Here is a 57,500-nt window from a genome sequence, read left to right on the forward strand (position 1 = left end):
AATCTTTTGAAATAGCAAGGTTACCAGAAACATGAATGTCTCTGATTTTTCGATGTGATTCATGTAGCTCAAGTCGCTGAGCATAATCAATTGCTTGGGGGAATGTTTGTATGGTAGGTTTTTTTGATTGGGGATTTTTTTTGTTTGATGCTAACGTTACTTTTTTTTCTACTTTTTGTTTATCTATGTCATTATTGGTTCGAATTTGGTCTAAATCTGTATCTGCTCGAACTGTTTCTGATAAAAAATGAAAGCCAAGGGTTACTAGAAACAATTTTGCTACCATTTTTTTATTCTCAAGTGCCATCCAATTTTCTCCTGAATTGAAATCTAAGTTTGGGTTGCTGCAACCCAGCTTGAAAGTTAATGCTTTTAGATTGTTCCATGATACTATTTTTTTTAAAAATTGGGTACATTTTTTCAAATGATATTTAATTTTATAAAAGAAGTTTTTTGTGTTACTTTTTAACAATACGTTAAGTCAAATTTAAGAAAAGATGTTACCTATGTTAGTTTTTACCAATACATTAAGTCAAAAAAAAGAAGCTTTTTCTCCCACTCATCCAAAAAAAGTTGCGATGTATGTTTGCGGAATTACTCCATATGATTATCCACATATCGGCCATGGGCGGTGTTATGTCACATTTGACTTAGTATATCGTTTGCTAACTTTTCTCGGTTATGACGTTACGTACGTTCGTAATTTTACCGACATTGACGATAAAATTTTAAAACGTGCACAGCAAGAATTTGGTGACATCTCTCGCTTTCACGAAATCACAAATCGCTACATTCAAGCGTTTGGTAGCGACATGAAACAGTTGAATTGTGTGGCTCCAAAACATGAGCCGCGCGTTACGCAAATGATCCCGCAAATTATTGCTTTTACGCAGGGCTTAATTGCAAAAGGTGCTGCGTATGAAAAGGACGGAAGCGTTTATTTTAGAGTGCATACATTTGCTGATTATGGAAAACTTTCAAAACAAAAAATTGAAGATCTGCAATCGGGTGCACGAGTTGAAGTTGATGAATGCAAAGAAAATCCATTAGATTTTGCATTGTGGAAAAAAGATGATCAAGTTGGTTACGACAGCCCATGGGGCCAAGGAAGACCAGGTTGGCATATCGAATGTTCAGCAATGGCACACGATCTGTTTAAAGGTGCTGTTGATATTCATGGTGGCGGCATGGATTTGATGTTCCCGCATCATGAAAATGAAATTGCTCAATCTGAAAGTTTGTATCCTGCACCGTTTGTGAAATACTGGCTGCATAATGCATTCGTTCGAATCAACAAAGAAAAAATGTCGAAATCGCTCAATAATTTTTTCACACTGCATGAAGTTTTCGAGCAGTTTGATCCTATGGTTATTCGCTTTTACTTTTTAAAACATCATTATCGCAATCCATTAGATTTTGCTTTTGAAGATTTAACTGCAACAGAAAAAGCATACAAACGATTAGTTACATTCTTTTTGGATTCCTTACCCGTCGTGCCCGGCGTAGTAAGCGAATGCAATGAAACACGACTGTGTCCGGCGAAGCTGAAAGCGAAGCCTGGAAGCCTGGGGGGATCCATCAATTCCAACCCCGTCATTCAAGAAATGATACAATGCCTAGAGGACGATTTAAACACGTCAGGAGCATTCGGAATTCTTTTTGAGCAGTTACAAGCCCTTGCCCAAGATCAACAAAGTAAGGCGCAAGTTAAGCAATTCTTGGTCGAAGTTATGGGGTTGACTCTGCAAGCCATCCCTGAAAAGCAAGTTGCCTTAACTCCTGAAATTCAATCGCTTTTGCAACAACGTGATCAAGCTCGTGTTGATAAAAATTGGAAACTGTCTGATGAGCTGCGCGATAAACTTACGGCATTGGGCGTTGATGTGCATGATAAAAAATTGAAATAATTTGATCTGAATTAATTTGTTAAATAAACCTGCGACTTAAAAACCGCAGGTTTATTTTTTTAAGATGATTAAGTTTTTGTGAGCAAAATCAATAATGCTTCTTTTATAAATTGATGTGATTGATATAATAAACATTATTAGAATACGTTTTTTAGGATCTGTTTAAGAGTAAAAATATGAAAAGTTTTCACAGTATTGTTTTAGTCCATTCATTTTTGGTGTTGTATGGATTTGGATGCTTACAATCATCACCATTTGAAACATCTGAAAAAGATAAAGCATACGAAAAGAACCGTGTTGAACAGGCAAGAATTAATCAAGAAAATACCGATTCTTTAACAAGGTTTCTTGCTCAGCAGACAGAAGGATTTACTTATAAAGAGTTACGAGATGTAGTTGATCGAGGAGTTGCGCTAGCACGATCAAGCAGAGGTGACAAAGTTGTCGAACTCCATCATTTTACTACTGTAATTGAACAGATCAAAAAAGATCCCAAACGAAAATTAGAAAGAGAAAAGGGAACGTGGAAGCATGTCTTTAAAATGTATTTTCGTAATCCTGGAAACGTTGTCCAAGTTAGTTGGTTTGCGGCCACGATGATTCTTGTATATCAATTACGTTCTGCAGATAAAATGATTGTTGATCTTCAAAAAATGTTAGCGAATCAACCTGGAGATGAGGCATTGTTGGAGTATTCAAACGATGCTGAAAAAATAGATCCTGAATTATATGAAGTTTTTTTGAAAATAAAACAAGATTATGGAATAACAGATAATGTTAGATTTCGCATTCTACCTCCATTTAATGAGTTAACTGAAAGTCAAAAATCTAGACATGCTGGCACTACGTTAATGTATCTACCCATACGTAAGACAGTTTTGATACGCAATGAATATAAGCAGTGGCCTAGAAGTTGTCTAGTTCATGGAATAGCTCATGAATTAGAACATCATCGTCAAAATAAAAGAATGAAGGGAAGTTATTTTGATATAGATCAGGATTACAAGAATAATCCTGGAGCTGCTCAAATCAAAAAGGAAATCGGCGCTGATGCTGCTGCAGCTGATTATGTATATTGCTTTGAATGTTTGAAAGACATTGCTGTCAATAGAGGTTTTGAACATAATCCTCGAGAAACTGATTTTGGTTATATCACATCTCCTGAGGGATATTTTTCTAAAAAAGATTATGAGTTATATATCGATAGAGCGAAAGAAGATTGTGTGCTGTGTCCTGCTCATAAAACTGGAACACATAAAAATCCAAGTACGCCACTCAAAAATTATCTGCCACCGATTATAAAATAAGAATTATTTAATAATTTTTTTTCAAAAATGGATATATAAGAATGCAGATTTTAAATAGAAAAAAAGTTATTGCTTCTGTTATAGAAAGAGACGGTTTATTTCTTTTAGCTCAGCGCGGGAAACAAGATTCTCTTTATGGAAAATGGGAATTTCCTGGGGGGAAATTGGAAGGCTTTGAAACTGATCAGGAGTGTCTTGCGCGAGAACTCAATGAAGAGTTTGGTATAAACGCTACTGTTGGTGAACATTTGTGCGATGTTCCATTTGAGCACAAGGATACACCGTATGTAATGCGGGCGTACCATGCCTTCTTTTGATGGAAAATTGGAACTGCGAGAGCATTTGCAGATTCACTGGGTGTCTCCATGCGATTTAATTTCTTATCCTGTTCCTGAGCCAGATAAACCTATAATTGCTTATCTACAAGATAAATTTCAGCAAAAGTTATAAATCTGAAAAAATATTATTCGCTCTGTCGCTATGGTATAATGAGCCATAGTTCCAGGGCGAGTTTTGTTTCTAGTAATTTTTCATTGCAAGCCATACCTGAAAAGCAAGTTGCCTTAACTCTTGAAATTCAACAACTTTTGCAACAACGTGAGCAAGCTCGTGTTGATAAAAATTGGAAATTGTCTGATGAGCTGCGCGATAAGCTTACGGCTTTGGGCGTTGATGTGCATGATAAAAAATTAAAATAATTTGATCTGAGTCCGCCACAGTGCCCAGCGTAGCCTTACGAAGCTTGTTATGAAATAACGCGAAGTAAGGGTTTATTTTTTAATATTTTTATAACGTACAATACTTGCTCCTAGTGAAGAATTTATTATGTATTTACCTATAAGATAAATACATTTTATTAAATATATCTAAACTTCTTATTGAAGTTTGGTTGTATTATTGTATGATTGATTCAATCAAAGGTGGAGTGTTTTGAAGGGAAACAATAAGCAGTGTCCAATAACCAAAAACCTTTCAAGGAGTCCACTATCATGAAAAAACAAATAATGTTTTTCGGTGATTGTCTAAAGCAACAGATATATAATCTTTTGGCTTATTTTATAGCGTTCGCTGTATCATACAAAATTGCAATATTTTTTGAGTTCAGAAAATCTCATCAATTATCTGTGCAAGATATTGCTATCTTTTCATTTGGTTTTATATTTTTTGGATCTATTTTTAGATTTTTCAGTGAAAAATCATAACAAAAATATATTTAAATTCTCGTAGAATTTATCGATTGTTTATTTCAGCATGGATATTTTTCCACCTTTTATAGGTGGATGATACTTTGTTCGTTTTAATAATTTCTTTGTCTTAATAAATAGAATTTCAATATAAAAATTAACTTGGCGTGTTTGGTATCATACATATGATTTAAATACGTTTTTTAGGGTTTACGTAAGGGTAAAAATATGAAAAATTTTCACAGTATTGTTTTAATCAATTCATTGTTATTGTTGTACGGATTTGGATGCATACAAGCATCAGAAGATCAAAAAGCTGAAACAGCAGAGTGTTTGAAGAAGGCGAAAGCAGAAGTATATAAAAAATACTTTAAAGAGCAGGAAGATCTTTATCAAGATCTCGTAAAAAAAGGTATTCCTGGTGCTCGTCGTTTAAATATAGATCAAGATTTAGCAGAAGCTGTACTTGCAACTTATCCACGGAAGGTAAAGGATGCAATTTTTGATATTAAATTAAATATGTTTTGTGCTGATCAAAAAAATATTATGTTGCGTGGTATGCTTGAAACTGGAAAAACTTCTCTAGCTCAAGCAATTGCAATAAAAAATCAAATTCCATGTTTGTTTTTTAATGCGGGAGATGTTTCAGATGCGGAAAATTTGCGGAAAATATTTGAATTTGCTAGATGCGAACAAGAAAGACTAAGCAAACCATGTGTTATCATATTTGATGGATTAGAGGCGCTGACTAGAAGAGATATTGTCAAAAATGATCATGGAAATAATACTCTTATAGAATTTTGGGAACGATTAAATAATTTTAGAAATAATGGAATGGTTGTTATTGGTACAATCGATGGAACAGAGAATTTGCCTGATCAAATTACCAAAAAAACTTCTATGGTTGAGTTTCCTTTACCAAACCTAGAAGACAGAAAAGCGACTTTATCTTATTATGAAGATAAATACAATCTTAAATATCCACTGGAATCGATTACAGCTTTCAGCATTGCTCAGCAAACAGAAGGTTGTTCTAACAGAGAGCTGAAAAATTTAGTAGAGCGAATAAATAAGTTAGTTAAAAGCGATAAAACTAATGATATTGCTACTGAAATCAATAAGATCAAAAAAAATCCTAAACGAAAATTAGCAAGAGCAATAGGAACGTCGTTGGGCCATGCTTTTAAAAAGTATTGCCTTGATCCTAGGTCTTTGACTGCTGCTGGGTTAGTGTCGACCCTGTATATTGCACATAGATATATGGCTATTCAAGAAAAGGGACAGGCTATTCAAGAAAAGGGACAGGCTATTCAAAAAGAGACAATGGATCAAACTAAAGCAATTGCTGATAGGCTAGCTAGTGGTGACCAGATAGTAAAACAAGCGTTAATTAATATGTCAATTCTAGGAATACCTGTTGGACCAATTGTTGCGGGAGCTGGCTATGGTTCTAAAAATCTTTGTATAGAAGGTTATGAAGGTTGTAAAAAAGGTTATAAATGGATTGGTTCAAAAATTTCCTAAATATATCACACAATTGGAACTTTCTATGTTAAAAACAATAAAAAAAGCATTATTGCTGTCATCATTTGCTTTTTCATCTGTTTTGCCCATGAGGCAAGTTGGTCAAGTTGCGTTGGTAAATGTTTTTCCAAAAAGGCAAGTCGCTCAAATTGCGGTGGCAAGAATGGTGAACCAATCAGCATCTTTTCATAATTCATCGGTTGCAAGATTCCCTTTTATTTTTGGTACTTTGGTCGCAACGATGATGCCTCTCGTGGTTTTCGATGAATCTGTAAATAAATCTCACGATGAATTTATAAATGAATCTCACAATCAATTTGTAAATGAATCTCACGATCAATCTGTACGTGAATTTAACGATCAATTTGTAAATGAATCTCACGATCAATTTGCAAATAATTTTGTCGCAATGGATTGTAAATGTGATAAAAGTGACTGTCGAGTATATCTAGATCCTAAAAATGGTGATGCGTACCTAGCCATTAATGGAGCTGATTTTCCAGACTCATCATCAGTTGGAGCTGTTTGTTCTAATCCATCATCTGGTTCTAATCGATCATCGAGTAATAACAGCCAGCAGGAACAATATTTGTCTGAAAGTTCTCATAATTATAAAGTAAAAGAGATACAGCGAACGTTTTTTGAAAATGTTAAAAAACAAGTGTTTTATTATTATGAAAATTTTTCAACAATCGTTCAAGATAAAATAGCAGAGTTTGTGAAATCTTGTTCTTCATCATCGCGTCAAGAACTATCGGATAAAAAAGCTGATCTTGAGCAGCCCCTTCCCGCATTAAAAACCAAACTTCTGTCTTTAACACAACAAAATTTTAGGATTGATTTATTTATTAATCCAGAAAAATATGGTGAGACTCGTGGATCAGCACTACGTGATGCCCAAAATAGCTGGACCCCTCAAGATTATTATAAAGCAAAAGAGGCGTTAGATTTAAAATTAGAAATAGAATCAAGAGAAGCTGCTATAGAAGAATGTAATTGGAGAATTTCTAGATTTGAGCAAGAAGTGCGTGATTCTATCAGTAGTAAGCTAGAAAATGAATCTATTGATACGATAGAAAAAGAGATAACTGATCTCGCGACAAATAAAGGAAAATTTGACCGTTCTGTTGTTCAAGTGCAAAAGGATCTTAGTAAATTAAAAAGCAGTCTTTACACGGTTGAAAAGCAACTAAGGTATTTTTATGAAGAAAGAACATGGGTTGGTAGATGGTTCAATAAAAGTACCATAAATTCTCTTTGGACTGAGCGAACGGCTTTAAAAGAACAGATAGCACAGAAGACCGAAGATCTTCAAATATTAAAAGATAGTCAAAAAGAATGTGATGTACAGCTTAAACAAGCTCAAAAAATTGCTGGTGAAAAAATAAAAATTGCCTCGCAAGAAGCTCAGGCTCTACAAGACAAGCAGGAGCAAGAGGCTATTGCTTTGCATGATCAGACGGTAAGAGGTCATCAAGATTTAGGTGATTTTTATAGTATAAATGAAGAAGGGCGGAATGATCTTCAGGAAGCGTTAGATGAAACTATTAAGCAAGGTTACATGCCATATGATCAACAGTATAATCTTACTCCGCAAGTAGCAGACATTTTAGCAGCGCATGGTATTGATCCTAAAGATTATCTAGGTGTTCATGGTACAGCTTTACAACAATATTTACACGGTAGGACGTGTGATATTTTGTCACAAGCTGCAACACTGCAAGCGCAATTGCCATATAAAAGTACATTAATTTCAACGGTTGTTTATGCAGCAGATGCTGCTCACGATGCAAATAAAAATAACGAAGTTCTGTTGGCTTCACAGTTGACAGATGTTGCTTATCTGGTGGGCAAATTAGCGCAAGAGATAACTACAGCGGTAATGCCGTATGCACAAGCTGTTGTTTCTGGATTAGTTAAAGGTGTTATTTTAGATAATATTGATATGGTTGTGCACTTTGATGAAACAATTAAGGGACTTGGTAAGGCGCTTTATTATGTTTCAGAAACATTAGTGCTTAATGATCCTGACATGGTTTCGGAGTGCCCAGAAATTTATGAACCTATGCGTGATAAACGAAATGCAAAAGTTGTTGCCGTATTAAAAACGCTTGGTGAAAAAATAGAAAATTCTACTGGACCAGAAAGGCTTGAAGCATTGGTTCGGTTTGGCTCTAATATTAAGTCGGCTGACAAAATTATTCAAGCGGTCGGTGGAGCTTGTGGCATAATTCGATCGCAAGCTAAGGGCATGCGTACGCTAGAGGGTATTGCTAGTCTTGCTGAGGATCAAGGAATAGCGCGTGAAGTTATGCAAGCAGCTGAACAATTGGAACTAGTTGCGCAAGAGAAGGTAGCCAAGAGCCTTGCTGGTGAATTGATGGAAGCTGGGAAAAACGGGGGCAAGGTTGCTTCTGGATCAAAAGGAACGCAACAATCGTCAGTACGGTGCAAAATACTTTCACTTGAGGATGCATTTGATCAGCTTAAAAAGTTTGGCTATAAAATTTCTAAGGAGAAACCTGATCTACTTAATAATATTGACTATTATCTTAAGCAAGCTTGCGCTAAAGTAAATACAAAAATTGAGTCCGCTTTGCTTGAGGAATGTAAAAAAATGCAACAGATTGCAGGTAGCGCAGAAATGTCGGTTTGTATGGATCTTGAGCATATGGTTAATGTTGAATATAAATTAATAAAAGATGGCGAAGGGGCTTTTCATACCGTTAAGCTAACAGGTGGGCATTTGGCTGGAACTATGAGTAAGCTTGAAAAAGAGGGATTAGTTGCAATTGAATCTTTCCTAGAGTTTGGTAATGGGTGTAAAGAATATAAAGTGAAAGACTTATGTACGGGCGGTAAGTTTACACATAGTGAATTTCCACCCCATTGGACTGTTGAAAAAATAGCGCAAGAAACGAAAGCTGCGTGTGAAGAAGCAATGAGAAATGGATTATTGAATCCTGAGGTTGTAAGGCCTTTGAAAGTAATGACTCATGATGGGTTTGAGTTACAAATAATTACTAATCTTGAACCGTTAAATCATACTTGTGCTGCAATTGAAAATACAATAAATAGACATGTTGTTACTGCTTATCCAAATTATACAGGTGTACGATGAGATATGTATTTTATTATTTTCATGATCAATATGGCTATATAGAAAAGGTTTTTACTCGTAATTTGCCATTAGAGGGTTTATTTGAATTTTTAACAGACAATCAAGAGCGTTGGATTAATCTTAAAGAAGACGAAAAAGATCCTCGAAAAGTTATTATTTGGTCGACAATGCATCTAAAAGAATTTATTGTTTCGTCGACACGGTATCCAAAAGAATCATTTGCTTTTGATGAAGAAAAAAGTGAACAATATCATGAATATGGGCGTAAGCGCTTTCCAGAGATGCCAGCAATACGAATATTTCGTGACAATTATGAGTTTTTGGAGCAACAGTGGCAAGGAATTTATAAACGTAAGCCGAACTATGTAATTTTTCGTGAGCATGATAATGGCTTTGTCGATATCCTTGAAAAAGATGAATTATCTGATGAAGATGTCGCGATCATGAATCGTGAACATAAAATTTATTTAAATTATTTTAAGCGGTGGAAAGAGTATGTCAAAGCTCATCCTGAGAAACGTACCAGGGTTTGGCGCTGCCCAGCAGATAATGAATTTGAATCGGATTTTACGTTGTATGATCCTGCTGATGAGCAAGGCGTTGAGTGATGGTAACAGCAAGAGAAAAATGGACACGTTGGGAACCTATTAATGGATTGTCAGGAAAATATTATCTTGATTATTTTGCATGGTCAGAAAAAGGGTTTGTTGTAGAATTAATTAGTGGAAAAAAGGAAAAAAGAATACAGATTCTATTCGATGATTATATCGACTCGTTTCGATATACCAATGAAAGTTTTTGTTTTAAAATATTTGGGGATCTTTCAGATCAATATGGCGATGATTTTTATGGAGATTGGAGTTTTTTTAAGGTAACTAATTCAGAATATTTAAAATGGCTTTCAGATAAATCTCGTACTTGGTCAGATCAAATACAGTTTATACATTTTTGTATTTTGGGAGGCGATGAAGTTATTGATATCGTTACTAATTATGAACCAAAAGTAAGATTTATTGAATATAAGCCAAAAGTAAATAATATAGAATAAATTTTAAATACATACTGTAAAAGTATTACTATTGAAAATACAGTAAGTAGAAATATTGTTAGAAGCAATCCAATTAGTGAGATAAAAAAATAAGATACGAATTTTATTTTTATGATCGATATCTCTATGAGAAAAAATCATATACTAGAAATTCTACCTTATAAGCCTATAAAAATTAGATGTGAAACTTAAAAATATCTTTGGAGGATAAATTATGGAAGAGTGGAAACATTGGCACCCTCTTGAAGAGGTGTCTGGAAAATTTTATGTTGATGGTCTAATGATGTTAGAAGATGGTTTAATTATAAAATTGTCTAAAGGCGAACAAAAAATAGAAATTTTGTTTGATGGATGTATTGACACATATAGATATACGAATGATAGTTTCTCTTTTAAAATTATATCAGATTTGAATAAAAAATATGGTATAGAATTTTATGGAGATTGGAGTTTTTTTAAGGTGAGTAATTCGGAGTATCTTTCATGGTTATCAGAAAAATCTTGTGAGTATTCCAAAGAATTTCCATTTATGCACTTTTGCGTTATTGGATACGATGAAATTATTGATGTCATTGTTCGTTATGAACCAAAAGTAAGATTTATTGAATAAGTCTGATAAAAAATTAAAATCCACTCTACGTGGTGCTTCGTAGCTAACTGCAAAGCAGTGCGTAGCAGTGGCAGAGTAAGGGGTGAATTTTTGTTACACCAATTACTGACCAAAAAATATTTTTATACATTTTAACGAGGAACTGTGTTCATGAACAAAAAAACAATATTTATCTTTGCTTCATTGTTTATATTTTATAAAACAGATTGTTTTTATATGAACGATGAAGAAATTACCTTTAAAACAATATTTACCGGCAGTTGCGCTACTTCAATACAATACAACATATTAAATAACAAAGATGGCAGCATAGGTGGAGATAAGCGTCTATTTGGTATTCATAATATGACCGTTGAAATTCCTGGTTATGAAGTTGTACATCTAATTGAAAATGATATATGTCTGCATCCATCTTTGTTTACGATGGCGAGCATTTTTTTATCAGATGATAATGTGCTTGTGCAAAGATGGGCATGCGTCAAATGGATTTTGCCATTATCATTTGGATTTAAAGTAGAAAATAATTCATTGAACGTATTTTCATCAATATGGAAATATCGTTTCTTAGCGCCGCTTCGTGCGCAAAAGATTATTGAGTTAGTCAAAAAAGAAAATTTTGATGAGGCTCAATCTCTTCAAGGTTTAATGATTAAAGTTACCGTAAATGGTCGATCTGTTGTAGCTTGCCAACATACGGTGGTGCAAATTTACAGCCTGTCCAGCAATTCCCAAAATTAAAATTCATATTAATAATTGGCGAAGCCTTACGAAACTAATTTTGCAGGAATATGTTGTAAGTTCATAGCTTGCTGTTATGCACTGCGTAGTAGGAGAAGTTGGGTGGATTTTTTTATGAGCAAAATCAATAATGCTTCTTTTATAAATCGGTGTGCTTGATATAATAAACATTATTAGAATACGTTTTTTAGGGTCTACTTAAGGGTAAAAAATATGAAACATTTTCACATGCATTTGAAGACATCGAGTAATAAGAAATATGTTTTATAATGAATAGTTTCAAGAGCTATATCTATCTATGGTGCTTGATAGCATTACATCAATCATCGGTTTTTGCGATGAAACCAGCTGTTACTATTCCAACGGTTCCGTCATTCTGGATGGCTCAAGGAAGTACGAATTTTAGTGTTCCATTGCTTGGTCAATATGTTGCAATTCCACAAGCAACAGTAAGCCAAGAGGTGCTGCAAAATGCGCAAGAAGAATTTATGCAAGAGCAGCAAACAGCACAACCAGTATATTTAATGCCAAAGATGAAACCTTCATATGTTTTTGAGAAGCCTAGCTATGATGTTTCACAGGTTTCCCAGATGCAGGAGTCAACTCAAAAAAAAAGATTTTGGGACGGACTACGAGGTGGTTCATCAGGTATGTTTAGGCCAACAATATCTCGGTTAATGTCACGTCAGCAAGCAGCAACTATTTTAGGCGTGTCTAAAAATGCATCACCAGAGGATATAAAAAAGGCTTTTCGTAAAGCTGCTTTAAAGGCCCATCCTGATACTGGTGGTAGTGATAAAGCTATGCAAGAAGTGAATAAAGCAAAAGATATTTTAAGTGAAAATCAGAGCGCGTCAGAAATAAATTCTGATAAATATAAAAAAAGTTACGAAGATCAAGATAAAGATCGAGATATTGACGCTTCTTTATTTAGTGCTATTGATGCTCGTGATCTAGCTAGAGTAAAAAAGCTTGTTAAAGATGGTGCAAATGTGAATGCGCAGTCTAAGCCTGTTGGCGAAACTCCGTTATTTAGGGCTATTTTTAAAGATGCCCAAGATATTGTAAAATTTTTACTCGATAATGGAGTGAGTGTTAATCAAAAATCTAAATATACTAAAAAAACAATCTTACATATGGCTGCGATTTATGATCATGCAGAGATATTAAAACTTCTTCTTGAAAAAGGGGCAGATTTTAATCTAAAAGATGTAGATGGTAAAACACCTGTCGATGTAGCTATAAAAAACAATAGTCTAAGATCGCTTAAAGTTCTTATTGATGCAGGTGCAGGTACGACTGAGCAAAGGTTGCGGTATGGACCGCATGTTGATGAAGATCAAGATATTGATGCTTCTTTATTTAGCGCTATTGATGCTTGTGATCTAGATAAAGTAAAAAAGCTTGTTAAGAATGGTGCAAATGTGAATGCACAGTCTAAAGCTAGGTATGTTGGTGAAACTCCTTTATATAGGGCTGTTTTTAGAAATGCCGAAGATATTGTAAAATTTTTATTCGATAATGGGGTGATTGTTAATAAAAAATGTGAATATAGTAAAAGAACAGCCTTACATATCGCTGCGGTGAATGATCATGCAGATATGCTAAAACTTCTTCTTGAAAAAGGGGCAGATTTTAATGTAAAAGATGTAGATGGTAAAACACCTGTGGATGTAGCTATAGAATACAATAGTCTAAAATCGCTTAAAGTTCTTCTTGATGCAGGTGCGGGTACGACTGCACAAAAGTTGCGGTATGGAGCGATAAAAGGATTGTGGGATCATTCCTTTAAAAAGCATTTTCGTGATCATAGAGTTGCTTTCTCTGTTGCTGGACTAGGGGCATCGCTTTTTATTGCATATAAGAGTCTTTTTAATCATGAAAAGGCAATGGAACAATCGCCAATAATTATTGCTGACAAGCCAACCAGTGAGTCAACCAGTGTTCAAGGGGAGGCGGTTGAATTAAAAAGAATTGCTGACTATAAAATCAGTGATGCCTCAGAAGATCGGCGAGTATTGTTTTCCATTGGTTGCTTTGTGGCTATTGTGAGTTATTTGGTTTACAACTATGGCAAAAGCTTAGAAGATGATGACAACTTAAGCTCATCTGACGTTACAGCATCAAGTAAAAAAGTTAATCACGTGTCTGTGCAAAATGATAACGCAAACATTGATATGCAAGATTCTGATGGGTTCACTGCTTTACATCGAGCTATCTTTGATAGATCTGTTGTTGCAGTAAAAATATTGCTACAAGATGGTGCTAATACAGAAATAGTAAACAATGATGGGTATTATCCATTACATATAGCTGCTTTAAGAGGCGATGTTGAAATTGTAAAATTACTTCTTGGATATGGTGCAAATATCGAAGTAAGAGAGAAAAAAAATCAATCAACAGCATTACATCTTGCCGCAGACTATGGTCAGATTCAGGTCATCCAAACATTGATTTTACATAAAGCAAATATTAATGCATGCAATGTATTTGAGGAGACAGCACTTATGTATGCTGTTGAAAAGGGGTTTGTAGAGATTGTTAAAATGCTTGTGGTGGCTGGAGCTAATGTTAATGCAAAAAGTCTGAATGTCTATTATACACCATTGCAATTAGCATTTTGTTCAAAAAATCCTAAAATCATTAAAACACTGATTTTACATGGCGTAGATGTACACACACCAATGAACAATGGATTTACTAGTTTGCATGCAGCTGTGCAGTTCGGGTTTTTAGAAATTGTACAAATGCTGCTTGCTCATAAAGTTGATGTAAATGTAAAGAAGCAGAGTGATGGTGCGACGCCATTACATTATGCTGCGTATCTAGGTAATGCAGAAATTGTAAAGGAATTGCTGAAATATAACGCTGATGTAAATGCTCTTGATAAAGAAGGCTATACACCATTGCATGTTGCTTTCTTGCCTAAGGCAAGTTTGCAAATTAAAATTGTTCAAGAATTAATTGCAGCAGGAGCAGATGTTAAAGCAATAACCAATGATAATAAAACGGTTCTCGATCTCGCTCTTTGTTGTAATGCAGATAAAGAGATCATTGCTTTACTCAAGAGACATGGGGCAAGATCAAAAACATAAAACAATACGGATTTTAAAAAAAGTTTAAAAATTTTGTATAAATTTATTATTTTAAAAGAGTTTAAAAAAGCTAATTGAGTAAAAAATGTGGCATTAGTAAGCTTATATTGAACTACATAATCATTATTTACAACAACAACTATGAACATTAAAAAAATCTTTCTCATCTTTCTCATAGCTTTACAGGCAGCTAGACCTATAGAATGCGAAACGAATTATAACAGGCAAAAAAACAACGATGACGGATTCATAATGGGATTAGTGGTTGTGGGTAGTGTGATTTATATGTCGCTTATTGTTCGAGCAATATACCAAATATTGCATTATTGGGACTACTGTAAACAAGAACCAAATACGCAAAAATTAGACTTTCTTCTTAAGTCACATAAGCAAGCAGCTCAGATTAAAGATCTTATAGATTATGTACAGGATCCAATTAAGCATGCTAAAAACAAAAAAAATTACTCCAAAGGTGTTTTATTTACGGGAGGTATGGAGTCACTATTTGTTCAAGCGTTAAGCAACGAACTTAATGGTCAATGTTTTCACATCGACGTTTATGATTTTATCGGCCGATATGAAATCGATTCTTTAACCGGCTGGATAAGAAATTTGCATGAAAGTGCTGGAAAGGTAAGCAACTTTTTTAATTACATAAAGCGACAAGGGGTACCTTGTCTGATTATTTTAAAAAATCTTGAAGGTCTTATTCCGCAAAAATTCTCCCGTGAAAATATTCAATTTGAACAATATATTAACGAAGAAATTGAAGCTATAAAAAATCAATTATTAATTGAGACTAAAAAGCTTGCCGATTACAATGATCCTGTTATTTGTAGTGCAATTATTTCAGATACTAAAATATTGCCGATAACGCTTACTCCAGCATTTACGAACGTGCTTGATGATTCGTGTTCATTAACTATTCGCGCAGCAATTATAGAATATTTATTTAAAGCAATTTTAAAACATACTCATATCAGCTCATATGATCTTGCGCTTAGGACTTCAGGCTTTACAGAAAAAAAATTAATATCACTTCGTGAACAAATCATGAATAGCATTGCTGTAAATGTCGATAAAATCAAAATTAAAACAGCAAGTGAAATTATTGATGATGTAATGTATGGCACAGTCAGAAACAACGATGATCCAGAGCTTACTGCATACCATGAGTCTGGACATGCAATAATTATTATGCTTTTCAATACTCAATTTACTTTGGATAAAGTATCAACACTTGCGCGTGATAAGCATCTTGGATTAACACGAACGCTATCACGGTGGCGCAATATGATTTACAATCAAAAAGAAATTTTAAATGAAATTTGTATGTGCTTGGCAGGATATGCAGGAGAAGAACTGTTTTTATCTAAAAACACTATCTGGACAGAATCAACTGATTACAAGGATGCTTATAAACTTGCATGTATCGTGGCCGCTGAAGATAAAAACGCTGATCCTTTAAAAATTATTGAGCAAGAGTATGAGCGTGCTTTAAACCTTTTAAAGCGGCATAGAGTACGGTTTACTGCTCTTGCTCAAGCTTTAGTTGAACATAAAGTTTTAATGGCTGATGAAATTTATGAATTATTAAACAAGGTACAATAAACAAAAATATGAAAAAATTATTATGTATCTTTATGAGTTTTTTTAGTTCCTATCAAGTTTCTTTAGGCTTTGACCGCATAGCTGAATTTATAGAACGAATCCCTAAGGATTCAATGGTAAGTCTACAAAATGATTTGCATGCAACCGTAAAAAAATTAAACGGTAATAAAAAAAATAAAGGTGCTACTCAAAAAGTGTTGATTTCGTTGCATGAATCTCTCACGTATGAAATAAAATACCTGGAATCGCAAATAAAAAATAAATACTCTTTTGATCGAAGAGCTTTAAAAAAAACCTTACCTTCTTTAATGATTGCCGCAGCATGTACATATGGTATGTACTATTTTTATAAAAAGAGTGCACGGGTAGATCGAGCAATTGCTGACATTGAAAATAAATGGATACAAGAAAATATCAAACGGTCAGATTATTGGGATTCATGGAATTCTCTGCATAGGAATAAAATAAAGTGCAAAGATCAAGTCTTATTCGCATCAGGTATCACTTCATGTTCTTATCTTGTGCTTTTGGTATATGCACATAATGCATACACCTTAGATCCTAATAGAAATAATGAACTTGTTTCAAAATATCAACAACTTTTAAAATTGGTAGAATTGATTCAAGAAGTTCAAGCTTAAGGTGTTTGTTCATAGTATTTTCATAACAGATTGTTTTTAAAAGCTCTAAAATAGTCATCATTCACTTTTTTGTCTTGTGAGGATTAGTGTTTGGTCGTAAATTTTTTTCGCGATGTTTGAAAAAAGTGAAGGGCAACCGTGTCTGCCAAAGCTATAGGAGACCAAGGCTTCGTCCGGCAGGCAGGCTGAAAGCCTGGAATTCGAGGACCCAGTTCTGGTGTTATCTTTTTCATGCACAATCATACCTATGATTGAATATTTGTTTTGTTGTGAAATATTTTGTAGAACATCCACAGATGCAATAATTTTAGCGTTAAAGAGGTTCTTATGAATAAAAAAGTTCTATTGTTTTTTACAGTAGCCATTTGTTGTATAAAACTTCAAGCAAGTGAAGTATCTTCTATTGGTGCAGAAGTATCTTCTGTTCGTTCAGTTGAAAATACGATACAACATGGTAGATCAGGATTCTATTATGAGTTAGATGAGCATGCCTCTATAGACGGCGATTATGGGTCAACTTCGTCCAAGGGAGTATCAGCTAGAAGTGATAGCTTAGCAAGCAGTAGTATAGCAAGTGAAAATGTTAACATTATGGGCGACAGCTTTGGGATGTTGATCTTGAAAAAAATACAATGTTGTTTGCCGTGTTGCGTTATTCAAGTACCGTATCCTGAGAATCAGAGCTGTTGTTGCGATAATTTTTGTGGAAAATGCCTTTTTGCTTGTTGTATGAAATAAAAGGCTGGGCTTTCTTCATTTAAATTCATTTTAAACCTGTGACTGGCAATCCATCAATAAAACCTCCTAAACCTTTTAAAGGTACCGTTTTTTTAAAAATCTTGCTGGCGTAAAGCTGGCTTTGCTATGATAATAACCAACAACACCACGTCATTCCGGGCTTGAGCCGGAATCCAGCATTTAAGGGTAGCCTTTTAAAAATTAGGGTCTAAAGGGGGAAATGGATATGAAAAACGTAAAACTTTTATCAAAAAAAATCGCTTTTTTAACGCTTGCGCTGTGTCTACAGGCTGTTTTATTTCAAGCAGTCTGGACCAATGCCGCAGAAATTCACATCACTCGTTAGGCTTTTGATGTCTGTAGATTGTAAAACATGACCAATTGTTGAAGGGTACATGTGATTGATCTGAAATTTTGACATATCATGACAACTGTATCCAGAAAGAGAGCGTAGCGCATCAAAATTATTTTTTAGGTCTGAATTTACTAGATCAAGACCTTCCCAATCGATGGATGCTCCATTGGTAAATTGAGGATGCTGTGCAAAAAAGGCCATGATGGCAAGTTCAATAGATTTAATAGGCTGTTGTTGCGTTGGCTGAGTACAGTTACATGATTTATAAAATTCTTTAGGAAAACCTGATTGAGAATTTAATGCTCCAAAAATATTTTGAAGTTTTTCTAAAGAGCCTGGAAATTGATAAACATCTATGACGGTAATTTCTTGTTGAGTATCTGTTGGTGCAGTAGTTTCTATAAATTCATTATTTTGAATGGCAAAGAATTTATTCTGGATGATTTGAATGCCGCCACAACCACAAAAAATTATATTGTTTGTTATAAAAGGCTGCTGTTTTAGTTTCATTTTTTTGAAAATAGATTGAAATCCAGAAAATAAAGCTGTCATTCGCTGAACGCTTTTTGTTTCAATTTGAAGTAAAGCTTTTTGCTCATTTGTAGATCCATATAGTTCTGCAAGTTTTTTTTCATAATTAATTGATAAATGGCATAACATTGTTTTAGCCGCATTAATTACCGCTTTAAATTTATTAAGGCTCATTTGATGTTCTGTAAAAACAGAAAATTTATTATTTTGGTACGTTGTTAAAAAACATAAACTTAAGAACTTTGTATTATCTAATGGATCATAATCAATATGCTGCATCGCAAGATAATCATTTAAAGATATTTTTTGTAATAAATGTCGGCTAAGATTTTGTGCCTCTATTGAATTAAAATTATTAATTTTTTGTAGTAATTGTTCTAGATGAAAAATAAGAGTACTTATCTTATCTAACTCTTTTGGCAAAGATTGTTCTATAAATGTTGAATCTTGTGCAAGGTCTATAATCATAGAAGTTCTTGTTTGGCATTTCCAATCACCAACAGAACTATCAAAGGCATATAACTTTTTTTCTTGAAAATGTTGAATAGCTAGTTTCATAATTTGGGCTTCAAATAAATGATTGCTTAATTCGCGAAGTAACTCGACGACAGAAAGCTTGTAAAGATCATTTCTCTTTAAAAAATAGCCAACAAATTTTTTATTTTGTACCTGGTCCATAAATCCCCCATATTGGACTATTTGCAGATAAAAATAAGTATAGCAAAAAATAAGTTATAAAAGGAATGTTTTGTCAAAAAAATAGCTTTGATTAGCCATTTTTTTGACAAAAACGAAAGTTTTTTAATTTAAAATTAGCTTAAAGTAGGAAGCAATAAAGGCTTTTTAAGCCTAAAATTCCCTAGAATTTCTTACAATTAGCTTGTTTGACTATATTGCAATAAGACACCAGTTGATAAATAAAGATCTCTAAGGCAATTAAACTCGGAAAAATGAATAGTATAAGAATGAACAGGCTCTTTTATGCCAGTTGAAGATGTATTGTGATTGTTATATTGGCCAGGAATCGTCATTTCTCCTAGATAGGTTTTATCAGATTTATAAAATAAAGCTGTGAAAGCTCCAGGATTGCTGCTACTTAGATTTTTATTATTTTTAACAACGGGAACCATATAAATACCAGATTGCCAATCTTGTCGAGTAAGCCCTGCTAAAGGTTCTGGCAAAATTCCATTTTTAACAATGTAGCATCGAGTATAGGGTTTGACGTTAAAAGTATTAAAAGTATCAACATACAGTTCATTTATAGGGTACTTTGTAAATTGTAAAGGAAGAAACACTGCTTGTTTATCAATAGGTGATGTGGCTTGAGCAAGTAAAATATGTTTACTGTTTGCAGGGCTAAATTCATAGGTTACTTTAAAGTGAGTTGTTGTGCCTGGCGTTAATTGAATCAGTTGCGTTGGAACAGAGGATCCAACCCAATTAGTTGTTTGATTTACAAAGGAGATTTCAACGTTTGAAATTGGAGCATTTAGGTATAGCACTTGAGATGTGATAACTTTATTTTTTTTATTGGTCCAAGTTAATTGATATACACCAGTAGTTATTTCTGTAAGAGCTCCAAATATTCCTTCTTTTATATCAGTTGCAAGAGCATTGACTATAAAAGAATATAGCTGACTTAATGGGTAAGCATAAGCGATGTTAAATCCTTTTTCATTAAAAAATGTTTGAGTTTCGGTTTGAGCAATTTGAGGAGTAAAAATTGCTAAAAAATTTATATAATAAAAATTATGTTGATTAACTACAATATGTCCATAAGCATCTTGACCGGTGTATATTAGTGGGATATCAGAACAATTTGATAAATTTGTTTCATAGATAGCGCTGGCCATTAACCATGGCGCATTATATATGACGTAATCAGGTAAAAAAGTATTAGTAAGGCTGATAAAAAAGGCATAACGATTTTGGTTATCAAAGCAGCTTAGATTTTTAAAGTAAGTAAAAGCATCACCGAAACTATCTTTTCCAAAGAATTTAAAATTAGAATAAAGTGCAAGCTGTGTTGTGCTCATGATCATCCACAGTGTTTGCGCTGTAGGCAGTTTCCATAAAAATTGAGGCAAGATCAGCAGCGGCAGAGTTAATGTTGGCGTCGTTGCATTTTTCATAATTTGGACGTTGGTAATTGATGGTTGGAAAATAGTCTTAGTTGAATCAGTTTCATCGACATTGCTTGATTTGATTTCAATATCTTGCTGATTGATTTGCATGGTGAGCAAGTATGGGCCAGTTAATTTTGAAATATTAATTGCTTGAATGCGTTGATTAGGATCTCGCTCTGCAGCTGTTGCAGGCGTTGGATTTTGAATTAAAACCAAATACCAATCTTTTGGGCTTGCTAAATATTCAGGGCTTGTTGGCAGTCCGTTCATTTCAAACGTGTCTTTTTCTATTGCTTTTTTACCACGAGGTAGAGTTTTTAAAAATGTTAAAAATTCTTGGCCAGACATCATTTTAATCGAAATAGTAATCGGACTTTCTGCTTCAGACTGCGTAATTTCAAATGAAAAGTTTGAAGGTTGTGAAGTAGCGGCTGCTTTTGAGTTTGCAGGTCTTTGAAGTGCTGCAGTGTGCAGATTAACTTCATTGAGTCCATGGTTGAGTTGGCCGATTTGTACCGAGGTCTTTCCATCTAAAGAAGTTTGAGAAATTGAAAATTCAGCATTGGTGTTATTTTGAATATTGACGATGATCCCAAGGTCGCGATTGTCGCCAATAAATTCGATCTGTGGAGCATCTTTAGTTTCAATGATCTTGGATATCGATGCTAAACGGGTTAAGGCTTGGCGCAGGTGCTGCGTTGCGTAATTGGTATGTACGGTGCCTTGAGGATCATTGAGCAGTTTAGGGAAAGTTTTAGGATTTAGGTACGCCAGCATTCGATCAAAAAGTTGCTCTTGAACAATCGCTTTGTAGGCGCTAGCAATCTCTGGACTTGATGCTACAGCTTGAGGTGTGGTAACTGGAGATTTTGATTGAGCCTGGTATGCGCTGTACAGGCTGCACCAGAGGGTTTCGATTTCTTGCTGCTGCTGTTTCGGCAGGGTTGCAACTGCAGCTTTGAGTTGTGCCGCGTAGGGCACAGCAGGGTTGTTCAGGCAGGAAGATGGTTGAACTGTTTTAGTAGGGGTAGCTTTTGGTAGCACTGGTAGCATGAGAGCTGGAGCTGCTGCAAAAAATAAGAGCATGGACAGAAAGTTTGTACGTTTCATAGATAAGCCTTTCATAAAAAACAGTTTGCGTTTCATGATAAAACATACTTTTTGCAGAATTCAATATTTGTGAAAAAGATGTGTAAATATATGGCGATATTTATAATATAAAATTCCACTTTTTAACGCTTGCACTGTGTCTGCAGGCGGTTTTATTTCAAGTGGTCTGGACCAATGCCGCAAAAGTTTACATCACTCGTTAGGCTTTTGACGTCTTGACGTCTGTTGACCTCAAAATTGCGCGCTGTTTGCGAGACTCTTGCACCACCTCTTGTAGCGTTGCTGCATACATGTGGCGAATGCAAAGATGAGACATGTCATGAATGCTAAATCCTGGCAATGTTAATAAATAATCATATTCCCGTTTTAAATCAGAATCCATCAGCCCTAAGCCTTCAAAATCTATAGGTGCACCATTCGTAAATTGTGGATGCTGTGCAAAAAAAGCCATCAAAGCCTCTTTCGTTGATTTGATCGTTGTATGAACTGTTGGTTGCAGGCAAGAACAAACATGCAAATGTTCTGGTGCAAAGCCTATTAACGGATCATGTGGCGATACTTCGCCTAAAATAGTTTGCAATTTTGCTAGCGATCCTAGAAATTGATATGCTTGAATAACCATCACGGCCTGACTTAGTTTATCTGGGATTGGCAAGCCTTTCCAATCATGATCAATAAAGTTGAAATATAACAGTTCTGTTTTTTGAACACCGCCACATTCACAAAAAATGGTAGCATGGATAACAAACGATTGTTGCTGATTTTCCATTTTTTTTAATATTGATCGAAATCCAACAAATAATGCGGTCATCTGTTGAACATGCTGGGATTCAATTTGTTGAATAGCTATTTGATCCTCTTCGGATCCATATATTGTCGCTACTTTTTGTTCATACTCAATTGAAAGCTTACACAGCATTTTTTTTACAGTATTAATCAAAAATTTCATTTTGTTCACGCTTACCTTGTGCAGAGAGAAAACAGGTAAAATTGAATTTTTTGCCGTTATTAAAAAGCATAAACTTAAAAAGCTTAACTCTTTTGATGGCACATAATCAATATGATATGTTTTCATGATATCCGACACATAGCGCCCCTTGAGAACCTGTCTTAATTCTTGGCGCTCTATATGTGAATAATTTTTAATTTCATCTAAGCGTTGTTGCGTTCTATCAAACATTTGATTAATCATTATTAGCTCATCAGACAATATTGAATTTATTGCTTTTTTCTTATCAGCAAGATCAATTATCATCGATGCTCGTGTTTGACATTTCCAATCACCAACCAAAGCATCAAAACTTAATAACTGATCTGCTTGAAATGATTGAATTGTCAATTGCATGATTTTTAGTTCAAAAAGATTATTTTCTAATTCTCTGATAAAATCATCCATCAAAATACTATTGATATTTGCTCGCTGTATAAAATAACCAATAAAATCATGAATTTTTATCTGACCCATAAATCCCCCATTTTGGATTGTTTGTAGATAAAAATAAGTATATCAAATATTTAGCAACAAAAGGAACACTTTTTCATAAAAAATGGCTAACTACAGCCATTTTTCGACCAAGGAGATTGTTTTTTGCTTAAAGTCTTGACCGAAATTGGGGGCAGCATCAAAATTAGCTTGCTTGATTGTATTGTAAAAATATCCCTGTAGATAAATATAGATAAACTTGGCAATTATATTTAGTTAAATGCACATCGTAGATACTTGCTGGATGCGGAATACCCGTATCAGGACCGTTATTGATTAATCCAGGAATGGTCATTTCTCCTAAAAAGGTTTTATTTGCTTTATAAAACAATAATGTTAACGCTCCAGGTTTATCTAATGTCAAATGATCATTGTTTTCAATTCCTGGTACCATGTAAATACCGCTCCTCCAATCTTCTACGCTCAAATTCTCAAGCGGTGTCGGCAAAACTCCGTCTTTAATAATTGAACAGTGGGTGTATGGAACAATATTAAGCTCCCGAAAAACATTAATATAAAGTTCTCGAATCGGAAATTCTGTAAATTGTAATGGCAAAAAGACTTGTTGTTTATCTATTGCTGAGGTTGGTTGAGCAAGTAGAATATGTTTATTGTTGTTAGGGCTAAATTCATACGTCACCTTAAAATGCGTAGTTTTGCCTGGTTGTAGTCGAATTAATTCGGCAGGCACCGAAGATCCGATCCAATTTTCGACTTGGTTGATAAATGAGATCTGTAAATTTGCTAACTGACTATCCAAATATAAATATTGCGAAGACAATATTTTATTGCTTTTATTTCTCCATGTTAATTGATAAGCTCCAGCCCTTGGTTGATGCAAGGTTGCAAAAATTCCTTCTTTAGTATCATCTCTTAAAGCATTGATTACAAAAGAATAAAGCTGATTTAACGGATAGGCATATGTTTGATTAAATCCATTCTTTTCAAAAATATTTTTATTGCCGACTTTATCAATCTTCGGCGTAAAAATAGCTAAAAAATTAATAAAATAAAAGTTATGTTCATTTACAACAAAATGGCCGTAAGAATCTTGAGCTGTATATAATTGTGGAATGTCGGAACAACTTTTTAAGTCTGTTTCATAAATTGCATGTGACATCAACCAAAAAGCATTATACAAAGTATAACCAGGCTCATAACGATTATATAAATCTATAAAAAATGCATATTTATTATTAACACCAAAACAACCTAACTGTTCAAAGTACTCAAAAGTATTTCCTAATTTTGCTTTTTTGAAAAACTCAAATTTAGTGGCAACAGAAAGATAGGAAGTTATCATGAGCATCCAAGATGCCTGCATTTCTGGCAGATTGTATAAAAATTGGGGCAAAATGAGCATAGGAAGTGCGGGCAGGATATTTTTGTCGTTCGTCAATGATTGCATCAAGGTAAATGATGGCTGATATACATTAAGTTGTTGTGGTTGATTAATAGTTTGTTGAGCTTGTTCAAGTAATTTTTTTTGTGTAGCAGCAACTTGCCATTCAAGAAAAGTAGAAGATGGTTGATATACATCTGTTACGGATGGTTTATTTGCATAAGCCGATGTATTTTGAGTAATCATCTCATTATTAATTTGCATGGAGAGCAAGTATGGACCAGTCAATTTTGAAATATTGATTGCTTGAACGCGTTGGTTAGGATCGCGCTCAGCAGCTGTTGCAGGTGTTGGATTTTGAATTAAAACCAAGTACCAATCTTTTGGGCTTGCTAAATACTGCGGGCTTGTTGGCAGTCCGTTCATTTCAAACGTGTCTTTTTCTATTGCTTTTTTATCACGAGGTAGAGTTTTTAAAAATGTTAAAAATTCTACGCCCGACATCATTTTAATGGAAATATTGATCGGATTTTCAGCTCCTGACTCTGTAATTTCAAATGAAAAGTTTGAAGGTTGTGGAGTAGCTTCCTTTTTTGAGCTGACAGGGCTTTGAAGAGCAGCTGTGTGCAGATTAACTTCATTGAGTCCATGATTGAGTTGGCCGATTTGCACAGAGGTTTTGCCATCTAAGGAAGTTTGAGAAATTGAAAATTCAGCATTGGTGTTGTTTTGAATATTGACGATGATCCCAAGGTCGCGATTGTCGCCAGTAAATTCGATCTGTGGAGCATCTTTAGTTTCAACGATCTTGGATATCGATGCTAAACGGGTTAAGGCTTGGCGTAGGTGCTGCGTTGCGTAATTTGTATGTACAGTGCCCTGAGGATCATTAAGCAGTTTTGGAAAAGTTTTAGGGTTTAGGTACGCTAGCATTCGATCAAAAAGTTGCTCTTGAACAATCGCTTTGTAGGCGCTAGCAATCTCTGGACTTGATGCTACAGCTTGAGGTGTGGCTGTTGCTGGAGCTTTTGATTGTGCCAGGTACCCAGCATACAGGCTGCACCATAAGTTTTCGATTTCTTGTTGCTGCTGTTTCGGCAGAGTTGCTACTGCAGCTTTGAGCTGCTCTGCGTAGGGCACAGCAGGGTTGTTCAGGCAGGAAGAGGGTTGAGCTGTTTTAGTAGGGGTAGCTTTTGCTTTAGCCTTTGGTTGTGCTGGCAGCATGAGAGCTGGAGCTGCTGCAAAAAATAACAGCATGGACAGAAAGTTTGTACGTTTCATAGATAAGCCTTTCATAAAACACGAATATCGTCCTCGACTACGATCGGGGATCCAGCATTAACAGTTTCCTTTTGCGTTTCATGATAAAACATATTTTTTGGTAAATTCAACATTTTTGAAAAAGATGCTTTGGTTCTGCGGATTGGCAAACTAATGTTTTTTGGTTATGCAAGACAGAATTAGAAATTATTTAATGGATTGTCCTAGATAGGCATTTAATCTATCTAGGACAATCTAAAACTTAAGCAAGAATAATGTTTTTTATTTTTATTAAAAAACAAAAGAAGATTTATTGCAGAATTATAGTATCTGTTTGTTTATCAAATTCACTGATAGATGGGAACACACCATTCAATAAGTGAAATGTACTTAATTTAAATGACGGTTTGTTTGACGACTCTTTTATATTTTCAAAGCAAAACATTTTAGCATAGGCATTAGGCGTATATTCTTTTTGGTTTAAATGATCAGTCTTACTATCTAACACAATTATTTGGTCAAAGTTATTAGCGGCAGCTCGAGGTGTTTCTGTTATAACTCGACCATCAGCTTTATTTAATAAATAATGCTCTATAAGAGGAATGCTTGGTAAATCTTTTACGCGATCATCATTTGCAGGAGGAGTTTCAATGATTATTGTATCTCCTAGTTGAAAGATAATATCTAATATTTCTTTCCAAGGCTCCATATGATGTACAACATTGAGAGCTAATATAACATCAAAGTGTTCGGCGTTACAAAGATCTTCTAAGTCTTTTAATGAAAGCTCTTTTTTTAAGTAAATAATACTTGAAACTTGATCGTTTAATTCACAAATAGTACGCAATCTATCTGATACATCAGACATAACACATAAAGCATTATAATCATGCGCAATTCTTAAGCTAAAATATCCGTTGCTTGCTCCAATATCCAAAACTTTAATAGGTCTTTGGTATTTATTAATTACTTTGTTAATAGCGTCATAACGAGATTGACAGTCTGGGCCAACTCCTTTGCTAATCATTTCATTGTTTATAATAATATCCTGATAAGGGAAATATCGTTCTTTTGATAATTGAGATAAGATTTCTTCTTTTTGTTTGTTATCAAAATTTGCTTTTAATGGTGGGACAATTAATGTTAAACATATTGAAAATATTATCTTTTTCATGTTAAATGCTTCCGTGTTTGCAGTTTTGGTCAAAATTAAATACTTCATTTACATTTTTTATTACTTTATCAAAATCTTTAACTATATTTCCCATAGGTACTTCTAATGGTAATCCATCTGTTCCTTGTGTTACGATGTGGCTTTTGCCGTCTGGAAACACATGGAAATAGCGACCAAATGATCTTTCGTATGGCTGTGCATCAATAGTAAATAAGGGATTCATTTTTTTTGTTATTTCTATCGTTTCATCAAAATCCTTTCGTGTGATTAATAAGTCACTATTTAAAATATCTTCTTTACGAGGTCCAACTGGGCTCACTTGATATATTTTCCAGCGCAATGTTTTTGGATCTATGCCGGATTCTAACATTGTTTTTCCTATTAGCGGGACAGAATCTAAATTTGGCATTGCGGCAACTGTTCTTACGGTAAGCTTTATATTTGGAAAAACATTTTGTACAAATTTAATTGCAGCTAAGACTTTGGAAAAATGGAGAATCGTGCCTTTTCTCATAGTTGAGTTGACTTTAATTGTATGGCCATCTAATGGTAAACCAAGATCGTTAATATAGGGCAATACCGAAGGACCTCTTTTAACGAGTAACAAACCATTACTTGATAATGTTGTGCGTAATTCCAATTCAGTATTAATATATCGCGCTAATTCAGGCAGTTCTTTTTTGAGTAGCGTTTCCCCGCCTGTAAAAACTATATTCTTAGTGCCTAATTTTTTGAGATTATAGGCTAAATTTTTCCATTCGCTGAGCGTTACATCCTCTTTTGCATCATGTGCTGGTCCCCAGCACCATTTACAATTTAAATTGCAAATACCATTGATATTAAAGTCGACAGTTTCTGGAGATTTACAATTATTTATTGTTGCTTGTGCGCTAAATCTTCTAAGCCCTGTTGTAGCGATCAATGCTTGTGATGTTCGATGTGATATTGGGATGGTGTGCATAGCGTTTATGTCTTGCAATACAGCTACGGATAATAATGCTGTAGTAACAAACGTGTTAACATTGTTCATGTTTTACTCATTTTCAAGATATAACGTATTGTTAAAATAATTTTTAAATATTTTTTTATGGGGCTTAAAAAGATCTTGTGGTAAAGAAGAAAGATCGAAAAATTTCCATTCATAACAAAGATCTGGTTCCATGCATTGTATTTCGCCGAGAAATTTTTGCAGCAGGAATGACATGTGAACGTAATGTCCTCGCTCATCAATGTTATCTACGATAGAAATTAATTTTAAATTTAATCCTTCAATTCCGAGCTCTTCTTTCAATTCTCGTTTTGCGCAATCTAGAATTGATTCACCTACTTCTAGATGACCTCCAGGCAAGCCCCATGTTCCTTCGCCATAACAATTTTTTCTTTTTCCAAGCAAGGCAGCATTGTTTTGTATTAAAAAAATTTCACAGCCAATTTTGATTGTTTTCATTTTTAAATCCTAAACGGTTTTGGGGTTATATATTTATGATATTTGTTTTACATAATAATATAATAAAAGGCTTATTAATAGATGGTTTGTTCTACGTATTGGTAGGAAGAATAGGTTGAAATGAAGAAGGGCGGAATGAATCAAAAATTATTTCACTCATTTTCAAGATATAAAGTATTGTTAAGATAATTTTTAAATTAATTTCATTGTTTTTTGCTAGCCGTGATCAGCCCTTTTTTAAGGCATGTAATTTGCTTTAGCAAAGAGTTTTTTTCGTTTTTTTATTTATAATTTTGCTCAGCAAACCTAACTTGTTGGTTGAAGTTTGATTACGTTGCTGTACTATTAAAAAGACTAAAGACAGAGTGTTTTAAATGAAACAATAAGCAGTAAAAATCTTTCAAGTTTTAGATATTGGAATGAAAAATGATAACAAAAATATATGTAGATTCTTTTAAGATTTATCGACTGTTTATTCCGGCATGGATATTTTTTTTAGCAGTTTTATTTTTTTCGATCTATTTTTATTTACATGCTGTTTTGCATGATTTTTCTTTTTTTAAAGCGGTAGGGGTATCGGTCTACTTTTATGTAATGTTTAAATGGGCTGAGGAATTACTGTTTTTCTTTCAAGTAGCTATGCAAAAAGAGCCAATTATTCAAATACAAGATGATGGTTTGATTTTTAATTATGCTCAGCGGTATACATACATCCCATGGGATCATGTTATTAAAGTTGATTTTAAGCCATCGCTTACAGGCATTATGATGTTTCTTACTGCTGATGCTGAAGTTAAACATCAATCTCCTTTTGCAAAGCTTGGGCCAAATGTCATAGTAATGCTTCGGTATATGAACAAACCTCAAGAAGAGGTGTTTGCTTTATTGATGACGCATGAATATAAGTTTTATCAGGATAATGAGTAAGGGATTTTACATGTGGTATTGGTATGAATTGTACTTTTTAGGGCTGTGTTCAATAGCTCTAATGCATTATATAAAAGTTTATATGTTGGGACAGAAATGTTAAATCAAGAAATGCACACTTGGATTGCAATGGTACTTTCTTTGTTTACGATAAAGGGCATAGAGTATTATCAGAAGTTTCAAAAAAATGAACTTAACTTTCTAGTGTTTGTTGATCTGGCAGCCTTACTTACAGCACTTGCTATCTGGTTTTACTGGATTTATTAATAATTTTAAAAACCAAGATATTTTAACTTACGGGAATCGTTTAAAAATGGTTCCTGTACGTTTATTGTACTATTGAAAACACCTTAAAGTCAGCAGGTTTTTATGAACAAATCAGGAAAGATAATAAAATGAATCCAATCAAATTTATGATTACAGCTAAACAGTATATTCATGTTATCCCGGAAACCATTAAAAAGGGTGATTGTGCAGTGTGTGCTGAGTGTGATGTTGATTATGTTGATGAAGAAAAAGGATTGACTATACGATTCGGATCTACAGAAGCAGAAACATTTAACGGTGTTTTTGGATTTGAAGGATTTGATGATTTATTAAACAATAAGCTATTCTTTGATAATGATAAACGGAGAGATCCGGGATTTGAATACAATCAATACTGCCAAGATGTAATAAAAAATACTGACGTAATAGATAAGTATTTTTTTGAGAGCAACAGTAATAAGGGCAGACAACCCTTTTATACAAGTTGGTTTTATAACGATAAAAGTGGCAATATTATATTTGAAATAAGTCCACTTTATCCATGGTTTAATGTAGATGATGCAGCAAGAAAACCAGGATTTATGACATATGAAGACTTTATGAAAAATTACAAAGTAAGTATTCATAAAGTTATTCCAAAAGAAACGCTTATGCATTGGGACAAACAAGCAAAATCATATGATCATGTATGCGATGATTTCTAAAGAGAATTTTGAAAAGTGAATTGATCAAGCTATTTTAACTTACAGGAATCGTTTAAAAAATGGTTCCTGTTTTTTTGTCAAAAATATAAAAGCGTAAGTTTTGCAAGAGCTTTAATGGTTAAAAAATGGCTCAGGAGTAGCCTTTTTATGATTTTATGATAACCTTTGAGAAGTGTTTTTTTTCTTATTAGGGGTTTTATGAAAAATAAAATAATTAAGTTTTCTTTTGTTCTTTCGATTTTATCGTGTCAGTTCTTGAGCGCTGGCCAGAACGGGCAATCAAGCGGCTCAGCTGAGTTTGATGCGTCACTGGTGACTGTGCATCTCGTTAATCCTTCTTCTTTTAAAAGTCTAACTTTTATTAAAGATGTACGATCAAGATTGCAAGTAGCTGTAGATTCTGGAAATTTAGAGATTGGATCAGGAAGGACTGTTGAATTAATGATTTCTCAGCAAGAAGTTAGTGTGGTTCTTTTAAAGAGTGGAAAACCTGTTTCTTTTATAGACCTAGATCGTTATTTTCCAAAAACAGAAGTAAAGATTGCACCTTCGGCTCTACCTCCATCTAACGGTGACGATAAACGTGACTGCGAAAATGAGTAACCGTTTAGTATACATAGTTTGCCTGTAGCCATTTAGATTAACGGCTATTTATTTAAAGATATTTTTTTATTATGAGGAGTGTTATGAAAAATAAAATAATTTTCATGTCTTTTATTCTTTCAGCTATATTTTGTCAATTTTTGAGCGCATCAGAAATTGGGCAATTGAGCAATGGGCGACATGATGTAGATGTTCCTGTATTTCATGATCAGCTAGCTCCGGAGGGAGGGCAAATTCAGGAAGAACATGTACAAGCAGAAGATAATGATGCTGAAGTTGCTCAATCAGCATTGCAAGAAACTGTACGGCCTGAGAGAGTAGATGTTTTTTCGGCTCCTGTATTTTATTACCGTTCAGTCTTTGAAAATAATTCTGAGGGTAGACCATTGACGCCTGCAGAAGATAATGATGCTGAAGTTGCGCGAGAAGCTTTGATCGAAGCTGTGCAGTCTGGAGGTGTAAAAATTAATCCTGGCGACAGCGTAAGCTTAACGTTTGATAGACAAGATGGTGAGGTTTTTGTGACTGTTTCAAGTTATGATATAAATGGTGCTTTTGTCGAGACTGTGTGTGATAGAATTTCTGACGGTAGAAATTAATTAAAATAAATTACTTAAAAAATAAAAGGGACAGCTTTAAAACTGTCCCCTTTTCTTTTTTTGCTTTACACAGAAGCAATAAATTCTTCAACCCGAGATTTTAGAGCTTCTTTGCTCATGTAACCGGTTTCTTTAGAATGTATTTCACCATTGTTATAAAAAACAAATGTTGGAACTGAGGTTACACCAAACATAATTGACAAGTCTCTGACTTCATCAACGTTGAGTGCTGCAAATTTGCAACGTCCTGCAAATTCACCTGCAAGCTCTGTAAAAATAGGTTTCATTTGTTGGCATGGACCACACCAAGTAGCATACACATCGATGACTACTGGTTTATCGTATTGTTTTATTTCTTTTTCGAAATTATCTTTTGTAATTGTAACGGGCATGTGAGCGCTCCTTTTGGATTATTTTGCTTTAGTTTTTTAACATATTGAGCATTGTTTGTAGCTGTTGGCGCAATGATTTCAGTAACGAAAGCATAGAGCTTTTAAACATTTCATAGCTGGAAGGATCTTCCTGCTTTAAATTTTTTACTTTTTCTTCCATTTGGTCAAGCGTTTTTTCTGTAGCGCTTGCAACGTCGGCTTTTTTTATATCTTGTGAGTCATCTTCGCCACGTCTTATATGCTTTGCATCTTTTGCTGATTTGTAGCCTTTGATGGTAAGATTTCTGACGTGAATTATATTGAGTTTACGCTCTTCAAGTATTTGATTTTGATCTTTACTGAGACCCTTGTCGATTTTCAAGCATGAAATTTCTCGTGAGGTTTCAACTAAATAATTTTGTTTATTGCCGTTGATAGATGTTACGATAATTTCAATATATTTTCTGTTGTTGATTTCTATTTCTGATGATGTTGGATGCTCAGGGTCAAGCAGTTCTATTGATGTAATTTCATGCAAATCTAAAAACGTTTTGTTTTGTTTTGGATCGATTTCTGATTTACTGCCAGCATCCTTCTCCGTTGGCTTTTTATAATCTTTAATGGTTTGGTATACGGGAATTTGTTCGTATTTTCCACCGATTAAAATATCTTCTGCATCAAATTTTGCGCTATGATCTTCAATGGTTCCGTAAAAGTTTGTGTCTGGGCGTTTGTCTTTGCCATTGGAGTCCATCGTAGACCCGTTCCAGCATAAAAACGTGGTAAAAGCTGCTAGGAGCAGCAAGGGTTTTTGTGATTGCAGGTGTTTCATTTTTTTCCTTTTTTTAAAGAGTCTGAAAATGGCAATATTTATTCTTGCTACTTGTTTTACTACAATGACTGCCAAGAGTCCATAGTTTGTCTTTATCTCTTAAAAAGAATATAGTAAAATGTTTAAAAAATAAGTATCTGATAGATTTTTATCTGTTTCATATCATGAAAGGAATCAAAAAATGAACTACAATAATCAAGGTCACTATGGCTCAATGGCACATGGCTTTATGAATAAAGTCTACGGTTGGATGTGCGCAGGTCTTGCGGTGACGGCCGCTGTCTCTTACTATCTCTCTCCAGAAGTAAATCCTCAATTAATGCGCGCTTTGATGTCAAACTGGTTGATCGTGCTGGGAGTTTTATTTGCTTCAATTGGTATCATTATGTACATGTCTTATAATTTTGCTCGCTTAAGCTACGCAACTATGGGTGCATTGTTCATAGTCTTTTGTGCACTTGAAGGAATAGCTCTTTCTCCAATTTTGTATCAATATACAGCAGCGTCAGTTTTTTATGTGTTTTTAATTGCAGCAATTATGTTTGCTGTTATGGCTGTTTATGGCTGGGTTACGAATGCTGATCTCTCATCAATGGGTAATTTACTCTTTATGGGACTTATTGGTTTAATCGTTGCAAATATTATTAACATGTTTGTCCAAAGCTCTGCTTTCAACATGGTGATTTCAAGTTTTGGTGTCGGTATTTTTGCAATGCTTATTGCATACGATGTTCAAAATTTAAAAAAACTTAGCCAACAAGTTTTAGCATCGCCAGAAGACGCTGGAAAATTTGCGTTGATGGGAGCGATTGGTTTGTATCTTAATTTGATTAATATTTTTATCTATCTTCTCCAATTATTTGGTGAGCAGCGTAAGAAATAATTAATTTAAATTTACAAATAAATTTAAATTATCCCCGGCTTGAACGGGGAACCATTCCTTAAACATTTCCTTAAACATTTAGACATGAAAAAAGCCGGAATAAACTTCCGGCTTTTTTGCTGAGAAAATTGCTTTTTATGCAAGTGATGCAAGAATAGCAGCGATTGCCAATAATTGAGCAAGTTTGCAACCTGATTTGATTGCAAATTTTGTCCAAGCTGGAGCAGATGTCCAAGCTGCGCATGAAAGGTAAGAAGGAACGAATAAACCAAGCCAAATAAAGCCAGCTGCTTTCATTGATGACATTAATTCAGTGTTTACTGTTTTTTCTGTTAAGAACCATGAGAAATATTTAGTAAACATTTCTTGAGAATAAGCGCCTTGTGTTTTTTGGAACGTCATGATTGCGATGTAAACAGCTGTTGCAAATACAACTGAAGAAACAGCTTGAATTGCTACGCGTTGGTAAAGATCTTTTTCTATATTAGGTTTGCCGTGGATTTTTTTCCACAATGGACCAAAAGCATAGTCTGAGTACCAGAACATACCAACAGCCATGTCAGCTACAGCAGCTGCAATAATAGGGTTTAGAGGCATCATAACAAATCTCCTTTTTATAAGATATTGGGACAAAATAGAATCTGTTGGCAATATTAATAAACAATTATACCCTTTGTCAAATATCACAAAATCTATTCTCTTTCTTGGCCCTGTATTCTGCCCATATGCATGCAAATCATTGTGCTTAAAATGTAATCAATGATAAAGTTAATGTTAGAAACAAAATTTAATTTTAGAAATATTTAGAAAGGGGGCACTTTTGAGACATTATAATTCCAACAATTTTTTATCAAAACTTGTTGCCTCGCGACTTGTTGCCTCGCGTTTCCTTTTTTTCTTATTTGTATTCGTTGCTACCAATGCTCAAGCATCAGTGGATGAATCTTTTTTTTATGGAAATGCAGTTGTAAAAGATCCAGTCATTGAAATGAACAGTAGTTTTCCACCTCCAAATAGTCCGGCTGTATGCGGTGACAGCAAGCCTTGCTTAAGGGCTCATCAAGGTTTGTTTAATGAAATAGTTACTGTAATTGAGGAGCAAGATGAGTCTGTTAAAGTAGTTTGCAAAAATGCTGTATACGGATATCACCGTGACACTCAAGAAAAATTAAATACTTTTTGGGCTTATAAAAAAGATATAGCGTTACTTCAAGATCTTGACAGTGAAGTTTTGCAAACGATACCTCACCTTAAGTACGCACAAGAGCCGACAATTGTTCTTGTTTATCCATGGAAATCATTTTCAGTAGGGACGCGTTTTAAACGAGATCCTGAGCATGATACTGCAATTGCTTACGCTGTAAAAGTAGCTGACTTCATAAATAACACAGCAATGATTGATTTTATTCCTCGTAAAAATGCTTTAGTTGAAACGAAAAAACATCCACGCGCAGCTCGAAAACTTTTTGTTAAAATTATTAATGAATTAATCGATAGAGTAGAGCAAAGTGGTCAAGGCCACAACAATGAAAGCCATGTTATTCCTTATGTGTGGGGTGGAAGTAGTTTTGTTGTGCCTTACACGGACTTTAGTTTTTATAGCCAAGATGGCTCTTGGAACAGGGATGGTAAAAATGATCCATACTGCGGGTATGATTGTTCAGAGTTTGTGATGAGAATGACGCAGATTGCTGGCATAGAATTTCCCTGGAAAACTACTTCGATTATAGAACGTAGCAAAAGAGCTTTGGTAAAAAATGAGCGGCTTGAAGAGGGCGATCTTATTTGGATGCAAGGTCATGTCATGATCGTTGGCAACGTTAAACGCAATGAAGTTATTGAAGCTCGAGGATATAAAAGTGGTTACGGTTGTGTACATCGTTTTACGGTAGGTGAGTGCTTTGAAGGCGTTGCTTCGTATGATGAATTGTTGAAACAGTATCACTTAAATAAAACAATTCGCCTTAAAGATCGTCAAGGTATCCCTGTAGAAAAAAGGCACTTTTTTAGATTGTTAAAACTTATAGATTAAATGTTATCAATTAATAAATTTCTGTTGATTAGGTATTTTTCATGAATCAAATTCTTTCATTGTGGTTGAGCGAGCAGGAACAGCTTAATATTATTTCGCCTGTAAGCACTCTTGAAACCATCGTTTGTTGCGACAAGGTATCACTTGTTTTTCACGTGCAAGGTCAAACTGTTGTGATAAAAAATTCTGTTGCCGTGTGCGAGCTTGATAATTTACGCAAAGGATTTGAGCTGATTTTAAATAAAGATCAGCAGCTTTTTTCTTTTTTAGATTGTGTTGCTCTGTACGGTGATTTTTTTGGTAATTTTTCAATTGAAATTCGTTACCAAAATCAGATTTTTTTTAAGAAAACAATTTCTGCGCAAGCTTTAAAATCATGGATTGCTCAACTTGAGCTGCTCCATGTTTTGGCAGAAGAAAATGAAAAAGAAAAGCAGAGTCGAGGACGCGGCTGTTGCTAATGCTTTCAAAAATGTTTTAAGCTTTTTTTATTCCTCGATACATTTTGCTTACGCAAAACACTCGGGACGAACGGCGGGTGGGTGATAGTATCTGTAGGTTTGATTTGTACGAACGCTGGATATAATAAGTTTTTTCGTCGTTCGCCCCGAGTGCCTGGCGTTTGTGTAGCAAACGACTGGTGTATCGAGGGGTAGGTGAAAAAGGAATAGTAATAATTTTAATCGTAGGGGGAATTTATATGAAAAAAATTGTTGATGGATATTACAAATTCTTTGAGCATTATTTTGAAAAAAAATCATCATACCAAGATTTATTTAAACAACAAAATCCCAACGTAATGTTTATTGCTTGTTGTGATTCACGCGTTGATCCAGCATTGATTGTGTCTGCACAGCCTGGAGATATTTTTGTTGAGCGTAACGTAGCCAACGTGGTGCCGCATCGCAGTGACGGACCAAACTCAATTCTGATTGCTCTTGAAGTTGCTCTGTGCGGCTTTGAAGTGGAAGATGTTATTGTTATGGGTCATCAGCATTGCGCTGGAGTGCAGATGCTTGCATGCGACACGTTGCATAGTTTTGGCGCTGTGCCGATTGAATACTCTAAACGAGAAGAAGATTTGAAAAAATCTTTAAATAAGCCATACGATAAAGACAATGCCGACGAATTTGAAAAGCTCAACCTTCTACTTTCCTGCCAGAATTTATTGTCGCATGAAATTGTGGCTAGCCGTGTACGAGCAAAAAAGGTATCTGTGCATGGTTGGTACTTTTCTTTACATACGGGACGCTTTGAAACTTTGTGCCTTACCTGCCTTCAATTTACCGATTTGATGGTTGAATGCTGCGGAAAACGGGTTATTTAAATCTAGGGGCGTCATTGCTTTACTTCGTAACTGATCGAAATATACTAAAAAGTCTAAAAAAGCCTTTTTAATAGGCCCTTCCACTTGCAATTATCTGTGGGTCCTGTATCCTGTATTTATATAGTTTATATTCCCTTGAATAAAACGCTTAGGCCTTCTAGATTCATAGAATTTATGGCCTTTTTCAATAAAGTTTCGGAAACCTAACCAAATTCAAATAATCAAATCGATGCTGACATCTCGGATGTTTTAGCAGTTAGGATATCGGGTGTCTTTGTTGGTGACAGATTTTTTCCAAATCGTGCTGTCAGCCTGTGTTATTGAGTGGGATATTGCTGTGATAAACATAATAATCCTCTTAATCATAGGGAATCAAAAATGACAGATTTCACACAATTTAAAGGCTTATCGCCTCAGCTTCTTGAATCACTTACAGCAATGGGGTTCGTAACTCCAACGCCGATTCAAGTACAAGCAATTCCATTAGCCTTAGAAGGCAAAGATATTTTAGGATCAGCGCAAACAGGAACCGGTAAAACGGGTGCTTTTGCTATTCCTTTAGTATCAAAACTTCTTAACAACGAAATCCAAGGCGCGCTTGTGTTGACACCAACACGTGAACTTGCAGTGCAAGTTTTAGCGGCTATACAACAAGTTTTAGGCAAAAAAAGCACTATTAACACAGCGTTGTTAATCGGTGGTGAAGCTATGCCTCATCAGTATCGTCAATTAAGAAGAAATCCACGTATCGTTGTCGGTACACCTGGTCGTATCAATGATCACTTAGAGCGTCAAACAGTGTCGTTTGAAAAAACAACATTTTTAGTACTTGATGAAACAGATCGTATGCTTGACATGGGATTTGGACGTCAAATCGACAGTATCGTTGAACATTTGCCAGCAAAAGTTCAAACATTGATGTTCTCTGCAACAATGCCTAAAAACATTATGCAAATGGCTTCAAAATATTTAACAAACCCAGAACGTATTGAAATCGGATCAAGCTTGATGCCGGTTGAATCTATCAAACAAGAATCTATTCGTATTCAGGATTCAGAAAAGTATGAACAGCTTATTAAAGAGCTTGATACTCGTGAAGGTTCTGTTGTTATTTTTGTGAAAACAAAACAAAATGCAAAAAACATTGCTGATAGATTGTATCGCGATAATTTCGAAGCTGAAGCTATCCATGGTAACTTACGTCAAAATAAACGTGACTCTGTTATCAAAGGATTCCGTGACAATAAATTCCGTGTCTTGGTAGCAACTGACGTTGCAGCTCGCGGACTTGACGTTCCTCATATTCAACACGTTATTAATCACGATTTACCACAATGCCCAGAAGATTACATTCACCGTATTGGCCGTACAGCTCGTGCTGGTGCTAAAGGTTGTGCGATCAACTTTATTACAAATAAAGAAGATAAATTGTGGCGTGCAATTGAACGCTTTATGAAAACTGGTGATCAGCCGCAACAAAATCATCGTTCAAGAGACGATAATTATGGCGCTGGAAGATCATCATCAGAAGGTCGTTCATTTGGTCGTGGCGGCAGCAGCAGATTTGGTGGACGCTCAGAAGGTCGCCGTTCTGAAGGCGGATCATCAGAAGGTCGTTCATTTGGTCGTAGCGGCGGCAGCAGATTTGGTGGACGCTCAGAAGGTTCATCAGAAGGTCGTTCAGAAAGCAGATCTGAAGGCGGACGTTCAGAGAGCCCACGCTCAGAAGATCGTCAACCATCAGAACGTTCGTTCGGTGAACGTTCATTCGGTGGACGCTCAGAAGGCCGTAGATCAGAAGGTAGATCATCAGAAGGTTCATCAAGCGATTTTAAACGTAACTTTAAACCTCGCTCTTCAGGATCAACATATGGTAGCGGTTTCAACAGAGATACTACAGGCGGTTTTTCAGGAAAAGGTAGAAGCAATGCATCTACTTCTTTCTCAAAACGTTCATATTCTGATAACAAAAGTGGCGGACACAACGCTTAATACTTGAAATAATTTTCTTGAAATAAGTTTTTTGAAAATAGTTTTATAAAAATGGGCTTTCTCTTTACGAGAAGGCCCATTTTTTTTGTTTTCATAGTTATGAACTATTAAAATTCGTACCCTAAGTCTAAGTCAGTCGTTTTAAGAAGATTTGTTTTTTAGGGGATTAGGGTATGAAGTTTCAACTGTTTTTCTATGCCACATTCTTGGCATGTCCGGTACTGTTGCTCGGTGGATTTACCAAAGGCACAATGATCAGAGTGCCGACCGGTTACTGTGAAGTCGAACATTTAAAAGTTGATGATTGGGTTTGCGCCATCAAGCCTGATGGTAATGCGACTGTAGCTCAAATCGATCAAATAGTATCGTACGTTTGGCATAAATACATGATCATTGAAATAGATGGTGTTTCTATTGTTGCGGTAACTGGGCAAAAGTTTTATCAACCTCTAACTCACAAATGGATAAAAGCTAAGCATGTTGAGCAGGGAACGGCGCTTCTGTCAGGAGTCGGTCAGGTGCGATATGTAACGTCTGTCTGTAAGGTTCATGAATCGATAGAAGTTTTTGATATTAAGATGAAAGATGTTCATACGTTTTGCGTGAGCGAGCTTGATATTGTGGTTCATAACTACGGCATGCTTGCTATCGGGCTTTCTATTGCATGGGGCCTGAGCAAAATTGCGTTTGAAAAACTGTTGCGTGATATTTGCATTGCTGGTTTAGCGTTACTGGGGAAACATGCTGGTTGCGAAGGAAAAAGTGAAGGTCAAAATTGGAAGATTGAGTCTGTACGAAGAACGTTTTTGTTTGGCGAAAAAAGCGTAGATATTTTTGAAGAGCAAGAGCGTCAAGATAATGGTCCTGCAAGATTTTTACAAAGTTTAAGTTCGGATGAATTTTTAAATTTGTGTAGGCATGTACTCAGATAGGAAATGATTAAAAAAAATTAAGCGCCAAAGACGCAAAGTAAAAAGAGAAGTCATTTAAAATGAGGACTTCTCCTCCACTTTTGCATTGCAAAAGTGGAGGAGAGAGTGGGATTTATTCTACGCAAAGCCTACGAATAACAGGTCGAACTTTTTAAAGGTCTTTTATGACCCTTTGGGTCGTAATTAAATTAATCTTCGATTAAGCAGAACTTTACCAGAGCTTGTTTTAAGATATCTTTCAAATTCAATTGCTTTTTGTTGATCGGTGAAAGCTGTGTAAGTAATGATTTTCCATGGCATATACATTGAAGTGTAATTAGATAATCCAGAATTATGAATAATTAATCGTTTATTGAGATTGTTGGTGTATCCAACATAAGTCTGCTCAGAAAAATTGATGGATTGAAGAATATAGACGTAAAACATAGGGTTTGAAAAATTTACTGCCAAAGGCAGTTGTTAAAGAGAAGTCATTTAAAGTGAGGACTTGTCCTCCACTTTTGCACTACAAAAGTGGAGGAGAGAGTGGGATTCGAACCCACGATCCCGGTAAAGAGATAACGGTTTTCAAGACCGCCGCTTTCGACCACTCAGCCATCTCTCCATACATATAAAAATTCAAAGAAGGAATCACCGCTTTTCAGCCGTCGCTACGCTATGTCTGACAGGCGACCATTTCAGCCATCCCCGTCCGACGTAATGTTATTGTAGGCGGATCTCCATACAAATTAGAAATTCAAAGAATAAATCAAGATAATATCTATTGTACGCGTAATTAGACTGAAATCAAGAGGGACGTGTAATTTTATATAATTAAGCCGTTCATTTTTTGATGAAAAAGGTGGAAAGCTTGTGAAAGGTAATTTTTTTTATATAGATTGAAATAAAACTTTTATAAAAAATGGATAAGGGAGAAACTTCATGAAGAGTCTTTTTAAGTTGTATGTGTTTTTAGGCCTTAGTTTGTCAGGGCTTCAGTTACATGGTTATGGATCTAACTGTCAGTATTATACAGATTTATTTGGTCCTTTACAGACTGGTTACACTATGGGGGATTTGGTTCGATATACCGTGACGCCAGGATTAAATGTGTATAACAAAGCTGTTATAGCTCCAGCTGGAGCGCAAGATATTAATGACTTTGGCAAGAATACTTATAATTTGTATAACGCTCTTGGGTATTTATATGCAGGTTGGGCAGCATTACATCATAATGATCCTACAAATACTATACCTCAATATGTAAGCAATGTTGCGACTATAAAAAAAAGCTGGATGACAGATTATCGTACTGGAAATTCATCGTTACAAGGATTTGATAATAGTAATACGTGCATTCCTCCTATAATTTTTCCAATGACAGAATCTATCGGTACACCATCTATTGGAGGTTATTCACCTGCAGGAGGTGATTCTACTTCAGCCTTTCAAAATTTGGGAGGCCTTACAACAAATTATAATTACGCTAATGCATCTTGTGGTTGGTGTTCAAATACTGATGATGGAAATTATATTTTAGCTTATTGGTCTACAGCTGCTAATGCTCCAGTTATTTTGCCGACAGGGCAATTTTTTGGAGCGCGAATAGCACATATTTTAGGAGCTGTAGTTAACGATGTGCCATGGTCAGATGATTTAAGTTCATCAAATGCTTCTGGTGGAACAGGATCTTTTGCAAGTCCTTTATTAAGTGGGTCTAAAACAACGTTGCCGATGCTTGCTGTGATGGCAGGAAATTCTGCTGGTTATACTAACGCAACAGCGCCAGCAGGTATGATTGAACCTTCAACTGCACACTTTGGATCAATGCAGACATTTTTAAGTAAAAAACCTATTCTGAGAAACGTTTCATCAGCAATTCAATCATATTTAGAGACTCATATTAATCAAACAGTAACGCGACTGGCATCTGTGTGTTCATATGGTTTAGATCCAGAAAAAAATTTAATAGAAATTAATGATAATTCTGTAACGGCATATGATAGTGGTGTGATAGTTGCGATACAGAATAATACTGGCGACCCGTTAACAGTTAATCAAATTGCTCCCTCTGTTGCTGGTTCATCTACAGGATCGGCTACTACTCCTGTAACTACTGTATCTACTCAGATTGGTTCTTTGACGACTGGAGCAAGTAATTACTATCTGCATACAGCTTCCTTAATGTCACCATCTACATCGGCAACATCTGTAAACTTACCTGCGTCTGGTAATGCGATTGAAATTAAAGACTCTGTAGCTAATTCTAGCGTATTTATACAAGTTGTTACGCCAGGTCAGTTAAGTGTTGTTACTGCTAAACTTAATGCAGCGTATGGATCTAAAGGAGGGTCATTAGCTTACAATCAGGAAAACGCATATACTGCGCCAAGTAATGCTCAATATTTATTGATAACAAATTTTGATACATCGGGAGCTATAACAGGATCAAATTATACTATGTATCGTATGCAAGCAGTTAATCTAGCAGAATTTAATGGTCAGCCTTACTTTGTAACATTACAAATAAATAAAGAGCAGTTAGGATATGGTTTAAACGGTACTCAGTTGGACTTAGGCCTTGCAAATAGTTCGATTTTATATCCTTCAATAGTATCTGTGAAAACATTCTTATGGCAAAGTGTGTTAGATGCAACAAAGAATACGTCGACAGCTTTAAATTATTATAGTTATGTACCATTACTTTTAATGCCAGATTCTATAATGAAAGCAGGCGTTGATGGACTGCAAGCGTACTATACCATATGGTTAATGTCATATGCTGCAGCTTTAACAGAATTTATGGGTATTTCTACGTTTGGTGATACTTTAAATTGTTTGTATGAAGTTTTTGATTTATTTGATGCGAGTGGTATTCATCAGCAACCACCAGCGCGCGTTGTGATTGATGCTGCAAATCTGTTACAGTCTGGTCAATCGCTTATTCTTAGTAAAGATACTATTAATGTACAATCGATTGGGCAATATCTAGCTTTGATGGGATCTGACGTGTGGGATCTTGGCTCTAACTTCCATCAAGATATTCCAATCTTAAATCTTTATGCTGGTGCTTCTCAGGGAGAAGTTGTGGTAAATAAAACAGGCGGCACTTACATTAATTTTGGTGTTACTGTCGGATCTCCTAAGCCTATAATACCAACAACATTTGCGGATTGGTATGGAGTTCCGTATAACAATACGATGTTGTTTTCTTTACCAGCAGCAACGCTGCAAGCAGGTGTGATTGCAACATTGTCACAACCAACACCAGGAAATTATCAGTTGGCTTTTACTGACCAGGCAAACAATGTACTGGCTGTTCAAAAAGTTTTTGTTGATACAGCTATTCAAAACATATCACCAATTACTGTTGATTTTTTACATGCAGATGGTGATAGAGCTTGGTCGTCGCCTGTTGTATTACCTGCTAAAGTTGTATCCGTTGGCGTAGCTCAAACACAGCAGTTTATGTTGCAGTATACGTCAGCAGGAAGTAAGAATACTTTGACATTGCCACCCATGACATTTGATCTGATAAAAAATAAAGCTGCTTTGAAAAAATCTGTTCCTAATCCTTCATCTTATATATGGTTTGATTCAACAAGTTACTCAGGAGCAACGTATGCTAATGTGTCATCGGATCAGACTATTGCTGAGTTGGTATTAGAATTAGAGTTTAGTGATGGCAGCTCTTCTTCTTTACACGTAGATGCACAATTTCCTAAAGAATTTGCATTGATTGCCCAGCATCTTGGTAAGCAGAAATCAGTTTCCATAAGTAGCAATGTTGATACTTTTGGTTCGGCGGCATCATTTATTGCCTATGATGCGTTAACATTGAAACCATTGTGTAAATTTACTTTTAAAAATTTAGTTGCAAGTGATGGTAAAACTTCGATATCACATAGAGCTGTGTTAACTAAATTAAATGTAGTGTATCAAACAACAGACAGCTTAACGTTAAATATGCTATCTCCTGTATCATCTGCCTCGTACCAGCCAAAGCAGCCTATTATATTACAATCAACATCACCGTCTGGGGTACAAGCATTTACTATTTCACAAGGATCACAAGTAGAGCCAATTTCATTAACGCCAGTGGACACATCAGGAAATCCTTTAACTCCAGTTTCAGTATCGTCTAAAGATCTTGTAGCAATTAATGCAGCTATTGTAAGTGGTATCTCGGTGAGTGTTACGTTTAATAGCCAAGACAGTGCTGATGGATCTGCGGTTAATATGTTTTATGCAGCATATGATCTTACAAGTGGAAAAAAACTTTGTGATAATTTGTCGGGTACAAATATATCTACGATGACTGAGTCTAAACTGTCGACTTCGACTAATATCGTGGCGCAGGGACAAACATTTACGGGGTATGGCTACTATAGCATTCGTTATGATTCGAAATATCCAATTGCTGTGCAAAAAGTTGCTGCAAAAGTAGTAACAAAACAAGCTACAAAAGGTAAAGCTATTGAAAAAATAATACCTACAAAAGTTGAAAAACCATCTGAAAAAAGTAAAAAACCATTTGTAAAAGGATCTAAATCATCGAAGCCAGAATCAAAAAAATTAGTGAGCGATGAGCAATATAAAGCAATACTTGCAGATCTTGAAATTATGAAAATTGGAGCATCGTTAAAACTAGTATCACAAATAAATACGCTTGAAAAAAACATGAAAATTAAAAGCAAGGTTAATAAACTTTATACTGCTTATGTGGATAAAGAGATTGAAAAAATCAATGTCGCATTAGCAGCTGAGGCAAACTAAATATGTATTAAGTATTTTTTAACTGAAAATTAAATAAAAAACCCCGTGTTGCATCTGCTGCAAGGCTACGAAGCATAAGTAATACGGGGTTTTTTATTGTGGTAATTCGATTGTTTTAATGTTATTAAAAAAATTGCACTAAAGATGCTGAAGGTATGATATATTTTGTGATATTTTTATTTTTCATAAGAATTGTAAGGAAATGTATGTTGCGTGAAAAAAATATTTTACGAGCTGTTTTGAGTGTATTGAGCATGAGTTTTTTGGTGAGTGCTTCTTTTGCAATAAATTCAGTAACAAGGATAAGTAGCGTGGCTGAAGAAGAGGAAAATCTTGAAAAATTGAAAAAAGAAGAAAGTTTTGAAAAGTTGAAAAAAGCTGAAATGCAAAAAGATCAGCATGCAATAGAAACAGAAAGAGCTCGGCGAGCTCAAGAAAAGGCTTCGAAAAAAGAATCGCACATATAAAATGGGCGTTATGGAAAAATGTTGATTGATGCAAAAAAAGCTTTTCTAGTCAGTAAAAATCAAGGTCTGATTGGTTTTTATATTGCAAAAAAATCACAATTATGACAAACTGAAAACAAGTTCTTATTTATAAAGTTTTAAACCAACAGAGATTTCATGAAAAAATCAGTGCCGCATTCGGTCTATATCAGCTTGTCGTCATTTTTAATCGCCTTGGTATCCAAAAATAAATCGCTAGGTATTTGTTTAAGTTTGTTGAGCCTGAGCTCCTTTATGAGCGCTTCTTCACAACAAGTCCCAAAGCCTGCACCAAAAGGCTTGTCCTGGTTGAAAGAAAGATCAAAAGTAAGTAAAGAAGAATCTAGTAAGGTTACGCTTGTTACATCTAGAATAGTAGCACAACCTTTTATCAGCGGACGTAATGCTGACGTTTCAGGAGATATAGTTCCAGCTGCTGGGCCTGTAAATAAGCTAATAGCAGTAAATCATTTAGATTCTAGTGCTGTTGATCAAGAAGTTAAATCTAGAAGAATACAAGCAGATTTAGTCGCTAAATATGTAGGCCCGCAAGAAATTGTTCCTGTAGAAAAAGATGCTAAATCTATATTGGGGATGGAAGCGTCAGTCTACCATGCGTTAATGGTAAGACGGTATCAGTTAGTGCCGTGCAAAATAGCAAAAAATTTATACATTCGTGCTTTTAGATATGTAGAAAATGAAAAATTTATTGAAGCAAAAGAAGCTGAAGCTGCGGCAGAAGCTGCGGTAAAAAATATGCCAAACGTGCGCAAAGAAGAAGCTGAAAAAGAATCTTTGATGGAAGCGATAGAACGTATAATATCTCGACGTGGATGTCGTTCTGAAGAGATGAAAGAATATTTAGATAGAGAAAACTATTTGCACCAAAATCGACTTGAGCTTTTTTATAATGGAAGTTTTCCAAAAGAAGTGTTGGAAGATATTTTGGTTAACGTGCAAAAAATTGCAGAACGATCTGAACAGAATAAGAAACGGGATAACTAAATATAAAGTTATCTATGTTTAATGTATTGCAGTAAAGATTTAGAAATTGTTTGACCGCGTGTGCGAGACAGCAGCTTCTCCGTCATCATCATCCCCTGTTGCAACTCCAATAAGTGAAGTGTAGCACATACGTTTTAAGTATGTGTTGTAACTTGAAAGACTTTGAATATCATTTTTGGGTGGATTATGACGAGCAATAGACTTGATCCATTGTCCTGATGAATGCATCAATATGGTAACCAAGTATGAATTGCCGATTTGACTGCTTGATAGCTCAGGTGTTGAAGTAGAATTTTCAGATATAAAAGGCGGTTGTACAACGCTTAAACCATATTTGCTGAGCGCTGGACGAGAAGCGTTAATGATTGCTTCAAAATCTGCGTAGGTACTTTTGAAAAAAGGATTCTTTTGATTTTTTCCTGCTACTGCCATTTCTCCTTGCGCTTTTGCAAGAGCGGTAGCTAGCTGATCTATTTCTGTTGACATTAAATCGTTGAAGTTGTTCATCTATTCTCCCTAAACTACCCTATAAGAAAACATGGGGTTCGTTTGAATGTAAGTGTTTTTGTAATGAAATAAAACTGAAAGATTGTTTTTGAGATATTTGTATTTATTTGTGATGTGAATGAGATTTTATCGCCCAGCCTTCGTATTTCCCAGCCGTCGCTTTCAGCTTTGGCGGGCAGGCTGCTATCGCTCATTTACTACGGCGGGCAGCTTTCGCTTTTAATCTTCAAATTTGTTTCTTCGATTAAAGCTTTGAGCATTCAGCAATGGGCTTCCCAGCTGAAGCTTTAGCGAAAGCTGGTGCCAAGGGTCGGACTTGAACCGACACGATGTCGCCATCGCGGGATTTTGAGTCCCGTGCGTCTACCAATTTCGCCACCTTGGCACATAAATATCAAATGGATATAAAAAGTGTACGGGAAAACCGCTTAATCGTCAATAAATTTAATTAAACTACTGTAGATCTAAAACATTTTTTTCTGCACGCCACATCCAATTTTTATGAGAAATTGCTCGTATGTTAAATCCGTTTGGATAGCTAATTTTTTTTTACGGCTTATTAAACCAGAAATGATTTCAATGGATCTTTTGGTGACACCAATGGCATCTGAAATAACCTCTATAACCTCTTTATTTGCTTTTCCATCTTCGGGAGCAGCTTTCACAAAGCACTTTAGAGAGCCAGATTTATCTAAGCATATGCTATGTTTTCCTGATTGAGTAGCCACTTTTACTTCAATGATTAATGCCACAAAATCCTTTCATTGGTATGAATAGTTCATACTTCCAAGGTTACCATAGATCAAGGTAAAACAAGATCTTTCCCTTGTAAAAGTCGAGAAAATCGGTATTCTTAAAAAGTATTGCTCTTTTGAAATATTTAGGCAATTTGTTTGGAGAGATGACTGAGTGGTTAAAAGTGCTCGCCTGCTAAGTGAGAGCTCTGGAAACAGGGCGCGAGGGTTCGAATCCCTCTCTCTCCACCAGTCTTCGCCCGTTGGGCTACGCCTAGGCGCAGCCAGAAAACAGGAAGAAAACATTATTTTAATTAAATATGCATAGCGAAGACTGCCTCGGCATAGTTCGAAGAACGAAGCCGGGCTGTGTTTTAAAACTTCATAGTCTCAACTAAAACCCATCTGTGGTTTTATCTTAGAAATCTATAAAAGTATGCGCCCGTAGTTCAGCTGGATAGAACGTCAGACTACGAATCTGAAGGTCAGAGGTTCGACTCCTCTCGGGCGCACCAGCTTTCGCCAAGGCTTCAGCTGGGACGCCCATTACTGAATGCCCAAAGCATTAATCAAAAACTTACTTAAAATTCAAAATTGCTCATTTAATTTTTTATCATGTACAATAAAATCGAAGGCTAACTTAAATCGTTGAAGGATTAAAGTATGAAAAAATCGTTATTTTTATGTGCATTGTTGTTAACCAATACATCTGTTTTTAATGCAACAATTGAAAAATCAGTTTGTGATCGATCTATGCATTTGCAGTCTCTGCGATGCTATGTTTCAGAAATATATTTAAAGTTAAAATCTGCGATATTCAAACCATTTTCTTCTGATAAAAATATAGTATCAAGCAATAAAAATATAGACTTTCAAAGTCTTATACAGCGCTCTGATGCCTTCGTGAAACGATTTCCAACGCATGATAATCGCATTAAAATAATAGCTGAAAACAATGCAAGTATACAAGCTAGTATTGTCAATCAAGCAAAAAATACGTATCCAATAATGCATACAAAAGTCTTTCAATTGATTCAGGATTTTTTACAATACAAAAAACAACAAGGCAGTATCATTGAAAAACAATTGTATAGTTCAATGTCGGTACATGGATTTATTGATCGTCTTTTAACGAAACGACCATTAATGTTTATGAATGCACATGATAGCTATTTATTAAAAGATGGAACGAATGGACATGGTGGATTTGAAAAAATAGGCACTACACAAGAAAAATTGCCATTGATTCTTAAGGATTATCTTTCATACGATGAAATGCAGATTGCAGCGCTCATTGGGGTTTCTGTTTCGACATATTTTATTAATAACGGAAATAGAAATAATTCAGGTATTAAATCAACAAAAAATGATTATGAACAACAAGGTATTTTTGTTGGTCTTGTGGGGGCTCGATTTGAAAAGCCAGGATTTATGGAATGGCAACATATTGTTGTAACTCCGGGTAGAGATATTGATTTACAGATGAAAAAAGATGTGCTGGATATATGGGCACGTTTTTATAATCACAAATTTGATACCTATCAACAAGCAGCAAAAGATATATCCAATCGATATATTTCTTTTATGCATCAAGGTCAAAAATGCTTTTTTGATACGGTGATGTACAAAAAACGTATGCAATTGGTTATTGAACCTTTTTTAAGAGATGCTCAAAAACGTGGACTTCATTCAGGCAAAAAAGTATATGTACATGCAACAGGGCTTGGACTTGGTGTTTGGAATATTATACCTAATCAGGCACAATTATTAGTTGATGTATATTCTGAGTTAATTGATACTATGGGAGCTCATGAATTGTCCCAAATTTCAGATATTAATTTCAGTTATTTTCCATCAGGTATGTATTGGAAAAATATAAAAAATAATACATATATTAAAATTCATTTTTCACTCCGAAATCCTGCAGATATTTTGAGCGGTGCAGATGTTGGCAAACTTTTGGTTGCTCAATATGCATGGGATGGTAACTCTTATCCAGGAAATGAGTATTGGAATGGTTTACTTACTGCATCTGGAGATCCAGCTGCAGCATGTTGTAGCACTATTGCTGAACTTCAAAATCCAAAAATAAATATACATGTTTGCGCAAAAAATAGTTTGCTTTTATAATTCACGCTTAATGTTAAAAAAATTGTTTGCATACTGTTAAGTTAACTTCGATATTGACTTTGCTTGTTCTGAACGCTTTGACTAGGGCCTGTCATTTTTTCCACAGAAGTGTGAGATAATTTAAGGTTAAAGAAAACCGTGCTAGCACTGAGAAAAATGAATGGCAGCCTGCCTGTTACAAAGTATTAATCAAAAAAATAAATTTAAAATATGAATGAAAAAATAGTGCTAGCCAAAGTTTTTACGATGGTAGGCACTATTTTTTGTTTAATCTATGAAAAAATTACTCTAGAAAAAAAATAGATATTATAAAAAATTTATTTCATCAATCCATGGTTCTGTTGTAAGTGCTGACTTTTCAATAACATATTGAATATATGGCGCTATGGGACTTGGTAATTGCTTAAGATCAAAAAATTCTAATTGGGCACACTTTTCAGGTTCCGTATTGATAATCGAATGATTGGATAGATCAGCTTTAAAAATATAGTTTGCGTAATCGTATGGATCTGAAAAATGATGAAAAGCTCCTACTGCTTTAAGATCATTCGGCTGTAAATGTATGCCACATTCTTCATAAGCTTCACGTATCATAGCATTTTTTGCTGACTCGCCTTCAAAAACATGTCCTGCTGGCAAGCTCCAATGTTCATTTAGATGATCAGTATTGATACGTTTGCCAAGTAATATTTTATTGTCTTTGAGTCCAATTAAATAAGCGGCTATGCGAGTTTTCGTTCTGTTTTTATCGTTGTTCATTGATTTTTCCTTGTAGTTTGTTTTTAACATCAAGTAAGACTGTGCGCATTTCTTCTAGTGTAACACTTGGTGCACAAAGTTGAATATTTAAAAAGTTTGATCAATAGTGTCTCATAAAAATACTTTGCTGGTCCTGAATGCTTTTACCAGGGCGCACCATTCGTTTTTTTCACCAAAGTGTGAGATAATCTTAAAACTAAAGTAAATTGTGCTAACATTGAAAAAATGAATGGCAGGCAACCAGTTATTTATTTTTAGAAGAAAGTGTAATGACTTTAAAAAAGGGTTTGTAGTATGCGGATTAGCGTTGTATTATTTATTGTATGTACGGTATCTTTGTTGGCGATATATATTAATAATTCTAAAAATGAAAAAAGGGAGATTATGAATCAGGATTGCATTTTTTGCAAAATTATTTCAGGACAAATTCCAAGTAAAATAATTGAAGAAACTGACGATATAATCGTTATCAAAGATATACAGCCAAAAGCGCTTGTCCACTATCTTATAATCCCTAAAAAACATATTGCAAACATTCAATCATGCACGAGTCAGGATCAAGCTCTTTTGGGCTCAATGCTACTCATGGCACAAAAACTTTCTCAAAGTTTAGCCGGATCACAAGAATTTAAACTTATTTCAAACAATGGCGCTTCTGTTGGCCAAAGTGTGTTTCATATTCATATGCACTTTTTGTCGGGCAGCTCGTTTCAAAAATATGAAGTTTAGATCAGATTTGTCACTCCATTACCGTATTTAAAAATTCTTCTAATCTTTTTTTGAACTCTTGTTGCTGTTTGAGGTGATATGTTCCATGACTTTCATGCTCAATCCACCATGAATACGGGTGTTTGATTTGATCGGCTATCTTTTGAACTGGCATTGCCGGCACATATGGATCATGCAAGCAATGGATAAAAAATATAGGACACGAAGCATTTGTCATGCATTGTTCGATTCCGTCTAATGTTTGATGGTGTGATTTAAGGGTGAAGCGATAAAATTGCTTTGTTATCCAGCAGGTTGGTCTGATCAACCATGAAAAGTAGGTGTTTTTAAATCTATGTTTAACTTCTGCGCAAATTGTTGGTTCAACTATATCAACCAATTTTAACCAACCGCTATCAAAAATAATTCCTTTGATGTTGTAACAGTTTGTGCAGTTTGTTTTTGCAAGATGATCGACCGCTTTCATACAATGAAAAGCCCCAGAGCATATTCCATGAATGACAATGCTTTGCGTTAAGTTATTACTGGTGTTGTAGGTATTTAAAAAATCTATTGCAGCAACTATGTCTTGGTATTCTGATGATCCGTATTGTTTAATGTTTTGATATGACAAAAGTTTCCCGTCGCTTTCTTGGTGGCCGCGTGCATCAAAAAATAAAAAATTGTATGGCTTGTCTGCTAGAAGTGCGAAGAAAGATGCCATTCCTTCTTTTGTTCCTGGGTAAAATCCCGCGCAATAAAGGATAGTTCCTTTGATTTTTATTTTTTTACTTTGATCGATAAATAGGCCACAAATTTTAAAATTATCTTGAGTTGTAAAACAAACTTTTTGAAATCCATGAGATGTTAGAATTTCTTGCACTTTAGTAGGTACTTTTAATATTGATGTGTCGAAAAGTTGTGACAACTCATTGTTTGAATGGATTGTTGAAATGGTTGATAAAAAAATGAACATAAGAACTGTTTTCTTCATGGCTTCCTACTACTTTAAAATTGTTGACTGCTCTATAAAGGCTATCATTGGATTTTTTGTTTACAAATTTTTGTTGCTTTTGAAAATATTGACTAAGATCTCAGATGAAATAATACTTTTTTTAAAGGGAGAGAGTTGTGCAAATCTTATTAATTTTTTTATCCGTTTTCTTTTCTTGTCTGTCTACGTGCATCATGAGTTATCTGGCCATGAGCACGCAGCTTGGGCCCTGGGTAGCGCCTGTGTTTGTAGTCGTGTGCATGGTGCTCGCAATGCCGTTGGTGTCACGCAGCTGGTTTAGAGAGCATGTGATTATTACGATTGCTGCTGGTTCTATAGGTGGAATGGTTGGGACCTGTCTGGGCTTAACTTGGCCATCGTTTTATTTTTTACATGAGCATGCATTTATAGAGTCAATGAAATCACCAATGATTTTTGCTGGAACTATTTCGTTGTTTGTTCTGAGTGCTGGAATACTCGCGTTTTTAATAGCGTATTTAATAAAAGATCATCTTATCATAGAGCATAAATTACCGTTTCCTATGAGTCGCTTGGTGCATAACATTGTTTACATTGATAAAGAAAAATCGAGTCAAGCGATGATGACGCAGGGGATTGTTGCATCAACAGCTTGGAATATCTTTCTTCTTGCGCAACGTATGTGGTTGCATCCGTACGCATTGCAGCTGCATATGATTCCAATGCTTATCTCAATTGGGTTTGTAGCGGGAAGACTTAGCACCGTTCCTTTACTTGTCGGTATGACGTCTCGAAAATTAGTTTTGTACGGACTGAGAAATAATTTTTTTGTTGGTTATTCCGACAAAGAATTCATCATTCGATTTTGCTCAGGAGTACTTTTAGCATTGTTTCTTTCGCGTCTTGTTTTACTGTTTAAACAACGTAGACATTTACTTGCGACTTCAGATTTTTTTACAGTATTCATGCGATTATATAAGCGTAGATTTTTACGAATATTTTTTGTTGCATCTATAATCTGTTCCATATTGCTCTTGCATGCATGGAATGTTTCTTGGTTTTCTCAAATATACGTTTTTATAATTTTGTTATTTCTTTGTTACAACGCTGCCTACATGGTGGGTGTGGTTGGTGTCATAGAGCTTGGACTGTTTGTTTGGCTTATTGTTTTACCACTTGTTGATATCTATACCGTGGCCTCTACAAGTGTGGTAGCGGTTGCTGTATTTTCGATGATATGCATTGGCTTGCTTATTGATTTAATGTTTTCTTGCAAATTGGCATCTTTATCACAAATTGCGTATAGCAAAATAGTAAGATATCAAATCTTGGGATTTGTGGTGGCGGTAATCTGTTCAGGATTTATTATGTGGTGGTACGCTCACACTCTTCAATTAGGATCGACTTCTTTAATGGCGCAGTCTGCTCAAGGATTTGATTTGATGATTCAGGTGGGGCAGTATAGTCACCGTGTGGTGCTATGTGGTGTTTTGTTTGGACTAGTTCTTCGAAGAGTAGTAAGTGAGCCGTTTACGGTTATTGGATCGATGCTTATGTCGACTTCGATAACATTTTGGTTAGTGCTAGCTGGTGCTTTTTCTTACTTTATTAAAAAAGATGAAAAGTATTACCCCTTTTGGTTTGGAGTTTATGCTTCACATGCCCTATGGATGATGATATTGGCATTTGTATAAAAAGGAGAAATTTGTATTTATTGAATGTGTTAAGTGTTTTAGTAGAAAAGTTTTTATTTAATAAGGAGAGTCTGATGAAAAAAGGTTTAAGGTTTATATTGATATGGGTACTTGTACTTACGGCAGAGAAAACGTTAGGAGTCGCGTCCTTTAAGTCTATACGACAAATTGTCGAAGATTCATCATGTATTGTTCCATTCTTAGTAGATCCAAGTAGTACGCATAGCCAACTGAATGTTGCTGTTAATGATAACAATTCTACTTTTTCTGCTATAAACATCCCTTTGCCGAGCACGCATTTGGGCAGTGGTTTTTTGACGCGTATTAAAAATTTAAGTGTACAGCCTGGAAAGTCTGGGAATAATGCTTTGAAGCTTGATTATGCAGTGTGTGACTTGGCTGGAAAGCAGCTGAGTGAGAAAGATGTTATTGGTAACTATAGTTTAAAGGATAAACCAAGCAAAATGCACTTTGCTCTTGGCAGCAGTAAAGGTAATTTTGTTGAAGCAAGCTGGGTACCATTTAGTGAAAATGATATGAGTTTGTTTATTTGCCATGCTCCAGCGGAATGGAATTCAGTTACGTCTGTAGGAAATTTACCACATCAAGAATCAGCGTTGGCGAGTTATGTACACAAAAACATAGGAAAAGGTCTTATCAGTGCTGGAGTTCCCTTGCATAAAGCTCAGCTAGAAAATGATTTGCAGATTATGCTTATTTCAACGCAAGCATCCAAGCCGACTTCGTTTTCCACAACGATTGTTTGTAGCTTAGATGGAAGTGCTCTTCTTCTTAAAAAAGAAGGTAGTTTGGAAAGTTTGACTGATGGTGTTTATATAGTTTTAAGCAAGCCACTTACGGCAACATCAAGCTCAACAGCTCTTTCAGATTTGACATATTTAATGTACAAAAAAACAGGAACTTTAATTGCAGCAGGATCAGTTAGCACTTTTGGTGCAATATCACTTCCTAAAGGAGCAAGTATTGATGGTATGATGCTGTTTGGCTCAGGCTTTAATGATGGAATGTATCCGCTAAAAGTTTCTTCTGGCAAAATTCCTCAGCTATTTTTATTGCAATATCCTGCAGTAACTCCACCAGGTAAAGGCAAAAAATCGAGTGCGGAAAAAAATGCAACTATTAAGCAACTGCAATCTAACAACGCGATCTTAAATGAAAAGGTTACTAAGTTAATGAACAGACATAAGAAAGATACGACTACGTATATTCCTGGTTATCTTTCGAATTTAATAACTGAACAGCACAATTTGATTCAGTCTCAGGCTCAATTAATTAATTTATTGAATCAATAAGCTTGACTATAAAAAAATAACTGCTATTTATTCATTAATAAGTATGGTAATAAATATGGCCACATTGTTTGTTTACAGTGTGGCCATTTGTTTTTATGCAGCGTAATTATTATGCAGCGCCTTGTGCTACCAGATAACTTTCAATAAAACCTATAAGGTCACCATCAAGTACAAGCTCTGGCTGAAAGTGTTCTATTCCAGTTCTGTGGTCTTTGACCATTTTATAAGGATGAAGAACATATGATCTAATTTGAGAGCCCCATTCTGCTTTCTTTTTTTCAACAACAGTTTTTGCTTTTTCTTCGAGTCTTTGCTTTTGGCGTAATTTTGCCATAAGCATTTTCATTGCAGTTTCACGGTTTTGAATTTGCGAGCGTTCAATTTGGCATTGAACAACAATATTAGTTGGCAAGTGAGTGATGCGGACAGCTGATTCAGTTTTATTCACGTGCTGACCGCCAGCGCCACTCGCTCGGTAAGTGTCAATGCGCAGGTCTTTTGGTTCAATTTCTATTTTTTCGCAAGGTGGCAGCTCTGGGGTGATAGTAACTGAAGCAAATGAAGTATGGCGGCGCTTGTTTGCATCAAAGGGTGAAATTCTGACAAGTCGGTGAATTCCATGTTCGCTTTTTAAAAGTCCGTATGCATTGTTTCCTTTAATATAGAGCGTGGCAGATTTGACTCCTGCCTCTTCTCCTGCCTGACACTCAAGAATAGATGCCTGTAGTTTATTTTGTTCGCAGAATCGAAGATACATGCGAAGTATCATGTCTGCCCAATCTTGGGACTCTGTGCCGCCAGCTCCTGAGTTAATAGTAAGGAAGCAAGAAGAGTGATCGTATTCTTCGGTTAGCAGTAGATCTATTTTAAATGCGAGCGTTTGTTTAATGAGTCTATTGACTTCAATTTCAAGCTTAGCTGTTTCAGCTTCATCGTCTTGGAAAAGATCGAGAAGTTCACCAAGCTCTGTGTAGCTTTTCATAATGCTGTGATATTGCATAGAAATGGTTTTGATTTTTTGCAGATCTTTTAAGACTTGGGTGCCTTTTGGATTTTTCCAGAACTCTGGTTCCTCACTTTCCTTTATAAGGGAATTTAATTGCTGTTCAAGGTTAGAGGAAGCCCAATAATCCTTAATGACTTTAATATGAGGTTTAAGGTTTTTAAGCTTTTCTTTAAGTAGGTCGGTTATTACCATAGTTCTTCTTCATTATAAGTGATTTAAATATGGAGACAGTATACTTGGTTTTGTCTTTCAAAAAAATGATTGATACATAAAGGCACTTTTCGTGTTGTTTTTATATAAAATCTTGTGAAAGATTTATAACATTTTTTTAAAAAATCGCTTACTTTCCTTAAAAAAACGATAAAAATACAGTTATTTTTAAGAAATATGTATTTGTTCGGGTTGGATGGCCAAAAGCCACGATCGGTTGAAAAAGCCTATCAGTAAAGGCTTTTTCAAGGCCGTGTCGGATTGGCGTCGGGTTAAATTTTTAGAGAAAAAAGAGAAAAAATAAAATATTTTAAAAATATGTTAAAAATGTTAGAAATGTTGTTGACTTTGCCGATGATTGGGGGTATTCTTCTATTTGTAATCAGTTGAAATCCAAGACATCACGAGGCAGTAAAAAGCCGAAATCGATGTCAAAAATTAAGAAGTTTACTAAAGCTTAGCCTCCACGAGGGGGTTGGTTTTAAATCTTTGAAATATCATAAGAAAATTAAAAATGCAAGCGTATCCGTTAAGGATACGCAGGTAAGATTCTAAAGTAAAACCTTTATCAATTTAAATTTTGTGATGGAGAGCTTGATCCTGGCTCAGAATGAACGTTGGCGGCGTGCCTAACACATGCAAGTCGAGCGTGAAAGTCCTTCGGGATGAGTAAAGCGGCGGACGGGTGAGTAACGCGTGAGAATCTACCTTCTAGTGAAGAATACCTTTGAGAAATTAAAGTTAATGCTGCATAAGTCTCGTAAGAGAGAAAGATGGCCTCTTTGCTGTCGCTAGAAGATGAGCTTGCGTTCTATTAGTTAGTTGGTGGGGTAAAGGCCTACCAAGACTATGATGGATAACCGGCCTGAGAGGGTGTACGGTCACATTGGAACTTAGACACGGTCCAAACTCCTACGGGAGGCAGCAGTGAGGAATATTGCACAATGGGCGAAAGCCTGATGCAGCGACGCCGCGTGGAGGATGACGGTCTTCGGATTGTAAACTCCTGTTAAGTGGGAAAAAAGTATTGCTGTTAATAGCAGCGAGAGATGATGGTACCACTAGAGAAAGCACCGGCTAACTTCGTGCCAGCAGCCGCGGTAATACGAGGGGTGCAAACGTTATTCGGAATCACTGGGCGTAAAGGGTGTGCAGACGGCGAAACAAGTCAGTTATAAAATCTCTTGGCTTAACCAAGAACCTGTAACCGAAACTGTTTTGCTTGAGGATGGAAGAGAGAAGCGGAATTCTCGGAGTAGCGGTAAAATGCGTAGATCTCGAGAGGAACACCGATGGCGAAGGCAGCTTCTTGGTCCATTTCTGACGTTGAGACACGAAAGCGTGGGGAGCAAACAGGATTAGATACCCTGGTAGTCCACGCTGTAAACGATGATCAT

Annotated in this window: 50 protein-coding genes, 4 tRNA genes and 1 rRNA gene (1 of these 55 running past the window's edge); 36 read left to right on the plus strand and 19 right to left on the minus strand. The window is 35.4% G+C overall.

Annotation, left to right across the window (positions count from 1 at the left end; all coding sequences use genetic code 11):
• Window positions 1–307: hypothetical protein (locus WC747_01875; GenBank protein MFA5998746.1), on the minus strand; the 307-nt coding region annotated here is incomplete at its 3' end.
• A 199-nt stretch (window positions 308–506) separates the two neighbouring features.
• Between WC747_01875 and cysS the strand changes: the two genes are divergently transcribed.
• The 15 genes from cysS (at window position 507) to WC747_01950 (ending at window position 17,524) form a co-directional block, all read left to right on the plus strand.
• On the plus strand, window positions 507–1,907 hold the full coding sequence (cysS, locus tag WC747_01880) for a cysteine--tRNA ligase (GenBank protein MFA5998747.1): 1,401 nt from the start codon (window positions 507–509) through the stop codon (window positions 1,905–1,907).
• A 176-nt stretch (window positions 1,908–2,083) separates the two neighbouring features.
• Complete coding sequence (locus tag WC747_01885) at window positions 2,084–3,214, plus strand: hypothetical protein (GenBank protein MFA5998748.1); 1,131 nt, start codon at window positions 2,084–2,086, stop codon at window positions 3,212–3,214.
• Window positions 3,215–3,255: 41 nt separating this feature from the next.
• On the plus strand, window positions 3,256–3,531 hold the full coding sequence (locus WC747_01890) for an NUDIX domain-containing protein (protein ID MFA5998749.1): 276 nt from the start codon (window positions 3,256–3,258) through the stop codon (window positions 3,529–3,531).
• Window positions 3,532–3,702: 171 nt separating this feature from the next.
• Window positions 3,703–3,912 (plus strand): hypothetical protein, encoded by a 210-nt coding sequence (locus tag WC747_01895; protein ID MFA5998750.1) that lies wholly within the window; start codon window positions 3,703–3,705, stop codon window positions 3,910–3,912.
• A gap of 291 nt (window positions 3,913–4,203) precedes the next feature.
• Window positions 4,204–4,416 (plus strand): hypothetical protein, encoded by a 213-nt coding sequence (locus WC747_01900; protein MFA5998751.1) that lies wholly within the window; start codon window positions 4,204–4,206, stop codon window positions 4,414–4,416.
• 210 nt (window positions 4,417–4,626) lie between these two features.
• Window positions 4,627–5,922, plus strand: coding sequence for an ATP-binding protein (locus WC747_01905; GenBank protein ID MFA5998752.1), 1,296 nt, complete (start codon window positions 4,627–4,629; stop codon window positions 5,920–5,922).
• Between the two features lie 25 nt (window positions 5,923–5,947).
• Complete coding sequence (locus tag WC747_01910) at window positions 5,948–9,043, plus strand: hypothetical protein (protein MFA5998753.1); 3,096 nt, start codon at window positions 5,948–5,950, stop codon at window positions 9,041–9,043.
• Window positions 9,040–9,651 carry a hypothetical protein gene (locus WC747_01915; protein MFA5998754.1) on the plus strand — a complete coding sequence of 204 codons (612 nt, stop codon included), beginning with the start codon at window positions 9,040–9,042 and terminating at the stop codon, window positions 9,649–9,651. Before WC747_01910 ends, WC747_01915 begins: the two co-directional genes overlap by 4 nt.
• Window positions 9,651–10,091, plus strand: coding sequence for a hypothetical protein (locus tag WC747_01920; protein MFA5998755.1), 441 nt, complete (start codon window positions 9,651–9,653; stop codon window positions 10,089–10,091). The genes WC747_01915 and WC747_01920 overlap by 1 nt, the downstream gene beginning before the upstream one ends.
• Before the next feature lie 214 nt (window positions 10,092–10,305).
• Window positions 10,306–10,701, plus strand: a complete 396-nt coding sequence (locus WC747_01925; GenBank protein ID MFA5998756.1) for a hypothetical protein — start codon at window positions 10,306–10,308, stop codon at window positions 10,699–10,701.
• Between the two features lie 150 nt (window positions 10,702–10,851).
• Window positions 10,852–11,439, plus strand: coding sequence for a hypothetical protein (locus WC747_01930; protein MFA5998757.1), 588 nt, complete (start codon window positions 10,852–10,854; stop codon window positions 11,437–11,439).
• 269 nt (window positions 11,440–11,708) lie between these two features.
• Window positions 11,709–14,534, plus strand: coding sequence for an ankyrin repeat domain-containing protein (locus WC747_01935; protein MFA5998758.1), 2,826 nt, complete (start codon window positions 11,709–11,711; stop codon window positions 14,532–14,534).
• A gap of 252 nt (window positions 14,535–14,786) precedes the next feature.
• On the plus strand, window positions 14,787–16,145 hold the full coding sequence (locus WC747_01940; protein ID MFA5998759.1) for a hypothetical protein: 1,359 nt from the start codon (window positions 14,787–14,789) through the stop codon (window positions 16,143–16,145).
• An 8-nt stretch (window positions 16,146–16,153) separates the two neighbouring features.
• On the plus strand, window positions 16,154–16,786 hold the full coding sequence (locus tag WC747_01945; protein MFA5998760.1) for a hypothetical protein: 633 nt from the start codon (window positions 16,154–16,156) through the stop codon (window positions 16,784–16,786).
• Window positions 16,787–17,113: 327 nt separating this feature from the next.
• Window positions 17,114–17,524 carry a hypothetical protein gene (locus WC747_01950; protein MFA5998761.1) on the plus strand — a complete coding sequence of 137 codons (411 nt, stop codon included), beginning with the start codon at window positions 17,114–17,116 and terminating at the stop codon, window positions 17,522–17,524.
• 295 nt (window positions 17,525–17,819) lie between these two features.
• Here the strand turns inward: WC747_01950 and WC747_01955 are convergent, their stop codons facing one another.
• The 7 genes from WC747_01955 to WC747_01985 form a co-directional block, all read right to left on the minus strand.
• Complete coding sequence (locus WC747_01955) at window positions 17,820–19,088, minus strand: hypothetical protein (GenBank protein ID MFA5998762.1); 1,269 nt, start codon at window positions 19,086–19,088, stop codon at window positions 17,820–17,822.
• 197 nt (window positions 19,089–19,285) lie between these two features.
• The gene (locus WC747_01960) at window positions 19,286–21,649 is read right to left on the minus strand and encodes a hypothetical protein (protein ID MFA5998763.1); all 2,364 of its coding nucleotides are present in this window, start codon (window positions 21,647–21,649) and stop codon (window positions 19,286–19,288) included.
• A 199-nt stretch (window positions 21,650–21,848) separates the two neighbouring features.
• Window positions 21,849–23,114, minus strand: coding sequence for a hypothetical protein (locus tag WC747_01965; protein MFA5998764.1), 1,266 nt, complete (start codon window positions 23,112–23,114; stop codon window positions 21,849–21,851).
• Between the two features lie 163 nt (window positions 23,115–23,277).
• A complete protein-coding gene (locus WC747_01970; protein MFA5998765.1) occupies window positions 23,278–25,755 on the minus strand; it encodes a hypothetical protein in 2,478 nt (825 codons plus the stop codon).
• Between the two features lie 289 nt (window positions 25,756–26,044).
• Window positions 26,045–26,908 carry a methyltransferase domain-containing protein gene (locus tag WC747_01975; protein MFA5998766.1) on the minus strand — a complete coding sequence of 288 codons (864 nt, stop codon included), beginning with the start codon at window positions 26,906–26,908 and terminating at the stop codon, window positions 26,045–26,047.
• Window position 26,909: 1 nt separating this feature from the next.
• Window positions 26,910–27,938, minus strand: coding sequence for a radical SAM protein (locus WC747_01980; protein ID MFA5998767.1), 1,029 nt, complete (start codon window positions 27,936–27,938; stop codon window positions 26,910–26,912).
• A gap of 3 nt (window positions 27,939–27,941) precedes the next feature.
• Window positions 27,942–28,355 carry an NUDIX domain-containing protein gene (locus WC747_01985; GenBank protein ID MFA5998768.1) on the minus strand — a complete coding sequence of 138 codons (414 nt, stop codon included), beginning with the start codon at window positions 28,353–28,355 and terminating at the stop codon, window positions 27,942–27,944.
• A 426-nt stretch (window positions 28,356–28,781) separates the two neighbouring features.
• Between WC747_01985 and WC747_01990 the strand changes: the two genes are divergently transcribed.
• The 5 genes from WC747_01990 to WC747_02010 all read left to right on the plus strand — a co-directional run bounded on the left by WC747_01990 (window position 28,782) and on the right by WC747_02010 (window position 31,455).
• Window positions 28,782–29,282, plus strand: a complete 501-nt coding sequence (locus WC747_01990; GenBank protein MFA5998769.1) for a hypothetical protein — start codon at window positions 28,782–28,784, stop codon at window positions 29,280–29,282.
• A 96-nt stretch (window positions 29,283–29,378) separates the two neighbouring features.
• Window positions 29,379–29,549, plus strand: a complete 171-nt coding sequence (locus WC747_01995; GenBank protein MFA5998770.1) for a hypothetical protein — start codon at window positions 29,379–29,381, stop codon at window positions 29,547–29,549.
• A 128-nt stretch (window positions 29,550–29,677) separates the two neighbouring features.
• A complete protein-coding gene (locus WC747_02000) occupies window positions 29,678–30,253 on the plus strand; it encodes a hypothetical protein (GenBank protein ID MFA5998771.1) in 576 nt (191 codons plus the stop codon).
• A 198-nt stretch (window positions 30,254–30,451) separates the two neighbouring features.
• Complete coding sequence (locus tag WC747_02005) at window positions 30,452–30,856, plus strand: hypothetical protein (protein ID MFA5998772.1); 405 nt, start codon at window positions 30,452–30,454, stop codon at window positions 30,854–30,856.
• 83 nt (window positions 30,857–30,939) lie between these two features.
• Complete coding sequence (locus tag WC747_02010) at window positions 30,940–31,455, plus strand: hypothetical protein (protein MFA5998773.1); 516 nt, start codon at window positions 30,940–30,942, stop codon at window positions 31,453–31,455.
• 65 nt (window positions 31,456–31,520) lie between these two features.
• On the opposite strand, the gene trxA is transcribed toward WC747_02010, so the two are convergent.
• Together trxA and WC747_02020 are read right to left on the minus strand one after the other, a co-directional pair.
• Window positions 31,521–31,847, minus strand: a complete 327-nt coding sequence (trxA, locus tag WC747_02015) for a thioredoxin (GenBank protein ID MFA5998774.1) — start codon at window positions 31,845–31,847, stop codon at window positions 31,521–31,523.
• 28 nt (window positions 31,848–31,875) lie between these two features.
• Entirely contained in the window at window positions 31,876–32,658 is a 783-nt protein-coding gene (locus WC747_02020) for a hypothetical protein (GenBank protein ID MFA5998775.1), read from the minus strand.
• Window positions 32,659–32,839: 181 nt separating this feature from the next.
• On the opposite strand from WC747_02020, the gene WC747_02025 reads away from it, so the two are divergent.
• The gene (locus WC747_02025) at window positions 32,840–33,541 is read left to right on the plus strand and encodes a Bax inhibitor-1/YccA family protein (protein MFA5998776.1); all 702 of its coding nucleotides are present in this window, start codon (window positions 32,840–32,842) and stop codon (window positions 33,539–33,541) included.
• A gap of 135 nt (window positions 33,542–33,676) precedes the next feature.
• On the opposite strand, the gene WC747_02030 is transcribed toward WC747_02025, so the two are convergent.
• The gene (locus WC747_02030; GenBank protein MFA5998777.1) at window positions 33,677–34,141 is read right to left on the minus strand and encodes a DUF1761 family protein; all 465 of its coding nucleotides are present in this window, start codon (window positions 34,139–34,141) and stop codon (window positions 33,677–33,679) included.
• 220 nt (window positions 34,142–34,361) lie between these two features.
• Between WC747_02030 and WC747_02035 the strand changes: the two genes are divergently transcribed.
• The 5 genes from WC747_02035 (at window position 34,362) to WC747_02055 (ending at window position 39,824) form a co-directional block, all read left to right on the plus strand.
• Entirely contained in the window at window positions 34,362–35,573 is a 1,212-nt protein-coding gene (locus WC747_02035; GenBank protein MFA5998778.1) for an NlpC/P60 family protein, read from the plus strand.
• A gap of 41 nt (window positions 35,574–35,614) precedes the next feature.
• Entirely contained in the window at window positions 35,615–36,034 is a 420-nt protein-coding gene (locus WC747_02040; GenBank protein ID MFA5998779.1) for a hypothetical protein, read from the plus strand.
• A gap of 239 nt (window positions 36,035–36,273) precedes the next feature.
• On the plus strand, window positions 36,274–36,900 hold the full coding sequence (locus WC747_02045) for a carbonic anhydrase (GenBank protein ID MFA5998780.1): 627 nt from the start codon (window positions 36,274–36,276) through the stop codon (window positions 36,898–36,900).
• A gap of 378 nt (window positions 36,901–37,278) precedes the next feature.
• Window positions 37,279–38,892: a DEAD/DEAH box helicase gene (locus WC747_02050; protein MFA5998781.1), complete on the plus strand. Its 1,614-nt coding sequence runs from the start codon at window positions 37,279–37,281 to the stop codon at window positions 38,890–38,892.
• Between the two features lie 173 nt (window positions 38,893–39,065).
• Window positions 39,066–39,824: a Hint domain-containing protein gene (locus WC747_02055; GenBank protein ID MFA5998782.1), complete on the plus strand. Its 759-nt coding sequence runs from the start codon at window positions 39,066–39,068 to the stop codon at window positions 39,822–39,824.
• Between the two features lie 183 nt (window positions 39,825–40,007).
• Here the strand turns inward: WC747_02055 and WC747_02060 are convergent, their stop codons facing one another.
• Window positions 40,008–40,250 carry a GIY-YIG nuclease family protein gene (locus tag WC747_02060; GenBank protein ID MFA5998783.1) on the minus strand — a complete coding sequence of 81 codons (243 nt, stop codon included), beginning with the start codon at window positions 40,248–40,250 and terminating at the stop codon, window positions 40,008–40,010.
• An 88-nt stretch (window positions 40,251–40,338) separates the two neighbouring features.
• Window positions 40,339–40,428 (minus strand) — tRNA-Ser (locus WC747_02065).
• A 317-nt stretch (window positions 40,429–40,745) separates the two neighbouring features.
• Here WC747_02065 and WC747_02070 point away from each other — a divergent pair.
• The 3 genes from WC747_02070 to WC747_02080 all read left to right on the plus strand — a co-directional run bounded on the left by WC747_02070 (window position 40,746) and on the right by WC747_02080 (window position 46,069).
• Window positions 40,746–44,579 carry a hypothetical protein gene (locus WC747_02070; protein ID MFA5998784.1) on the plus strand — a complete coding sequence of 1,278 codons (3,834 nt, stop codon included), beginning with the start codon at window positions 40,746–40,748 and terminating at the stop codon, window positions 44,577–44,579.
• A gap of 206 nt (window positions 44,580–44,785) precedes the next feature.
• Complete coding sequence (locus WC747_02075) at window positions 44,786–45,046, plus strand: hypothetical protein (protein MFA5998785.1); 261 nt, start codon at window positions 44,786–44,788, stop codon at window positions 45,044–45,046.
• A gap of 273 nt (window positions 45,047–45,319) precedes the next feature.
• Entirely contained in the window at window positions 45,320–46,069 is a 750-nt protein-coding gene (locus tag WC747_02080; GenBank protein MFA5998786.1) for a hypothetical protein, read from the plus strand.
• A 39-nt stretch (window positions 46,070–46,108) separates the two neighbouring features.
• Here the strand turns inward: WC747_02080 and WC747_02085 are convergent, their stop codons facing one another.
• The 3 genes from WC747_02085 to WC747_02095 all read right to left on the minus strand — a co-directional run bounded on the left by WC747_02085 (window position 46,109) and on the right by WC747_02095 (window position 47,328).
• The gene (locus tag WC747_02085) at window positions 46,109–46,576 is read right to left on the minus strand and encodes an ERF family protein (protein ID MFA5998787.1); all 468 of its coding nucleotides are present in this window, start codon (window positions 46,574–46,576) and stop codon (window positions 46,109–46,111) included.
• Between the two features lie 298 nt (window positions 46,577–46,874).
• Window positions 46,875–46,961: transfer RNA gene (locus tag WC747_02090), tRNA-Leu, on the minus strand.
• Window positions 46,962–47,040: 79 nt separating this feature from the next.
• On the minus strand, window positions 47,041–47,328 hold the full coding sequence (locus WC747_02095; GenBank protein MFA5998788.1) for a DUF167 domain-containing protein: 288 nt from the start codon (window positions 47,326–47,328) through the stop codon (window positions 47,041–47,043).
• A gap of 143 nt (window positions 47,329–47,471) precedes the next feature.
• On the opposite strand from WC747_02095, the gene WC747_02100 reads away from it, so the two are divergent.
• From WC747_02100 to WC747_02110, 3 genes are all read left to right on the plus strand, one after another.
• Window positions 47,472–47,562, plus strand: a tRNA-Ser gene (locus WC747_02100).
• 186 nt (window positions 47,563–47,748) lie between these two features.
• Window positions 47,749–47,825 (plus strand) — tRNA-Arg (locus tag WC747_02105).
• Between the two features lie 148 nt (window positions 47,826–47,973).
• Window positions 47,974–49,440: a DUF4804 domain-containing protein gene (locus tag WC747_02110; GenBank protein ID MFA5998789.1), complete on the plus strand. Its 1,467-nt coding sequence runs from the start codon at window positions 47,974–47,976 to the stop codon at window positions 49,438–49,440.
• Window positions 49,441–49,746: 306 nt separating this feature from the next.
• Here WC747_02110 and WC747_02115 read toward each other — a convergent pair whose 3' ends face one another.
• On the minus strand, window positions 49,747–50,199 hold the full coding sequence (locus tag WC747_02115; protein MFA5998790.1) for an NUDIX domain-containing protein: 453 nt from the start codon (window positions 50,197–50,199) through the stop codon (window positions 49,747–49,749).
• 384 nt (window positions 50,200–50,583) lie between these two features.
• Here WC747_02115 and WC747_02120 point away from each other — a divergent pair, with 384 nt between their 5' ends.
• Entirely contained in the window at window positions 50,584–50,928 is a 345-nt protein-coding gene (locus tag WC747_02120; GenBank protein ID MFA5998791.1) for a histidine triad nucleotide-binding protein, read from the plus strand.
• 10 nt (window positions 50,929–50,938) lie between these two features.
• On the opposite strand, the gene WC747_02125 is transcribed toward WC747_02120, so the two are convergent.
• Window positions 50,939–51,901 (minus strand): alpha/beta hydrolase, encoded by a 963-nt coding sequence (locus WC747_02125; protein MFA5998792.1) that lies wholly within the window; start codon window positions 51,899–51,901, stop codon window positions 50,939–50,941.
• A gap of 137 nt (window positions 51,902–52,038) precedes the next feature.
• Between WC747_02125 and WC747_02130 the strand changes: the two genes are divergently transcribed.
• Window positions 52,039–53,574: a hypothetical protein gene (locus WC747_02130; protein MFA5998793.1), complete on the plus strand. Its 1,536-nt coding sequence runs from the start codon at window positions 52,039–52,041 to the stop codon at window positions 53,572–53,574.
• Between the two features lie 74 nt (window positions 53,575–53,648).
• Complete coding sequence (locus WC747_02135) at window positions 53,649–54,887, plus strand: hypothetical protein (protein MFA5998794.1); 1,239 nt, start codon at window positions 53,649–53,651, stop codon at window positions 54,885–54,887.
• A gap of 109 nt (window positions 54,888–54,996) precedes the next feature.
• Here the strand turns inward: WC747_02135 and prfB are convergent, their stop codons facing one another.
• Window positions 54,997–56,085: a peptide chain release factor 2 gene (prfB, locus tag WC747_02140; protein ID MFA5998795.1), complete on the minus strand. Its 1,089-nt coding sequence runs from the start codon at window positions 56,083–56,085 to the stop codon at window positions 54,997–54,999.
• A gap of 600 nt (window positions 56,086–56,685) precedes the next feature.
• Here prfB and WC747_02145 point away from each other — a divergent pair.
• Window positions 56,686–57,500, plus strand: a 16S ribosomal RNA gene (locus tag WC747_02145); it runs 721 nt beyond the window's last position.

It is taken from the genome of Candidatus Babeliales bacterium (genome assembly GCA_041660205.1).
In the GTDB taxonomy this organism is placed as follows: domain Bacteria; phylum Babelota; class Babeliae; order Babelales; family Chromulinivoraceae; genus JACPFN01.

What these genes read in the sequence shown, in the direction of transcription:
- cysS (MFA5998747.1), top strand. Translation starts at nt 507, where the DNA reads ATGTTAGTTTTTACCAATACATTAAGTCAAAAAAAAGAAGCTTTTTCT.
- WC747_01885 (MFA5998748.1), top strand. Translation starts at nt 2,084, where the DNA reads ATGAAAAGTTTTCACAGTATTGTTTTAGTCCATTCATTTTTGGTGTTG.
- WC747_01890 (MFA5998749.1), top strand. Translation starts at nt 3,256, where the DNA reads ATGCAGATTTTAAATAGAAAAAAAGTTATTGCTTCTGTTATAGAAAGA.
- WC747_01895 (MFA5998750.1), top strand. Translation starts at nt 3,703, where the DNA reads ATGAGCCATAGTTCCAGGGCGAGTTTTGTTTCTAGTAATTTTTCATTG.
- WC747_01900 (MFA5998751.1), top strand. Translation starts at nt 4,204, where the DNA reads ATGAAAAAACAAATAATGTTTTTCGGTGATTGTCTAAAGCAACAGATA.
- WC747_01905 (MFA5998752.1), top strand. Translation starts at nt 4,627, where the DNA reads ATGAAAAATTTTCACAGTATTGTTTTAATCAATTCATTGTTATTGTTG.
- WC747_01910 (MFA5998753.1), top strand. Translation starts at nt 5,948, where the DNA reads ATGTTAAAAACAATAAAAAAAGCATTATTGCTGTCATCATTTGCTTTT.
- WC747_01915 (MFA5998754.1), top strand. Translation starts at nt 9,040, where the DNA reads ATGAGATATGTATTTTATTATTTTCATGATCAATATGGCTATATAGAA.
- WC747_01920 (MFA5998755.1), top strand. Translation starts at nt 9,651, where the DNA reads ATGGTAACAGCAAGAGAAAAATGGACACGTTGGGAACCTATTAATGGA.
- WC747_01925 (MFA5998756.1), top strand. Translation starts at nt 10,306, where the DNA reads ATGGAAGAGTGGAAACATTGGCACCCTCTTGAAGAGGTGTCTGGAAAA.
- WC747_01930 (MFA5998757.1), top strand. Translation starts at nt 10,852, where the DNA reads ATGAACAAAAAAACAATATTTATCTTTGCTTCATTGTTTATATTTTAT.
- WC747_01935 (MFA5998758.1), top strand. Translation starts at nt 11,709, where the DNA reads ATGAATAGTTTCAAGAGCTATATCTATCTATGGTGCTTGATAGCATTA.
- WC747_01940 (MFA5998759.1), top strand. Translation starts at nt 14,787, where the DNA reads ATGGGATTAGTGGTTGTGGGTAGTGTGATTTATATGTCGCTTATTGTT.
- WC747_01945 (MFA5998760.1), top strand. Translation starts at nt 16,154, where the DNA reads ATGAAAAAATTATTATGTATCTTTATGAGTTTTTTTAGTTCCTATCAA.
- WC747_01950 (MFA5998761.1), top strand. Translation starts at nt 17,114, where the DNA reads ATGAATAAAAAAGTTCTATTGTTTTTTACAGTAGCCATTTGTTGTATA.
- WC747_01955 (MFA5998762.1), bottom strand. Translation starts at nt 19,088, where the DNA reads ATGGACCAGGTACAAAATAAAAAATTTGTTGGCTATTTTTTAAAGAGA.
- WC747_01960 (MFA5998763.1), bottom strand. Translation starts at nt 21,649, where the DNA reads ATGAAACGTACAAACTTTCTGTCCATGCTCTTATTTTTTGCAGCAGCT.
- WC747_01965 (MFA5998764.1), bottom strand. Translation starts at nt 23,114, where the DNA reads ATGGGTCAGATAAAAATTCATGATTTTATTGGTTATTTTATACAGCGA.
- WC747_01970 (MFA5998765.1), bottom strand. Translation starts at nt 25,755, where the DNA reads ATGAAACGTACAAACTTTCTGTCCATGCTGTTATTTTTTGCAGCAGCT.
- WC747_01975 (MFA5998766.1), bottom strand. Translation starts at nt 26,908, where the DNA reads ATGAAAAAGATAATATTTTCAATATGTTTAACATTAATTGTCCCACCA.
- WC747_01980 (MFA5998767.1), bottom strand. Translation starts at nt 27,938, where the DNA reads ATGAACAATGTTAACACGTTTGTTACTACAGCATTATTATCCGTAGCT.
- WC747_01985 (MFA5998768.1), bottom strand. Translation starts at nt 28,355, where the DNA reads ATGAAAACAATCAAAATTGGCTGTGAAATTTTTTTAATACAAAACAAT.
- WC747_01990 (MFA5998769.1), top strand. Translation starts at nt 28,782, where the DNA reads ATGATAACAAAAATATATGTAGATTCTTTTAAGATTTATCGACTGTTT.
- WC747_01995 (MFA5998770.1), top strand. Translation starts at nt 29,379, where the DNA reads ATGTTAAATCAAGAAATGCACACTTGGATTGCAATGGTACTTTCTTTG.
- WC747_02000 (MFA5998771.1), top strand. Translation starts at nt 29,678, where the DNA reads ATGAATCCAATCAAATTTATGATTACAGCTAAACAGTATATTCATGTT.
- WC747_02005 (MFA5998772.1), top strand. Translation starts at nt 30,452, where the DNA reads ATGAAAAATAAAATAATTAAGTTTTCTTTTGTTCTTTCGATTTTATCG.
- WC747_02010 (MFA5998773.1), top strand. Translation starts at nt 30,940, where the DNA reads ATGAAAAATAAAATAATTTTCATGTCTTTTATTCTTTCAGCTATATTT.
- trxA (MFA5998774.1), bottom strand. Translation starts at nt 31,847, where the DNA reads ATGCCCGTTACAATTACAAAAGATAATTTCGAAAAAGAAATAAAACAA.
- WC747_02020 (MFA5998775.1), bottom strand. Translation starts at nt 32,658, where the DNA reads ATGAAACACCTGCAATCACAAAAACCCTTGCTGCTCCTAGCAGCTTTT.
- WC747_02025 (MFA5998776.1), top strand. Translation starts at nt 32,840, where the DNA reads ATGAACTACAATAATCAAGGTCACTATGGCTCAATGGCACATGGCTTT.
- WC747_02030 (MFA5998777.1), bottom strand. Translation starts at nt 34,141, where the DNA reads ATGATGCCTCTAAACCCTATTATTGCAGCTGCTGTAGCTGACATGGCT.
- WC747_02040 (MFA5998779.1), top strand. Translation starts at nt 35,615, where the DNA reads ATGAATCAAATTCTTTCATTGTGGTTGAGCGAGCAGGAACAGCTTAAT.
- WC747_02045 (MFA5998780.1), top strand. Translation starts at nt 36,274, where the DNA reads ATGAAAAAAATTGTTGATGGATATTACAAATTCTTTGAGCATTATTTT.
- WC747_02050 (MFA5998781.1), top strand. Translation starts at nt 37,279, where the DNA reads ATGACAGATTTCACACAATTTAAAGGCTTATCGCCTCAGCTTCTTGAA.
- WC747_02055 (MFA5998782.1), top strand. Translation starts at nt 39,066, where the DNA reads ATGAAGTTTCAACTGTTTTTCTATGCCACATTCTTGGCATGTCCGGTA.
- WC747_02060 (MFA5998783.1), bottom strand. Translation starts at nt 40,250, where the DNA reads ATGTTTTACGTCTATATTCTTCAATCCATCAATTTTTCTGAGCAGACT.
- WC747_02070 (MFA5998784.1), top strand. Translation starts at nt 40,746, where the DNA reads ATGAAGAGTCTTTTTAAGTTGTATGTGTTTTTAGGCCTTAGTTTGTCA.
- WC747_02075 (MFA5998785.1), top strand. Translation starts at nt 44,786, where the DNA reads ATGTTGCGTGAAAAAAATATTTTACGAGCTGTTTTGAGTGTATTGAGC.
- WC747_02080 (MFA5998786.1), top strand. Translation starts at nt 45,320, where the DNA reads ATGAGCGCTTCTTCACAACAAGTCCCAAAGCCTGCACCAAAAGGCTTG.
- WC747_02085 (MFA5998787.1), bottom strand. Translation starts at nt 46,576, where the DNA reads ATGAACAACTTCAACGATTTAATGTCAACAGAAATAGATCAGCTAGCT.
- WC747_02110 (MFA5998789.1), top strand. Translation starts at nt 47,974, where the DNA reads ATGAAAAAATCGTTATTTTTATGTGCATTGTTGTTAACCAATACATCT.
- WC747_02115 (MFA5998790.1), bottom strand. Translation starts at nt 50,199, where the DNA reads ATGAACAACGATAAAAACAGAACGAAAACTCGCATAGCCGCTTATTTA.
- WC747_02120 (MFA5998791.1), top strand. Translation starts at nt 50,584, where the DNA reads ATGAATCAGGATTGCATTTTTTGCAAAATTATTTCAGGACAAATTCCA.
- WC747_02125 (MFA5998792.1), bottom strand. Translation starts at nt 51,901, where the DNA reads ATGAAGAAAACAGTTCTTATGTTCATTTTTTTATCAACCATTTCAACA.
- WC747_02135 (MFA5998794.1), top strand. Translation starts at nt 53,649, where the DNA reads ATGAAAAAAGGTTTAAGGTTTATATTGATATGGGTACTTGTACTTACG.
- prfB (MFA5998795.1), bottom strand. Translation starts at nt 56,085, where the DNA reads ATGGTAATAACCGACCTACTTAAAGAAAAGCTTAAAAACCTTAAACCT.